Origin of the sequence: Massilia sp. YIM B02763, from assembly GCF_030412015.1 — a bacterium.
GTDB lineage: Bacteria > Pseudomonadota > Gammaproteobacteria > Burkholderiales > Burkholderiaceae_D > Telluria.
Window position 1 is genome coordinate 1 of sequence record NZ_JASNRD010000019.1, and the last position, 57,492, is coordinate 57,492.

Here is a 57,492-nt window from a genome sequence, read left to right on the forward strand (position 1 = left end):
CCGCCGCTTTCGGTGGTCTGTGCCATTGCAGGTGCTGCGGCGGCCACCAGGGCGCCGCTCGCGACGATGCACGAGATTGCACACGGCAACGACTTTAACTTGAACGTCATGAAAACTTCTCCTTCGTGGATTACTCTCAATGGTTTTACGATTTCTTTTAGCGTATTTACCGGACTTCCTTGGGAAGTAAATAGGCTCGATCAGCTTTGATCAGTATCAGACGATACTGATTCATTCATAAAACCATAACAAAAGGAAAAGTGTCAATAAAACAGAATTAGCGAAATGCGCAGAAACAACACATGTCATTATCATCAAAGAAGAATCTAATTCCGATTGAAAGAAGATATAAATGCCGAACAAATCATCGCCATTTCATTCGTCGTCAATTAAAAATAATCAGGGACGATTTCGTACAAATGAATTATATTCCGCCGACATTTGATTACATCTCCAAGTCGAGATAATACGGCACGCCGGTTCAGGCGAAAAACAGGCGCTGCATCGGCAGCGCTGCGGCCCCGACGGCCACCGGGTGTGTGCGCACCTGTGCCAGCGCCAGCTTGGGCTGCGGCGGGTAGCGCCCCCAGCGCGACGCCGGCGTCGGAATGCGCATCCGGTCGACGAGCGCTTCGGCAATTGACACGGGCAAGCGCCCGCCCAGCACGATGAATTCGGGATCGAACAGGCTGGCCAGCACGGCGGCGAGCATCGAGAACGGCTGGGCGGCGTGCTCGACCCAGTCTTCGACGCCGGGGGTGCCGATGTCGATGCTGGAGCACATGGCTCGCGCGTCGTCGAACGCCAGGCCGCGGGCGGCGAGTGACAGGCGCAAGGACTCCAGGCTCGGGTAGTCGCCGCCCAACAGTGTCGAGATCGCGCCGAACTCGCCGGCATTGCCATGATGGCCGCGGAACGGGCGCCCATCGGCGATGATGCCGCCGCCGAAACTGTTGCCGAGATAGAGGTAGGCAAAGTTGCGGTAGCGCCGCCCCATCCCGAACAGGCTCTCGCCCACCGCTGCCGCCGTGGCATCGTTCTCGACCTCGACGGGCATCTGCAGCGCGTCCCCGAGGAGCTGGCGGATGTCGACCAGCGCCCACTCGCCGAGCGCCTTCGGCGTATTCAGGAAGCCGCCGTCGACGAAGAAGCCGGGAATGCCGACGCCGGCACCGACGATGCGCTGCGCCTGCGGCACTTCCCGCAGGATGTCGTCGCGGAAACGCACCAACAGGTCCACGACCGCGGCCCGCGACGCCGGCATGGGCGCATAGCGGACGGCGCGCTGGCGGCCGCTGAAGTCCATCAGCAGCAGCGACAGCGTATCCCCGAGCATGGCAATGCCGAAGGAAAACGCATAATCGGGATTCAATGCGAGATTGACGCTGGGCTTTCCCGGGCCATCGTGGTGACGCCCCGTTTCCACCAGCATGCCCTCGACCTGGAATAACTGGATCAAGCGCGTCACCGTCGATTGGGAATAACCGGAGCGCCGCGTCATGGTGGCCTGGCTGATGCCGGGCTCGACGGACAACATGCGCAAAATCTGGCGCCCCGTCGATCCAAGGCCTACCGGCAAGATGTAATTGAACTGGCGAGGGGAAGACAACGACGTGGACATACTCGATTACCGGATAAAGATAGCGAAATTCTACCTATAAAAATCCGGTTTTCATTAAAGTATGCATTAAATTTCTGTAATGTTCGATCAATCGGCTCCGCCAAAAGACGTAATTACACGGCAATTCTCCGAATGGTTATTCGCCCCTATTCTTTTTATATATTGCCCAATATATTTTCTTATGGTTGGACGCGCGGCCCAGGCGCCCATCCGCCGCCCAGCGCGCGATACAGGTCGACGTGGGCCTGCAGCCAGGTCGCGCGCAACTGCAGTACATTGGTCTCGGCGCTGAAGGAGTTGCGCTGCGCATCCAGCTCTTCCAGGTAGGAGGAATAGCCGTTGCGGTAACGGTTGTGGGCGATGCGCAGCGCCTCGGCGGTAGCGACCCGGCGCCCTTCGGCCTCGTCCAGCTGCTGGCGCAGGCGCTCGATGGCGGTGAGCGCGTTTTCCGTTTCTGCGAAGGCATTGCGCACCACGGCTTCGTAGGCGAACACGGCGCGGTCGCGCAGCGAGGCCGATATCTCGGCCTGGGCGCGCAGGCGGCCGGCATCGAAGACCGGCGCCAGGATGCTCGCGCCGATGCTCCACAGCCCCGTGCCGGAGCCCAGCAGGTCCGGCACGTTGTGCGCATAGCCGCCGGCGGACGCGGTCAGGCGCAGCGACGGCAGCATCTGGTCGCGCGCGCTGGCCAGGCTGGCATCGGCGGCGGCGATCGCGTTTTCGGCCTGGGCGATGTCGGGACGCCGGCGCAGCAGTTCGGACGGCAGGCCCGGCTGGATCACCGGGGCATTCAGGGCGCCGAGATCGGCGCCGCGCGCGATCGGCCCCGGGCTTGCGCCCAGCAGCAGCGCCAGCGCGTTTTCCTGCTGGGTGATCGAGCGCTCCAGCTGCGGCACGACGCCGGCCGTGGTGCGGTACTCCGCTTCCGCCTGCGCCAGCTCCAGCCGCGAGCTGTAGCCGACCTCGAACTGGCGCCGCGCCAGGTCCAGCGAGCGCTGGCGCGATGCGAGGGTCTGGCGCGCCAGCGCGAGCTGGGCGTCGAGGCCGCGCAGGTTCAGGTAGCCGGACGCCGTATTGGCCGCCACCGACAGCGCCGTGGCATCCGCGGCCGCCTGCTGGGCCGCATAGTCGAATTCGGCGGCGCGGGTCGTGTTCCCCAGGCGCCCGAACGGATCGAGCTCGTAGGCTGCCTGCACATTGCCCTGCACCGAGGTCGATTCGATGGGCGTGCCGAACGGGCCGATCGCACGCGCGCGCTGCGGCGTGATGCCGACCGTCACGCTGGGCTGCTGGGCGGACGCAGCGACGCGGATGCGCGCCTGGTATTCCTGCAGGCGCGACTGGGCCGTGCGCAAGTCGGCATTGCTGGCCAGCGCGCGCGTCACCAGCGCATCGAGCGCCGGGTCGTTGAATGCGCGCCACCACTGCCCTTCGACGGGGCCGGCGGGACCCACCAGCGGCGCCTGCGCGCGCCAGGCCTGCGGCACGGCCAGCGTCGAGCGCGGCGCGTCCGGCACGGCGATGCGGCAGCCGGCCAGCAGCAGCGCCGTGGCGAGGACGGCGGCCGCGCCGACCGCGACACCGCGCCTCATCGGGCCGGCCCTTTCGCCGAGGTGTCGATGCTGGTCACCACGGACATGCCGGGCCGCAGCCGCCGCGCCAGCTCCTGGTTCGGGTCGATGCTGATGCGCACCGGGATGCGCTGGGCGATCTTGACGAAGTTGCCGGTCGCATTGTCCGGCGTGATGACGGAAAATTCGGAACCGGTGGCGGGCGCGATTTCCTCCACGCGGCCGCGCAGCCGGGCGTGGTTCAGCGCGTCGACGGTGAAGGTGACAGGCTGGCCCAGGCGTACGTCGGCCATCTGCGTTTCCTTCATGTTGGCGACGACCCACATCGTCCGCGGCACCAGCGCCGTCAGCTGGGTGCCGGCGTTCACGAAGGCGCCCAGGCGCACCGTCACCTGGCCCAGCTGGCCGTCGCGCGGCGCGGTGATGCGGGTGTTGGACAAGTCGATCTCGGCCAGCTTGACGGCCGCCTCGGCATTCGCCACGGCCGCTTCCAGCGAGGCGCGGTTGACCTCGACGCTGCGCAGGTTCTGGCGCGAGATCTCGAGCGCGGCCCGGGCCTGCTCGGTGGCGGCGCCGGTCTGGGCGCCGGTGGCGCGGGCGGCGTCGCGCTCGCGCGCGGACAGCGAACCGTCGGCCGCCAGTTCCTCCACGCGGCGCAGGTCGGCCGCGGCGCGCCGGGCCTGCGCCGTGGCGTTGGCGACGGCCGCCTCGTTCTGGGCGATGGTGGCGCGCGCCGTCTTCTGGCTCTGCGTGAAGTTGGCCAGCGCCGCGCGCTGGGTCGCGAGCTGGGCGCGCGCCTGCTCCAGGCGCTGCTGGTAGATGCGGTCGTCGATGCGCATCAAGAGCTGGCCCTGGCGCACGTTCTGGTAATCCTGCACGTCGACCTCGACGATGTAGCCGGACAGCTGCGGGCTGATGATCGTCACCTGCCCCCGTACCGTCGCGTTTTCCGTGCTCTGGACGGCGCTGTGGAAAGGCGGCAGGTTCCAGGCATACAGGACGATCAGGACGCCGATCAGGGCGATCAGCGCGAACAGGATGCCGCTGACGATGACGTTGCGGTTGGAGCGTTGCTGGGAAGTCGTGGTGTCGGCCATGGTGCTGGTCAGTTGGTCGTCAGGTAGTCGCAGGTTCGGGGTTGTCGCGTTCCCCGGCGCGGCGGTCGCCGGACGGGGTGGCGACCGGGGAATCGGTGGGGCGCGGCAGCGGTGCCGGCGGCGCGGCCGGCGGCTCGCCGGACTGCGCGGCGCGGCGCGCGGCCAATACGCCCAGCACTGCGCGCACGAAGATCAGCAGGGCCATCACCGTCGCGATCCCCGCGATCAGCAGGAACACGTCGTTGTAGGCGAGGATATTGGCTTCGCGCGTGGCGCTCTGGGCCAGGACGGACACGCCCTGGCGCGTGCGCGAAGCCGGGTCGGTCAGCGCGCGGCCGTAGGCGGCCCCGCCCTGGGCGATGCGGGCGGCGACCAGCGGGTCGAGCGCGCTGAGCTGGTCAGCCAGCACCGAGGAGTGGAATTTTTCGCGCACCACCTGGAACGTGCCCAGCAGCGAGGAGCCGATCAGCGCGCCCAGGTTCTGCGTCAGGCCGAACAGCACGGAAAAACTGATCAGGTTGGCGGGATTGGCGAGCACCTGGCCCAGCAGCGACACCAGCAAGGGTCCCAGGAACAGCGTGCCGCCGAACGCGATCATGCCCTGGCTGACATACATCTGCGCCGGCCGCGTCACATTGGTCGCATGCGAATCGATCCAGGCGCCGACCGCCATGATCAATAGCGCGACGACCTGCGGCCCCAGCAGGTGGGCCGGATTGATCGTGATGGCCGAGACGACGATGCCGGCGATGGTGGCAAGCAGCACCACGGTGAACAGCGCGGTCAGCTCGTCGTTGTTCAAGCCGACCAGGCGCATGAAGCCGACCGCGCCCACGCTCTGCTCGGACAGCACCACGCGCACCAGCATCATCGCCAGCAGCATCCGGGCGATGCTCCAGGTCGAGATCCAGCGCGTCTGCAGCAGCGGATTCTTGCGGTTGTGCTCGACGGCGATGGCGGCCAGGATCAGCACGATCGAGATGGCCAGCGCCACCCCGACCCAGGGCTGCTCGGTCCACCACAGCACCCTGCCGAACGTCAGCGCCGCGCTCAGCAGTGCGATGCCCGGCGCGAACAGCGCGAACGTGACGAAGTCGGTCGGGCGGAATGCCTTGAAGCGGTCGCCGGGCGGCAGCTTGAGCCACAGCACCCCGCCCAGCGTCACCAGGGTCAGGCCCAGCTCGAACACGTACAGGCCCCGCCATTCGGCCAGTTGCAGCAGGCTGGTCGAGAAGATATAGGCGATCGGCTGCGGCAGCTGCGAGACGCCGGTGGAGATCACGATGCCCTTCAGGCGCGTCTCCTTCTTGAACGCCTGCAGCGTGTAGTACAGGCCCAGCGTGGACAAGGCGGCGCCGACCATGCCGTGCGCCGCGCGCACGGCGATGGCGGAACCCAGGTCGTTGACGAACAGGTGGGCGAACGTGACCAGCGCATACAGCACCAGGAAGAATTCGGTGAACGCGCGCAGGCCGAACTGCTGGCGGAATTTCACCAGCAGCAGGTTCATCGAGGCGTTCGTCATCACGTAGGCGGCCGGCAGCCAGTTGGTCTCGGCGGAAAAGGCGCCCAGCGAGCCCTGCAGATTGACCAGGTTGACCGTCACCAGCGCATTGCCGAGGCCGCCGGTCAGCGTCACCAGCGTGCCGAGCAGGAAAAAGGCGAGGCGGCGCGGATTCGAATGCTTGGGAAAGGACGGGCCCCCGGGCATCGTCGGGCGTTCGTCAGGGTCCCATTGGCGCTGCTGGTACTTGTGCATGTCCGTACTCACCGCGTCGCTCATGCGCCCTCCAGTTCCTGGCGCAGCACTTCCAGCACGTCGGCGGCGGCGGCCAGGCGCTCGCGGTCGATGCGCTCCAGCGTGCGCTGCCGCAAGGTCCCCGCCTCCCGCTGCATCCGCGCCGTCATCGCCTGGCCGGCGGCGGTGGCGACGATCAGCTTGATCCTGCGGTCGCGGCTGGCCGCCGTGCGTTGCACCAGGCCGCGCGCGGCGAGACGGTCGATCGTGGCGACCAGCGTGGCGCCGTCGACGCCCAGCTGGCTGGCCAGCTCGCGCTGCGACGGCGGCTCCGTGCTCGCGGCCACGGCGGACAAGGCGCTCCACCCGGCCGCGGTCAAGCCGTTGGCCTTGAGCTGGCGCTCGAGCGCGGCGCGCCAGGCCCTGGCGGCGCCGTTCAGCTCCTGCATGAAACGTTCGTCGTGGTTCGCACTCATCGGCAATCGCTCGCTTGCGGGAAGATGCCCTTGGAAAACCATAGAGTAGCAAATCATTGGCTTGGCTGACGATCCGTACGCTATGGCAATTCTGGCCACACGCAAATATTAAATTCGAGAATTGGTTAAAGAGGTATTGCTCTGGAAAATCACAGTGCTTAGAATCAACTCATTCCGCTAAGCAATCAGTTCCCCGGTAGCCGCCTGCCGGGGATGTCGTTCCAGAGCCACTCATGTCCAAAGCACGTTTTTCTGTTCGCACACTGACCGCCGCCTTCATCGCCACGCTGGCCTTGCTGCCGGGCGTCGCCATCGAACAAGAGCTGCAGCTCGACTACCGCATCAACGAACACATCGTCCTCGTCCCGGCCGGCCAGGACCACCAGGCGCGCCTGGAAACGACCGTGTTCCAGCCGAACGGCCCCGGACCCTTCCCCCTGATCATCATCAATCACGGCAAGGACCCGGGCCGCCCCAACCTGCAGCCGCGCGACCGCTTCTACCACATGGCCCATGCCTTCGTGGAACGCGGCTATGCGGTGATGGTGCCGATGCGCCAGGGCTTCGCCAACTCGACCGGCCGCTACCGCGACCGCGGCTGCGACATGACGGCCAACGGCTACACCCAGGCCGAGGACATCCTGGACACCCTCGCCTACGCCCGCGAACAGAAGTGGGTCGACGCCGACCACATCGTCGTCGCCGGCCAGTCCTACGGCGGCCTGGCGACCATGGCGCTGGGCACCGAGGCGCTGCAGGGCGTGCGCGGCCTGATCAACTTCGCCGGCGGCCTGCGCGACGACAGCAACGGCTGCGGCTGGCGCTCGGCGCTCGTCTCGGCCTTTGCCGAGTACGGCTCGCAGAACAAGATCCCCAGCCTGTGGATGTACGGCGAGAACGATTCTCTGTTCGGCCCGGACCTGGTGGCGCGCATGCACGACGCCTTCGAACAGGCCGGCGGCCGCGCCAAGCTGGTCGAATATGCGCCGTTCAAGCGAGATTCGCACGGCATGCTGGCCAGCCGCGACGGCCAGAAGGTATGGCTGGACGACACCATGAAATTCCTGGACAGCGTCGGCATGCCGACCAGGGTGCTGCACAAGGTGCCGCTGCCGCCGCTGCCCCAGCCGACCAATTTCGCCGGCCTGGACGACGTCGACGCCGTGCCCTTCCTGAGCGAAAACGGCCGTCGCGCCTACCGCGAATACCTGACCAAGATGACCCCGCGCGCCTTCGCCGTCTCTCCCAGCGGCGCCTGGACCTGGGCCGAGGAAGGCGAAGACCCGGAAGCGCGCGCGCTGGCGACCTGCTCGGCCAAGAGCGACAAGCCGTGCCGCCTGTATTCCGTCGACGACCACGTCGTGTGGAATCCGGACCTGGCCGAGAAGGCCGCCGTGACGGCATCGAACACGCCGGCCCCGGCGCCGGCCGCGGATGGCAGCGGCAGCGCGGCGCTGGGCGGGACGCAGGTCGCGACCAATTGATTGCATCGTAGGGCGAACCCACGCAGGATGGGCATGACATGCCCACCGACCGGAGTTAGCGCAAACTCCAGTCCGCATACCAAACGGACAATATGGTTTCTTCGGACATCTGGAGATTCCACATGTTGTCAATTCAAAAGGCTTGCGCCTGCGCACTGATCGCGCTGGCTGCCCTGCTGGTCCCCGGTGTGGACGGCGGCGCGCAAGCCGCCAACAATTATCCGGTCGTGCTGGTGCACGGCTTCCTCGGCTTCGGGCCGGACAGCTATCCCGGCAGCGGCTTCCTGTACTGGGGCGGCTACAACAACATCGCGGCGCATATGCAGCTCTACCACGGGCCGCATGCCGTGTATGCGGCCGGGGTCGGCGCCATCAGTTCCAACTGGGACCGCGCCGCCGAGCTGTACGCGCAGATCAAGGGCGGATGCACCGACTACGGCGCCGCCCACGTGGCGCGCGACGGCTATCCCGGCCAGGTGCAGAAACCGGCCGGCAAGTGCTGGGCGGCCGATCCGGCCAACAATCCGGACGGATACCCGCTCGCCCTCTACCCGCAATGGGATGCCGAGCACCCGATCCACCTGATCGGCCACAGCCAGGGCGGCACGACGATCCGCGCGCTGATCCAGCTGCTCGAACACGGCTCGCCCAACGGCGACGAAGGTGGCGGGGAACTGTTCCAGGGTGGACGGGTCGGCTGGGTGCGCAGTGTCGTCACGATCTCGGCACCGCACAACGGCACCACGCTGCGCGACGCCGTGCTGGACATCCTGCCGCAGTTCCGTAGCTCCTTGCGCAGCCCCCTGCGCGACATCCTGGACAACCGCCTGGCGAACTGGGAACTGGCGCCGGACGGCGCGCGCGAATTCAACCGCTGGGCGCAGACCTCGCCCGCCGTCTATTATTTTTCGGTGGGCACGCTGGCGACCGAGGCCGGCGCCTGGTGCTGCAACCACACGGACCGCGCGATCGCGCCCATCCAGAGCGCCAACTTCCAGTATCCCCGCACGGACATGATCCCCTACTTCAAGCTGTTCGCCGGCGAGTGGATCGTGCCCTCGCTGGCCCAGCGCGGCATGGGCTCGTACACGCAGTCGGCGCCGGGACGCGTGCGCATCGACAGCGCCTGGTTCCCCAGCGACGGCGTGGTCAACACGATCAGCATGCGCGCGCCGGACGGCCATCCGGTGCGCGACTACGACGGCAAGGCGCAGCGCGGCACCTGGAACTTCCTCGGCACCTACCGCGGCTACGACCATTTCGACATCCTGAACTGGCCGACGCAGGCGCCGTCGGCGGACCCGATCTACGAGCGCATCTGCGACATCATTTTCGGCTTGTAGGGTGACGGCTTTGCCGTCCACGCGTTCCACACGCGCTGGCTGGACGCGTGGACAGCGAAGCTGTCCACCCTACCGATCGCCGGCCTTTCCTACATGGTCGTGCGCAGCGTGCGCGCCAGGTCGGACAGGCGATACGGCTTGTTGACGAACGCGAATTCGCTCAATTCTCTCCCGTGGCGCTGCTTGAGCGCCGGCAGCGGATAGCCCGAGGCCAGCATGATCTTCGTGCCGGGATAGTGCTCGCGCGTATAGCTGGCCAGTTCGATGCCGTTCATGCCGTTCGGCATGACGACGTCCGTGAACAGGATGTCGACGTCGCGCCGCTCCATCAGGTCGATCGCTTCCTGGCCGCTGGCGGCCGTGAGGACGTCGTAGCCCATGCTGGCGAACAGCGAGGCGGCCACGTCCATCAGGTCGGGCTCGTCCTCGACGATCAGCACGCGTTCCGTATGGTCCTCGGCCGCCTCGTGCGCCGCGTCGGCCACCGCATTGGCCACGGCGGGCAGGTAGATCGAGATCGTGGTGCCCTCTCCCACCCTGGTGTCGATGACGACGTCGCCGCCCGACTGGCGGATGAAGCCGTACACCTGGGACAGGCCCAGTCCCGTCCCCTTGCCGACCTCCTTGGTCGTGAAGAACGGCTCGAAGGCGCGCGCGGCGATGTCCGGTGCCATGCCGCTGCCGGTATCGGCCACGCAGACGCGCACGTAGTCCCCCGGCGCCAGCGCGCCGGCGTCACCGGGCCCGAGCGTGACGTTGCTCGTGGCGATGGTCAGCTTCCCGCCCTGCGGCATGGCGTCGCGCGCATTCACGACCAGGTTCAGCAAGGCGGACTCGAACAGCGCGCTGTCGATCACGGCGCTGGCCGCCTTGCGGTCGAGTTCGATGGTGAAATCGATGCTGGCATTGACGGCACGGCGCAGCACCGGTTCGAAGCTGCCGATGATGCGGTTCAGGTTGCGCGTCTCGGCCTGCAGCGGCTGGCGCCGCGCGAAGGCCAGCAATTGCTGGGTCAGGCGCGCGCCGCGGTCGACGGCGCGGCGCATGCTCTCGACGGTGCGCACGTCGCTGTCGCCGCGCAGGGCCAGCACTTCCAGGCCGCTCGACAGCACGGACAGCAGGTTGTTGAAGTCGTGCGCGATGCCGCCCGTCAGCTGGCCGATCGATTCCATCTTCTGGGCCTGGTACAGCGCCGCGTCGGCCGCCGCCAGCGCCTCGTCGGCCTTCTTCTTTTCCGTGAGGTCGCGCGTGATCTTGGCAAAGCCGAGCAGTTCGCCGTCGTCGCCGCGGATCGCATCGATCACCACGTGGGCCCAGAAGCGGGAGCCGTCCTTGCGCATGCGCCAGCCCTCGGCCTCGAACCGGCCCGTCTCGGCGGCGGTGCTCAGGGCGCGCTGCGGCAGGCCTCCCTCGCGGTCGACGTCCGTATAGAAGCGCGAAAAGTGCTGGCCGACGATCTCGTGCTGGGCATAGCCCTTGATGCGCTCGGCGCCCTGGTTCCAGTTGGTGACGGTGCCTTGCGGCGACAGCATGTAGATGGCGTAGTCGGTCACGCCCTGCACCAGCAGGCGGAAGCGCTGCTCGCTCTCGCGCAGCGCGTCCTCGGTGCGCTTGCGCTCGGTGACGTCGCGCGTCACCTTGGCAAAGCCCTGCAGCACGTGGTGTTCGTCGTAGATCGGGTCGATGACGACGTGCGCCCAGAAGCGCGAACCGTCCTTGCGCACGCGCCAGCCTTCGGCCTCGTACTTGCCCTCCTCGAGCGCGCGGCCCAGGGCCTTGGCCGGCAAGTCGACGGCGCGGTCCTCGGGCGTGTAGAAGCGCGAGAAATGCTGGCCCAGGATCTCGGGCGCCAGGTAGCCCTTGAAACGCTGGGCGCCCGCATTCCAGCTGCAGACAAGGCCGTCCGGGTCGAGCATGTAGATGGCGTAGTCGCTGATGCCGGAAATCAGGTACTGATAGCGGCGCTCGTTCGCCCAAGGTTGTTGCGAAAGGTCGTTCATGGCACTGCCGTTTGTGTCCGCGGGCTACGGTTACATTGATCCAAATTCATTGTTAATGATACACCGGCGGGGTGCCGGCTGCGTGCACGGCAGTACACGCTCGCGCCCGCTTTTTCCCGCACAACAATTTTCGTCAATGCCAGGGGCATTGCCCCCCGTTTATTGCACCGAAAAGCATCCGGATTTACCGGATCTGAGCACCCTGCCATTCGGACAGTGCAACGTCGCAACAACATATTGCCATCGTCTCCAGACGCACCATGCATTCGGTGGCATGCTTTTCAATGTAAAATGACGAACTTGCTCCCCCCGAAAAAGCACCGTTCATGCCAATGAGCCAGGACTCCATTCCCCTCGTCATCGACCTGTCCACCTGCGACAGGGAACCGATCCGCACGCCCGGCAGCATCCAGCCGCATGGATTCCTGCTGACCCTGTCCGAAGGGCTGGAGGTGTTGCAGGCCAGCGCCAACCTGGGCGACTGGACCGGCATCGGCGTGCACGACGTGCTCGGCGGCCCGCTCGGCGCCGTCGTCGGCGACGAAGCGGCGGCGCGGCTCGCGTCCGAGATCGCCTCGTCGCTGGGCCCGCGTCCCTTTTACCTGGGCGTGGTCACGACCGCCAACGGCCGCCATTTCGACGTGCTCGGCCATCGCTGGGACGGTCTCATCATCCTCGAGTTCGAAGCGGTCGAGCGATCGCAGGCGGCCGACTTCCGCCACCTGTACCCGCTGCTGGGCGACTTCCTGCTGAAGGTGAACGACGCGGCCGGCATCGAATCGCTGGCCGAGCAGGCCTGCCGGCGCGTGCGCTCGGTGACGGGCTTCGGACGCGTGCTGGTCTACCAGTTCGACACCGACGGCCACGGCAAGGTCATCGCCGAATCGAAGGAGGATGGCTACCACTCCTACATGGACCAGCATTTCCCGGCCTCCGACATCCCGGCGCAGGCGCGCGACCTGTACGCGCTGTCGCGCATCCGCCTCATCCAGGACGCCAACTACACGCCGGCGCCGCTGGTGCCGGCCGCGAACCCCGTCACGGGCCGCGCCAACGACCTGTCGTTCGCGGCGCTGCGCAGCGTTTCGCCGGTACACCTGCAGTACATGCGCAACATGAACACGCTGGCATCGATGTCGATGTCGCTGATCGTCAAGGGCAAGCTGTGGGGCCTGATCTCGTGCCACAACGAAGGCGCGCACGCGGTCGAATTCGAAAAGCGCACGGCGTGCGAACAGCTGGCGCAGGTGCTGGCGCTGTGCATCGAGTCGCGCGAGGACGCGGCCGAGCTGCAGTTCCGCCTCGAGGTGCGGCGCATCATGGTGTCGATGCTGGCCGGCCTCACGCAAGGCAGCAATTTCATCGACAACCTGTCGAGCGTGTTCCCGGAGCTGCTGCGCTTCGCGCGCGCCTCGGGCGTGGCCGTCGTCGTCGACGACCATATCCTGGCCTACGGCGACACGCCCGAGGACAAGGACATCCGCGACCTGGTCGAGTGGCTGACCGTGCACGACCACGGCGACGTGTTCCATACGGACCAGCTGTCGGCCGTCTATCCGCCCGGCGAGAAGCTGGTGCGCAATGCCAGCGGCCTGCTGGCGATGCCGATCTCGCGCATCCACAAGCACTACCTGCTGTGGTTCCGCCCCGAGTACGTGCACACGATCGAATGGGCGGGCAACCCGCACGCCAAGGCGGTCATCCTGAACATCAAGGCCGAGGACGTTCCCGGCGCGCCGACCCAGCTGTCGCCGCGCACCAGCTTCGTCGCCTGGCGCGAAACGATCCACGGCGCCAGCGTGCCGTGGCATGCGGGCGAACTGGAGCTGGCGCTGGAATTCCGCACCGCCCTCCTCGGCATCGCCCTGGAGCGCGCCGAGCAGATGGCGGCGCTGGCCGAGGAACTGGGCCGCGCCAACAAGGAACTCGAGGCATTCTCGTACTCCGTGTCGCACGACCTGCGCGCGCCGCTGCGCCACATCGTGGGCTTTGCCGACCTCCTGCTCGAATCGGCCGACAGCGAAGACGCCGTGCAGCGCCAGCGCTTCCTCAAGAACATCAAGGAGGCGGCGCGCCTGGCCGGCAAGCTGGTCGACGACCTGCTGGCGTTCTCGCAGATGGGCCGCGCCGCGCTGCGCCCGGCCATCGTGGACATGGGCGACCTGGTCGCCAGCTGCCGCGAGCAGGTCATGCGCGAGGCGCGCGGCCGCAACATCGAATGGGACATCGCCCCGCTGCCGACGATCCGGGCCGACCCGACCTTCGTGCACCTGGCCATGGTCAACCTGCTGGCGAATGCCGTGAAATTCACCGGCCAGCGCGACCCGGCCATCATCCGCGTGAGCGCGGAAGACCTGCCCGAGGAAACGATATTCCACGTCAGCGACAACGGTGCCGGCTTCAACATGGAATACGTGCACAAGCTGTTCGGCGTGTTCCAGCGCCTGCACCGCATGGAGGATTTCCAGGGCACCGGCATCGGCCTGGCCAACGTGCGCCGCATCGTCGAGCGCCATCACGGCCGCGTGTGGGCCGACTCCGTGCAAGGCGAAGGCGCGACGTTCTCCTTCACCATCCCGAAAAAGAATTCAGACAATTGACGTATTCGAAGGTATCCATGCTCAAACCCATCCTGCTGGTGGAAGACAACCCCAACGACCTGGAATTGACGCTGATCGCGCTCTCCAAGAGCCAGCTCGCCAACCAGGTCATCGTCGTGCGCGACGGCGCCGAGGCGCTGGACTACCTGCACCGGCGCGGCGAATATGCCGAGCGCCCGGCCGGCAACCCGGCCGTGGTGCTGCTCGACCTGAAGCTGCCCAAGGTGGACGGGCTCGAAGTGCTGAAGGAAATCCGCAGCACCGACAGCCTCAAGGCGCTGCCCGTGGTGATGCTGACCTCGTCCCGCGAAGAGCAGGACCTGGTGCGCAGCTACGAACTGGGCGTGAACGCCTACGTGGTCAAGCCGGTCGACTTCACGGAATTCGTGCGCGCCATCGCGGACCTTGGCATCTTCTGGGCCGTGCTGAACGAACCGCCGCCGGGGTCGCAGCGTTACGTCAGGCCGGTCAAATAAGGCATCGGTGCGTTTGCGGCAACGCCGCCGACGGCGATCGGCGTCGGTGCTTTTACGGCAACGCCGCTGACGGCGATCGGTGTCGGTGCTTTTGCGGCAACGCCGCTGACGGCGATCGGTGTCGGTGCTTTTGCGGCAACGCCGCTGACGGCGATCACCGCGTGGACGGCGTAGCCGTCCACCCTACGATGCCACGGTCTGGCGTCGCCGCAGTAAATGACGGATGCGCGCACTGAGCGCGTCCGGGTGATAGGGTTTCTGCAGCAGGTTCACGCTCGCTTCCAGCTTGCCCTCGTGCGCCAGCACGCCTTCCGCATAACCCGACGTGTACAGCACCTGCGCGTGCGGCAGCAATTCGCGCACCGTCTCGCCCAGCTGCAGGCTGCTCACGGGGCCCGGCATGATCACGTCGGTGAACACCAGGTCGATGTGCTGGCCGCTCTCGACGATCGCGACGGCCGCGGCGGCATCCGGCGCTTCCAGCACGTGGTAGCCCAGCGCCGACAGGATGCCGCAGGTCGTGCTGCGCACGTCTTCCTCGTCTTCCACCACCAGGATGGTTTCCAGGCCGCCCAGCAGCGGTCCCGCGGTCGCTTGTTCCAGCGGCGCCGGTTCGGCGTCGCTCCTGGGCAGGTAGATCCGCACGCTGGTACCCTTGCCCGGCGCGCTGTCCAGCACGATCTCGCCGCCGGACTGCTTGACGAAGCCGTAGGCCATCGACAGGCCCAGGCCCGTGCCCTGCCCGGTCGGCTTGGTGGTGAAGAACGGTTCGAACGCACGCTCGAGTACCTCGGGCGGCATGCCCTTGCCGGTATCGGCCACCTCGATCAGCACCCAGTTGCCGATCGGGACGCTGCCCGTCAGCGACGATTCCTCGTACACGTTGCTGGCACGGATCGTCAGCGTGCCGCCGCCCGGCATGGCGTCGCGCGCATTGATGGCGAGGTTCAGCAGCACGTTGTTGAGCTGGCTCGGGTCGACCATCGTGCTGCCCAGCGCCGGCGCGATCTCGGTGGCCACGCGGGCGCGCGGGCCGAGCACGCGGCGCATCATGTCGTCCATTTCGCGCAGCAGGTGGCCGGGATTGATCACGACGGCCTGCAGCGGCTGGCGCCGCGCGAACGCGAGCAGGTGCGAGGACAGCTTGGCGCCCCGCTCGACGCCGGCCAGCGCCATGTCGACGCGGGTCTTGCCGGCTTCGTTCAGGTTGCCGACCAGCTTGAGCAATTGCAGGTTGCCGCCGATGATCTGCAGTACGTTGTTGAAGTCGTGGGCGACGCCGCCGGTGAGCTGGCCGATCGCCTCCATCTTCTGCGCCTGGTGCAGCGCCGACTGGCTGGCGGCGAGCTGTTCCTGGCTGTGGCGCAGCGACACGAACGCGGCATCGCGCTGGCGCCGCGCGATGCAGGCATCGCTGTGATAGCGCACGCGTGCCACGAGTTCGCGCGGATCGGGCCACTTGACCAGGTAGTCGTTGGCGCCGATGGCGAAGGCCTTGGCCTTGATCTCGGGATCTTCTTCCGAAGACAGTAGGATGACGGGGATGTGCTCGGTGTCCTTGTCGGCGCGGAGCCGGCGGGTTACCTCGAAACCGTCGATCTCGGGCATGCGCAGGTCGACCAGCACGACGGTCGCATCGATTTCCTTCGCCAGGTCCACGGCGATCTCCGGTCGGCTGGCAAAGCGCAGGCTATAAGCGTCGCACCCTTTCATGCCGTGGGAAATGATGTCCTCGGCAAAGGATTCGTCGTCGATGAGAAGTACCGAGCAAGCGCCCGTTTCGTTTTGAGTCATTGCAACTACGGGTAGATCGCGGCCGCCTACACCACGAATTGCAAATTAGTAAGCATTTATTCTACACCAAGCTTAACAGGCGTGCGCCGGATCCAATCGTGCGACCATTGACATGCGATTCTGATAATGGACACAAATGCATTATAAAATATTGTAAATACGTTGGAACAGCGAATATTTCCTACCTATTTTGATCGAGGCAGCACGTGCATGAAAATTTCATGTGACAGATAGTTACCACACAGCGAACCAACCGATAATCAAAGAGACAAGAATGTTGCTCAGCGTATATCATACGTTTTTCCGCGGAGCAATCATGTTCGACCCGTTATCCCTGCTGCAGCACGTATTGGCGCCATTCTGGTGGGTGCTCCTGATCCCCCTGCTTGCCGTGCTGTTCCGGCTGCCGACCGTGAAGGGATGGGTCGGCGAAACCATCCTGCACACGGGCCTGCGCCTCCTGCTGCCGAGCGCGCGCTACCACCTGATGCGCAATGTGACGCTGCCCACCAACGATGGCAGCACCCAGATCGACCACGTGGTCGTATCGCGCCACGGCGTCTTCGTCATCGAAACCAAGAACTACGGCGGCTGGATCTTCGGCAAGGCGGACGACAAGATGTGGACCCAAAAATTCCCCGGCCGCAGCAGCGCTTTCCAGAACCCGCTGCGCCAGAACGTCAAGCACGTCAGGACGCTGGCCGAACTGACGGGGCTCGACGACAAGGCCCTGTTCTCCCAGATCGTCTTTGTCGGCAACTGCACGTTCAAGACACCGATGCCGGCCAATGTCGGCAAGCTGAAAGCCTGCCTGGCGGCGATCCGCGGGCGCGACGAGGTCCTGCTGAGCGACGACGAGGTGGCGCAGGTGCTGGAGCGCATCCGCACGGGCCGCCTCGCGCCGACGCGCGCGACGCACAAGGCGCATGTGCGGCATGTGCAGGCGCTGCTGGCCGGCAAGCACGCGGGCGGCGTCCGCGCCGAATTGGCGGCGCGTGTGCACGATCATGCGGCTTGCCCGCAATGCGGCGGCGCCATCGACGACTACACGTACAAGACCGGCGGCAAGGCCGGCCAATCGTTCCGCGGCTGCACGCGCTTCCCCGCCTGCACCTACCGCAGCGACGCGCCGGAACGCGCGGCCGAAGCCGTCGCCTGACTGCCGGCTTCAGCGCCCCTTCTTCTTGTTGGACGTGAAGGTGCGGGTATAGAAATCGGGCGGCTTCCTGGCCACCCAGTCGATGAAGGACGCGATATCGGCATCGCTCCGGAGCGCATCCCAGGTGTGATAGGCGCGCAGCAACTCGCGCTCCGAAAAGGTCGCGTGGATCTTCCGGTGGCAGATTTTATGGATCGGAAACTGTTCCTTGCCCTTGAAGGTCTTCGGCACCAGGTGGTGGCGGTCGACGTTGACCGTCCCCAGCGGACGCCCGCACAAGGGGCAGCGCTCTTCGCTCAATGCTGGCCTCATTGGTACGTGGCGCCGCGGGTGCGGCGCTCGTACTCCATGTGAGGCCGGAACAGGCCGTTTAAAAGACCGCCTAGAACACCGGCGCCGCCACCGCCATCCGCGAAAAACTGGCCACGCTGGCCGCCGCGGCGAACATGGCCGCCAGCCCCAGCGCATACCACGGCCCCTGCAGGTGCGACACGGTGAGGCAGAACGCCACCAGCGCGGCGCCGACGGCCTGGCCGGACAGGCGCGCCGTGGCGACGATGCCGCTGGCACTGCCGCTGCGCTGCGGCGGAGCGCTGCCCATGATCGCCTTCACGTTCGGCGCCTGGAAGAAGCCGAAGCCGACGCCGCACACGGCCATGCGCCAGCAGATGTCGAAGGCGGTGGCGCCGTGCGGCAGGCGCATCAGCGTGACCAGGCCGACCGACAGGATCGCGAGGCCGATGCCGCCCAGCAGGCCCGACGAATAACGGTCGCTCAGGCGGCCGGCCACCGGCGCCATGATGCCCACCAGGACGGCCCACGGCGTCATCAGGAAACCCGTCTCGATGGGCGAACGACCGAGGGTCGTCTCGAAGTAGAACGGCAGCGCGACGAAGGCCAGCGCCTGCGCCGCGAACGTGCATACGGCCGTCACGGTCGACAGCGCGAACAGCGGACGGCCCAGCAGGTCGACGGGCAGCAGCGGCGCCGGATGGCCGCGCTGGCGGCGCAGCAGCAGGAAGAAGAAGACGAGCGCGACCGCGATCTCGGGCAACAGGGTGCGCATGCCCACGCGGTGCGCGGCGTCGCCCAGCGCCAGGATCGCCATGCCGAAGGCGGCGACGTTGAACAGGCCGGCGACGCGGTCGAAGCGGTGGCTCGCCTTGTGCGTCTCGGGCAAGACCTTCTGGGCCAGCAGGAAGGTGAGGATGCCCGGCACCACGTTGATGCCGAACAGCCACTCCCATGACGAGGTCGCAAGGATGATCGACGCCAGGCTCGGGCCGACCGCGAACGCGACGGCCACCACCAGCGCATTGTTGCCGAAGCCTTGCCCGTGCAGGCGCTTGGGATAGATGGCGCGGATCAGCGCCGTGTTCACGCTCATCACGGCGCTGGCGCCGAGCCCCTGGAACAGGCGCGCGACGATCAGCACGGGCAGCGACCACGCCAGCGCGCAGGCCAGCGAGGCGATGGTGAACAGCACCATGCCCGAGACGTAGACGCGGCGGTAGCCGACGGTTTCGCTCAGCGCCGCCATCGGCAGCAGCGTGGCGACCATCGCGAGCTGGTAGGCGTTGACGATCCAGACCGAGTCGGCCGGCGTCGCGTGCAGCTGCGCCGACATCGCCGGCAGCGCCGTGTTGGCGATCGCCGTGTCCAGCGCCGCCATGGCGACGCCGAGGGCCAGCGCGAGGATGGCCAGGCCGCGGGCGCCGGGAGGCAGGCCGTCCCCGTCCTGCGATGGCGTATTGACGGCGTTTTCCATGTGCGATCCCCGGGCAAAAGGATCCATTATAAAAAGCTCGCGGCCGTCTCGCTCGCGAGGCCGCGAAAACGAAAAAGCCCGCTTCTTGCGAAGCGGGCCTTCTGGATTCTGGCTCCCCGACCTGGACTCGAACCAGGGACCTGCGGATTAACAGTCCGTCGCTCTACCGACTGAGCTATCAGGGAAAGGAGGCCGCATTATAGCGGGCCGTTTCCCGTTTGACCAGTCCTGTTCCGTAAAGCAAGCTCATGGCATCAGGAGCGCGTGCTGGGAGCCCGTCTGGAAGTCGCGCCACACACGGTTGATCTCGCTGTCCTCGCGCGCCGCGGTCAGGCCGCAGTACGGCCACAGCGTATCGACGGCGCGGCGGCTGGCGCTCACCCAGCCCATGGCCAGCGACTGCAGGCGGGCGGCATCGTGTTCGCCGACCGGGCTGCCGGCCGCGGCAAGTTCCCACGTCGTGTCGAGCAGCGCGTACAGCCGGCCGCGCGCTTCGTCGAGCCCTGCCCGTGCGCCGTCCAGCACGGCCCGCACGGCCGCCGTCTCGATCAAGGGCCCGCCGCCATTGAAACGGTCGCGCCGCTGCGCGATGGCGTCGATGGCCAGGTCGACGAAATGCTGGCCCATGCCCGCGACGTTCGCGGCCAGCGTGACGAAGGCGAAGGCCATGAAGGGGAAGCGGTACAGGGGCCCGTCCGCGCGCGCGGCGGCGGGATCGATCGTGAAACCGTGGCGCGCATGCACCCACTGGTCCCGGACCTCGTAGGCGTGCGAGGCCGTCGCGCGCAGTCCCATCGTGCGCCAGTTCGGCACGATGCGCACGAGGGAGGCCGGCACGACGAAGGCCTGGATGCGCGGCTGGCCGGCATCGTCGAGCAGGGGCTGGCCGCCGTCGCGCAGGATGGCGTTGAAGGTGAAGTGGGTGGCCATCGGGGCGCCGCTGGCGTAGTCCCAGCGGCCGTCGATGCGCCAGCCGTCGCCGTCGCGGTCGGCGTAGCCGGTCGGGGCGCCGCTGCCGGCCAGGCAGACGCGCTTCGTCGCCAGGATGTCACGGGCCAGTTGCGGGTCGAGGAAGCCGGCGAACCAGCCGGCGCCCGCGCACAGCGTGACGGTCCAGGCCGTGCTGCCGTCGGTGCGGGCCAATGCTTCCTCCAGGCGCACGACGTCCGGCAAGGGCAGCTCTTCCCCGCCGAGCGCGCGCGGCGCCAGCATGCGCAGCCAGCCGCGCCGGTGGACCAGCGCCTGCTGGACGGGATGCAGCCAGCGCGCTTCGTCCGCGCGGGCGGCGTGGCGGGCGATGCGGCCGGTATCGCGGCTGGACAGAGGGGACATCGTCATGGCTCCGGAAACGAAAAAGCCCGCTTCGTTCGGAGCGGGCTTTTCGGTCTTGCTGATGTTCTGGCTCCCCGACCTGGACTCGAACCAGGGACCTGCGGATTAACAGTCCGTCGCTCTACCGACTGAGCTATCAGGGAATTGAGGCAATATTATAGCAGGAAATCCCAGGATGCCAATAGCATCCCGCCGCCGTGCGCCGGCCGGCGCCGTTTGCTATAGTCGCCCCTGTTTTCCCACCATCCCACCATCCTGTTATCCATGACCACGCCACGCATCCTGGGCACGCCCCTCTCCCCTTCCGCCACCAAAGTCATGCTGCTCGGTTCCGGCGAGCTCGGCAAGGAAGTGATCATTTCGCTGCAGCGCCTCGGCGTCGAAGTGATCGCCGTCGACCGCTACCCGAACGCGCCGGGCCACCAGGTCGCGCACCGCTTCCACGTGGTCGACATGACCGACGGCGACGCGCTCGCCGCGCTCATCGAGAAGGAAAAACCGGATTTGATCGTGCCGGAGATCGAGGCGATCGCCACGCCCAGGCTGGCCGAGCTGGAAGCCGCCGGCAAGATCACCTGCATCCCGACCGCGCGCGCGGCCCTGCTGACCATGAACCGCGAAGGCATCCGCCGCCTGGCCGCCGAAGAGCTGGGCCTGGCGACGTCTCCCTACCGCTTCGCTTCCAGCCTGGAGGAATTGAAGGCCGCCTGCGCCGAGATCGGCTTCCCCAACATCGTCAAGCCGGTGATGTCCTCGTCGGGCAAGGGCCAGTCGAAGCTGGACAGCGCCGCCGACGTCGAACACGCCTGGAACTACGCGGCCGCCGGCGGCCGCGTGGATGCGGGCCGCGTGATCGTGGAAGGCTTCATCGACTTCGACTACGAGATCACGCTGCTGACCGTGCGCGCCATCGGCGCCGGCGGACAAGTGGAAACCCGGTTCTGCGAACCGATCGGCCACAAGCAGGTGCACGGCGACTACGTCGAATCGTGGCAGCCGCAGCGGATGACGCCGGGCGCGCTCGCGAACGCGCGCCATATCGCCGAGCAGGTGACGGCCAACCTGGGCGGCCAGGGCGTGTTCGGCGTCGAGCTGTTCGTCAAGGACGACATGGTGTGGTTCTCGGAAGTCTCGCCGCGCCCGCACGACACGGGCATGGTGACGATGGCCACGCAGAACCAGAGCGAATTCGAGCTGCACGCGAAAGCGATCCTGGGCCTGCCCGTCGACGTGGCGCTGCGCGCGCCGGGTGCGTCGGCCGTCATCTACGGCCAGCTGGACGAGCCGGGCATCGCCTTCGAAGGCGTGGCCGAGGCGCTGCGGGTACCGGGCTCGGACATCCGCCTGTTCGGCAAGCCGGAATCGTTCTCGCGCCGCCGCATGGGGGTGGCGCTGGCGACGGCCGCTGACGTCGAGACGGCGCGGGCGCGGGCGCTGGAGGCGGCGTCGAAGGTGAAGCCGGTGCCGGGCAGCAGATAATCCAGGTGTTGGAACGGGGCGACATGCCGGCGTACCAGGCGACATCGTCCGTACGACAGCGCCATAATGGCCTGGTCGAGCGATTGCCCTGGAGGCTGCCATGTCGTCTTCGTACCGGTTCGTTGGAATCGCATTCTGCCTTGCCGTCCTCGGGAATACGGCTTCCGGCGCAAGTGCCACGCAAGCGGCAACGCCGCGCTACGAATTGCTCGTCATCCCCGGCCTCGACAGTCCGGGGGCACTGTCAGGGGCAATACGGATCAATGACGCTGGCCAGGTTGCGGGGTATGTCGATGGTACGCGCGATGACAGCTATTTCCTGTACGACGGCCGAACGACACGGCGCATCCCGGCGGGCATGCCCAGCAGCCACGTCACGCTGGGACTGAACGACAACGGCACCGTGGCGGGCTCGGTATGGCGTCCCGGTGGCGGCACCTACGGCTTTTCCTACCACGACGGTGTGGTCAGCGAACTGGGCACGCTGGGCGTACACGGCATCTATCCTTCCGCGATCAATAATGCGGGCCGGATCGTCGGCCACGCCACCTTCCGGGAGACCCAACCGGCATTGCTCGCGGACGGAAGGCTGACCGTCCTCGGCAACTTTGGCGGCGATTGGGCAACAGCCGACGCCATCAACGAACGAGGCGACATCGCCGGGGCCGTCGCGCACGGCCAGGACACCCGAGCCTATGTCTACCGCGACGGGCAATTCACCGAGCTGGACACGCCGGCGGGCACCGATGCCAGCGTCTACGACATCGACGACGCCGGCAACGTGCTGGGCAGGTACACGGACTGGCATGCAGGCGACAGCAGGGTCTTCGTGGCCGGCGCCGGCGGCACGGTCGCGCTGCCGTGGCAGACCGACGCCATCGGTCCGCTGGCGATGAACGCGCATGGCGACATCATCAGCAGGGCACCGGACTACGAGCAGTTGCTGTGGCTGGACGATACACTGTACCGGCTGAGGGACTTGCTGCCCGGCCGCGCCGCGGAATGGACGTGGCTGGAAGCGTACGACATCAACGATGCGGGACAGCTCGTCGGCATGGCATGCTCGAGCAGCAGCTGCGAAGCCGTGATGTTCAATCCGGCCAGTCCCGTACCCGAACCGCCGCACTGGGCACTAGTCTTGCTGGGCCTGCCGCTGGTGGGCCTGCGGCTGTACCGCAAGACCAAACGACAAAGCCCGCTTCTTGCGAAGCGGGCTTCCGGTCTTGCTGATGTTCTGGCTCCCCGACCTGGACTCGAACCAGGGACCTGCGGATTAACAGTCCGTCGCTCTACCGACTGAGCTATCAGGGAATTGTGTTGCTATTATAACCGCCCCGCCGCTCCTTGCACAGGCCGGATTGCCAACCGTGCATGAGTACGCCAAGGCGTGACATTCTTGGCTCCCCGACCTGGACTCGAACCAGGGACCTGCGGATTAACAGTCCGTCGCTCTACCGACTGAGCTATCAGGGAATCGCCTTCCGGTGCAACGTGCGCTGAACCGGAAGAGCCAGGATTTTAGAGAACTTTTGCGATAGCGTCAACGACGCGATCGATGTTCTTCGAATTCAGTGCGGCAACGCAGATACGGCCGGTGTCCACGGCGTAGATCGACTCGGCGCGCAGCTGCTCGACCTGCTCCTTGCTCAGGCCCGAATACGAGAACATGCCGACCTGCTTGCGGACGAAGTCGAAGTCCTTGCCAGGGGCCTTCTCGGCCAGCTTCTTGACCAGTTCCTCGCGCATTTCCTTGATGCGCACGCGCATGCCGGCCAGTTCGTCTTCCCAGGTCTGGCGCAGTTCCGGCGTCGACAGCACGGTGGCGACGACCTTGCCGCCATGGGTCGGCGGGTTCGAGTAGTTGGTGCGCACGATGCGCTTCAGCTGCGACAGCAGGCGCGCGGCTTCCTCGCCCGACGAGGCCACCACCGACAGCGCGCCCACGCGCTCGCCGTACAGCGAGAACGACTTCGAGAACGAGTTCGAGACCAGCAGCGGGCCGCCGGCGTCCACGAAGCGGCGCACGACGGCGCCGTCTTCGGCGATGCCCGAGCCGAAGCCCTGGTAGGCCATGTCCAGGAACGGGATCAGGCCGCCGGCCTTCACGGCCTCGATGACCTGGCCCCACTGGTCGCTCGTCAGGTCGGCGCCGGTCGGGTTGTGGCAGCAGGCGTGCAGCACGACGATGGCGCCTTCCGGCATCGCCTTCAGTGCGGCCAGCATGCCGTCGAAGTTGACGCCGTGGGTGGCCGGATCGTAGTAGGCGTAGTTGTTGACGGTGAAGCCGGCGCTTTCGAACAGCGCGCGGTGGTTTTCCCAGCTCGGGTCGCTGATGTACACGTCGGACGACGGCGAGAAGCGCTTGAGGAAATCGGCGCCGATCTTCAGCGCGCCGGTGCCGCCCAGGGCCTGCACGGTGATCGCACGTTTCTCTTGAATTACCGGGCTGTCGGCCCCAAATACGAGTTCTTGCACAGCCTTGTCGTACGCACCCAGGCCTTCGATCGGCAGATAGGTGCGCGGGGCAGGCTGCGCCATCAGTTTCGCTTCTGCCTTGCGCACGCAATCCAGCAGAGGTACTTTCCCGTTGTCATCGTAGTAGACGCCGACGCCCAGGTTGATCTTGGCCGGATTGGTATCTGCATTGAAGGCTTCGGTAATGCCGAGGATGGGGTCGCGCGGGGCCATGGCGATGGCGCCGAAGATGCTGGCAGGAGCTGTGGAATTCATCGTGATAAACTGGGTTTGTCGCTGGGTTCGCAGCAGTTGTATAGACAGCGGTGTCCGATATCGCAAGGCGCGAGGCGGGCCGCAGGCGGATTCTCATTCTAGCAAAGGTCTGATCCCATGGCAGATTTATCGGTCGTACATTCCCCCGAACCTACCGTCATCACCTTCCCGGACTCGCCGTTCAAGCTGCACCAGCCCTTCCCGCCCGCCGGCGACCAGCCGACGGCGATCCAGGGCCTGGTGGAAGGCATCGAGGACGGCCTGATGTACCAGACCCTGCTCGGCGTGACGGGCTCCGGCAAGACGTACACGATGGCCAACGTGATCGCCCGCGCCGGCCGTCCGGCGATCGTGTTCGCCCCGAACAAGACGCTGGCGGCCCAGCTGTATGCGGAGTTCCGCGAGTTCTTCCCGCAGAACGCGGTCGAGTACTTCGTCTCCTACTACGACTACTACCAGCCGGAAGCCTACGTGCCGCAGCGCGACCTCTTCATCGAGAAGGACTCGTCGATCAACGAGCACATCGAGCAGATGCGCCTGTCGTGCACGAAGTCGCTGATGGAGCGGCGCGACGTCGTCATCGTCGCCACCGTGTCGGCGATCTACGGTATCGGTAATCCGAACGAATACCACAAGATGATCCTGACGCTGCGCCACAAGGACAAGGTGGCCCAGCGCGACATCATCGCGCGCCTCATCCAGATGCAGTACACGCGCAACGAGATGGACTTCGCGCGCGGCTCGTTCCGCGTGCGCGGCGACACCATCGACATCTTCCCGGCGGAGCACGCGGAACTCGCGATCCGCGTCGAGATGTTCGACGACGAGATCGAATCGCTGCAGTTGTTCGACCCGCTGACGGGCAAGGTGCGCCAGAAGATCCCGCGCTTCACCGTCTATCCCGGCTCTCACTACGTGACGCCGCGCTCGACCGTGCTGCGCGCCGTCGACTCCATCAAGGCCGAGCTGCGCGACCGCCTCGAACAGTTCCGCGAACAGGGCAAGCTGCTGGAAGAACAACGCCTCGAGCAGCGCACCCGCTTCGACCTGGAGATGCTGGCCGAAGTCGGCTTCACGAAAGGCATCGAGAACTATTCGCGCCACCTGTCCGGCGCCATGCCGGGCGAACCGCCGCCGACGCTGATCGACTACCTGCCCAAGGACGCGCTGATGTTCATGGACGAGTCGCACGTGATGATCGGCCAGCTGAACGCCATGTACAACGGCGACCGCTCGCGCAAGGTGAACCTGGTCGACTACGGTTTCCGCCTGCCGTCGGCGCTGGACAACCGGCCTCTGAAATTCCAGGAATTCGAGAGCAAGATGCGCCAGTGCATCTTCGTCTCGGCGACGCCGGCCGAGTACGAGCAGCAGCGCGCCGACAACGTGGTCGAGCAGGTGGTGCGTCCGACGGGCCTCGTCGACCCGAAGATCGTCGTCAAGCCGGCGCGCTCGCAGGTCGACGACCTGATGGGCGAGATCAACGACCGCATCGCCAAGGACGAACGCGTGCTGGTGACGACGCTGACCAAGCGCATGGCCGAGCAGCTGACGGAATACTTGGGCGACCACGGCATCAAGGTGCGCTACCTGCACAGCGACATCGACACGGTGGAACGCGTCGAGATCCTGCGCGACCTGCGCCTGGGCACGTTCGACGTCCTCGTCGGCATCAACCTGCTGCGCGAGGGCCTGGACTTGCCGGAAGTGTCGCTGGTCGCGGTGCTGGACGCGGACAAGGAAGGCTTCCTGCGTTCGGAACGCTCGCTGATCCAGACCGTCGGCCGCGCCGCGCGTAACCTGAACGGCGTCGCGATCCTGTACGCGGACCAGATCACGGACTCGATGAAGCGCGCGATCGACGAGACGGAACGCCGCCGCGCCAAGCAGATCGCCTTCAACGAGGCGCACGGCATCGTGCCGAAGGGCGTGAACAAGAAGATCAAGGACATGATCGACGGCGTCTACAGCGCCGCCGCCGCGAAGAACATGCTGGAAGGCGCGCAGGACGCCGTGCAGGCGGCGAAGGTCGAGGGCATGAGCGAGAAGCAGATCTCGAAGGAGATCAAGCGCCTCGAGAAGCTCATGGTCGATCACGCCAAGAACCTCGAGTTCGAAAAGGCGGCGCAGGTGCGCGACCAGCTGCACGTGCTCAAGCAGCAGGCCTTCGGCGCGCCGGGGGCGGACAACGTGGTGTCGATACTGGGCAAGTAAGGTGCTTGCCGAATGAACGAACGGCCGGGATTCCCCGGCCGTTTTTTATTGAAAGCGACACTTGCCTGTCGAAAAGCACGCTCCTCAAAACAGCGTCGTCCCTGCGAAGGCAGGGACCTAATCTACGCTTGCGTCATCGAAACACAAGCAAGCTCTGGCCCTGCCTTCGCAGGGTGACGGTGATTAATGCACCTCGACCAGCTTGATCTCGAAGATCAAATTGGCATTCGGCGGAATCGGCCCCGTCCCTTCCTTGCCGTAGCCCATGGACGAGGGCACGACGAGCACGCGCGTGCCGCCTTCGCGCATGCCGGCCACGCCGTCGTCCCAGCCCTTCAGCACGGCCGCGCCGCCGATGCGGAAAGTGAACGGCAGCCGCTTGAGCGAACTGTCGAATTCCTCGCCGCGCTGCTGCGGCGCCTTCGGGTCGTACATCCAGCCCGTGAAATGCACGGTGACGCGGTCGCCCACATTCGCCAGCTTGCCGGTGCCGACGACCGTGTCGGTCTTCTGGAACGCGATCGCCGACGTATCGGCCACGAAGGGCTTCGGTGGCGGCGCTTCCTTGCGGCGCTCGCAGCCGGCCAGCGTCCCGGCGAACGCGATGCCGATGGCGCAGGCGGCCAGCAGCGATGTGATGGCGGCGCGCATCGGCTTACTTCACGTCGAGCAGTTCGACGTCGAAGATCAAATTCGCCTTCGGCGGGATGGGGCCGATGCCGTCGTCGCCGTAGCCCAGCGCGGCCGGGATGATCAAGGTGCGCTTGCCGCCGACCTTCATGCCTTCCACGCCCTGGTCCCAGCCCTTGATGACCTGGCCGGCGCCCAGCGCGAAGCTGAACGGCTCGCGGCCGACGGAGCTGTCGAACATGGCGCCCTTCTGGCCCGGCTGGCTCGGAGCGAACAGCCATCCCGTGTAGTTGACGACGACGGTCTGGCCGGCCGCGGCGACCTTGCCCGTGCCTTCGACGGTATCGATCTTCTTGAATTCCTGGACCGAGGTGTCGGCGGCGACGGCCGGCGCCTGGGGCGGCTCGTTCTTCTTGCGCTCGCAGGCGGTCATGGTAAGCGCAATGCCGAGGATGCAGGCGGTAAGTGGCAGTTTCATGCGTGGGTCCAATCTGTTGGTTCGAATGGTGGTGACGGCGCCGGATGCACCGGGTCCCGCAGTATTCCCCAGCGCGCACCATTGCACAAGAGGCAGGTGCCGGCGTGGTCCGGTCAGGCGTAGCCGTGGTAGTGAAATGCAGTGAACCGCCGCCCCTCGGGGTCGTACGTGGCATCGAAGAAGCACTTGCCGCCGTCGTGCACGATGATGAATTCCTGGCTCAGGCGCGCTTCGTCCACTCCCGATATCGTACATGCACCTGATACGCGGATCGCGCGGACGCCCTGCGCGACCGTGCCCTGGTACTGGACAATATACCGGTGCAGTTTCGGCGCGACTTGCGCGCCGGCTTCCTTGCGCATTTCCGCAGCCATGTCACCGAGCATCGCGTCGGGCACCTGCCACGCCCCGCCCTGGACTTCGAACCAGCGCCTCAGCGGGTTCAGGGCCATCATGGGCTTCCATGCGGGACCGGCACCATCCTGCTCTTGCGCCCCTGCGGGCGCATGACAGGCGAGCAACAAGGCCGCGATGGCGATGATGGGGTGACGTGCGAACGCGAACATGCGGCGGCGGCTACAGCGTCTTCACGAACTCGCGCACGCCGCCCAGCAGCATCTCGATCGACATCGCCGTCAGGATCAGGCCCATCAGGCGTTCGAACGCCGTCATCACCTGCGGCCCAAGCACCTTCAGCAGTCGCTCGGCGCCGAGGAACACGGCCAGCCAGACGACGCCCACGGCGGCCAGCGCCGCCACGTGCACCATCACCTCTTCCACGCTGCCCGAGGTGAACAGCAGCACGGTGGCCAGCGCCGAGGGGCCGGCCAGCGCGGGGATCGCCAGCGGCACGATGAACGGTTCGCCATGCTCGCTCTTACCCAGCACGCCGTCCGGATGCGGGAAGATCATGCGGATCGCGATCAAGAGCAGGATCACGCTGCCGCCGATGCGCAGCGAAATGTCGGTGAGCTGCAGCGCGTTCAGGAAGTGGCGGCCGAAGAACATGAACAGCAGCAGCAGCAGGAAGGCGATCGCGCATTCGCGGATCACGACGCGCGGGCGGCGGGCCGGGGCGGTGTCCTTCAGGGCTGCGACGAACAGGGGAACGTTGCCGAAGGGGTCGGTGACGAGCAGCAGCAGGATGAAGGTCTGGAAGAAGCTTTGGGTCATGGCGTGTTGTTGTTGTTTTCGAGGGCAAATGAACGCGAGCCCGTACCCTCGGGATCGTCACCCCCGCGCAGGCGGGGGCCCAATTTCGCTGCGCTGCTGGCATGCGTGAAAATTGGGTCCCCGCCTGCACGGGGACGACGGTCTTGGGGACACCGGGATTCGGGACAGCAGCGATCTTAACCGATCTATACAAGCAAGGTTGAAACTTCGGAACGCCGGGCGAAAAAAAAGCGGCGCCATACGGCACCGCCCTTTCCTGCCCGTGCCGCACGAGGGCGGCACGAACGCAATCACTTCTGCTCGAACTTCTTCAGCCACGCCGACAGCTGGTGCGGACGCAGGCCGTCGTAGTCCTCGAACGGCTGGTGGATCCACGGGTTGTGCGGCAGGTCTTCCAGGTGGTAGTCCGGGACCAGCGACGAGGTGCCCTTGACCCAGATGACGGCCGAGCGCACTTCGGTGACGTCCGGGTAGTTCGCCTGCAGGTGCTCGCGCACTTTCTGCAGCGTGACGCCGGAGTCGGCCAGGTCGTCGACCAGCAGGATGCGGCCGGCCAGCGGGCCCTTGGTCATCGTCATGTACTTGGCGATATCCAGGTTGCCCTGCTTGGTGCCCGCTTCTTCGCGGTAGGAGCTGGTCGACAGGATCGCCAGCGGCACGTCGAAGATGCGCGAGATCACGTCGCCCGGGCGCACGCCGCCGCGCGCCAGGCACAGCACCATGTCGAACTTCCAGTTCGATTCGTAGACCTTCAGTGCCAGGCGCTCGACCAGGCGGTTGTAGTCGTCCCAGGAAACCCACAGGTCCTTGTCGGTCGATGCAGGAGTATTCATCGTTCAGTAATCCCTATTGTTTTCTTATGCCGCGAACGGATGGCGCAGCACGATGGTTTCTTCGCGGTCCGGGCCGGTCGACACCATGTCCACCGGAATGCCGACCAGCTCTTCGATACGCTTGATGTAGGCGCGGGCGTTGGCCGGCAGCTCGTCCATCGACTTGGCGCCGACGGTGCTTTCCTTCCAGCCCGGCATTTCTTCGTACACGGGCACGCAGGCGGCCGCCTCTTCGGCGCCGACCGGGAAGATGTCCACGTCGCGGCCGTCGATCTTGTAGCCGGTGCACAGCTTCAGCGACTCGATGCCGTCCAGCACGTCCAGCTTGGTCAGGCACATGCCCGACACGCCGTTGATCTGCACCGAGCGGCGCAGCAGCGCGGCGTCGAACCAGCCGCAGCGGCGGGCGCGGCCCGTCACGGTGCCGAACTCGTGGCCCACGCGCGACAGGTGCTCGCCGACGCCGGCGTCGGTCGGCAGTTCCGACGGGAACGGGCCCGAACCCACGCGGGTCGTGTAGGCCTTGGTGATGCCCATGATGTAGTGCAGCATGCCCGGACCGACGCCCGAACCGGCGGCGGCATTGCCGGCCACGCAGTTCGACGAGGTGACGAACGGATAGGTGCCGTGGTCGACGTCCAGCAGCGAGCCTTGCGCGCCTTCGAACAGCAGCTTGCCGCCCCCTTTGTGCACGGCGTACAGGGCCGACGAGACGTCGCCGACCATCGGACGCAGGCGCGGCACCAGGGCCATCGCGTCGTCGAAGGTCTTCTGGAATTCCACGGCCTGGCCGCCCAGGTAGCCGGTCAGCACGAAGTTGTGGTAGTCCAGGTTCTCGCGCAGCTTCTCCGCGAAACGGGTTTCGTTGAGCATGTCGGCGATGCGGATCGCGCGGCGCGCGACCTTGTCTTCGTAGGCCGGGCCGATGCCCTTGCCGGTCGTGCCGATCTTGTTCACGCCGCGCTTGGCTTCGCGGGCCACGTCGATGGCGACGTGGTAAGGCAGGATGACCGGGCAGGCCTCGGAGATCTTCAGGCGCGACGCGACTTCGACGCCGGCGGCTTCCAGCTTGTCGATCTCGCGCATCACGTCCGGCACCGAGACGACGACGCCGTTGCCGATGTAGCAGGCCACGCCTTCGCGCATGATGCCCGACGGGATCAGTTGCAGGGCGGTCTTCTGGCCCTTGATCACCAGCGTGTGGCCGGCGTTGTGGCCGCCCTGGAAACGCACCACGCCGGCGGCATGGTCGGTCAGCCAGTCGACGATCTTACCCTTGCCCTCATCGCCCCACTGGGTGCCGATGACAACGACGTTCTTAGCAGTATTTGACATCACTTAACCTAAGTTTTTGAGAATCCAATTTCCTTGTTCGAGGACGAGCACGCGGTCGCACTCGAACTCGTCCTGTACATTGTCGTGCCCCGGCATGGACTGGATCACGACGTCGCCGGCCTTGCGCAGCTCGGCGATTTTTTCGCGCAGTTCGGGCGTATTGCCCCACGGCGCACGAATGGCGTGTTTGCGATCGGCGACCGGCAGCAGCCGCGCCAGTTCGCGCAGGTCGAGCGAGAAGCCGGTCGCGGGACGCGCGCGTCCGAACGCCTCGCCCACGTGGTCGTAGCGCCCGCCCCTGGCGACCGCGTTCGGCAGGCCGGGCACGTACAGCGCGAACATCGCGCCGCTTTCGTACTGGTAGCCGCGCAGGTCGGCCAGGTCGATCGCGACTTGGGCGCGGCCCATCGCGGACGCGGCCAGCGCGGCGAGTTCCGCCAGCGCGCGCGTGATGCCGGGCATGGCCGGCAGGAGTTCCTTGGCCCAGGCCAGCACCTCGATGTCGCCGTACAGGTTCGGCAGCGCCAGCAGCGCGTCGCGCGTGGCCGGGGCGTACTTCGCGGTGGCTTCCTGCAGGCCCGGAATGTCCTTCGAGCGCAGCAGGCCGTAGAGCAGCTGTTCGTCGCGCTTGGCCAGCGGATCGTCGTCCAGCAGCGCGCGCAGCACGCCGACGTGGGACAGGTCCAGGCGCGGCGTGTCGAAGCCGGCCAGGCGCAGCGACTCGAGCGCCAGTTCCTGGATCTCGGCATCCGCTTCGAGGCCGGCGTGGCCGTAGATTTCGGCGCCGATCTGCAGCGGCTCGCGGGTGGCGTGCAGGCCGGACGGACGCGTATGCAGCACGCTGCCGGCATAGCACAGGCGGGTGACGGTGTCGCGGTTGAGCAGGTGGGCGTCGATGCGGGCGACCTGGGTGGTCATGTCGGCGCGCAGGCCGAGCAGGCGGCCCGTCATCGCGTCGACCAGCTTGAAGGTGCGCGAATCCGTGTCCTCGCCGGCACCGGCCAGCAGCGAATCGACGTATTCGAGCAGGGGCGGCATGACGAGCTCGTAGCCGTAGGTACGGAACGTGTCGAGCATCAGGCGGCGCAGCTCTTCGATCTTGCGCGCTTCGGACGGCAAGACGTCGGCGATATTCTCGGGCAAAAGCCAGGTAGGCATGGGCAAAGCGGATGGAAGTTGTTAAACGTCGGGCAACAAATGGGATAAATGAGCGCGGCTTTGCACGCGTCCTTTGCGCCGAATCGACGATTTTAACCGAAAACCACGCGGGTTTGGCGGTCAAGATGGTGGAACCGAATGATTTTGCGACAACAGATGCGTCGCGGGTAGGGTGGACAGCTTTGCTGTCCACGCGTTCAATCATGGCATGCAAGACGGCATATCATGTGCCGGTTGGACGCGTGGACGGCACAGCCGTCCACCCTACGCCACCGGGTGGCCGCTTTATTTGCCGGCGCCCGGGCCCTTGAAATACTTGAAGAACTCGGAATTCGAATCCAGCACCAGGATGTCGCTCTTGCCCTTGAAGGTCGCCTTGTAGGCTTCCATCGAGCGGTAGAAGCGGTAGAACTCCGGATTCTTGCCGAACGACGCCGCATAGATCTGGGCGGCCTTGGCATCGCCCTCCCCGCGCACGACCTCGGCATCGCGCTGGCCCTCGGCCAGGATCACGCTGCGCTGGCGCTCGGCGTCGCCGCGGATCTGGTCGGCTTCCGCCGTGCCGGTGGCGCGCAGCTCGGCGGCCATGCGGCTGCGGTCGGCCTTCATGCGCTCGATGACGCCGTTGTTCACCTGGTCGGTGAACTCCACGCGTTTCAGGCGCACGTCGACCACTTCCACGCCCAGCGCGCGGGCATCCTGGGCCATGCGCTGGCGCACGGCCGCGCCGATGTCGCCGCGCTGGGCCGAGACAACGTCGCGCACGTTGCGCTTGCCGATCTCCGCGTTCAAGGCGCCGCGCACCAGCTGCGTCATCTTGTCGGCGCCGGGCTCGGCGCCGCGCTCAGTGGCACTGGCGGCGCCCGCCGTCTCGATCAGGTACTGGCGCGGCTCGACGATCTTCCATTTGACGAAAGCATCGACGTGCAGGTCCTTCTTCTCGGCCGTGGCGAAGTGCTCGCCGTCCGGCGTGTCCAGCGTCTGCAGGCGCTTGTCCAGGTAGACGACGTTCTGCAGCGGCGCCGGCAGCTTGAAGTACAGGCCGGGCGTCTTGATCACGTCGCGCAATTCGCCCATCGCATACACGACGGCATAGCGGTGCTGGCCGACGACGAACATGCTCGACGTCAGCAGGTACAGGGCCACCACCACGGCGGCCAGCAGGGTTACCAGGCGGCTCATCAGCGGGTCTCCCGTTCGCGTGCGTTCTCGCGGCTGCGCAGGTCGCGGTGCTGCGGCGGCTGGGCCGGCGCGGCCTCCTGCTGCTGTTGCTGTTGCTGCAACTGAGGCTGCGGCTGCGCTTGCGCTGGTTGTTGGGCCGGCTGCCCTGGCGCACCGGGCTGCGGCGATTGTGACGATGGTTGCGGCTGGGCCGGCTGGCCCGGCGCCGGCGGCTGCTGGTTCGACGGCACCATCACGGGGCCGGAACGGCTGCCGATGGCGGCTTCGTTGGCGGTCGACTGGGCCAGCATGCGGTCCAGCGGCAGATACAGCTGGTTGGTGCCGGTCTTGGCATCGATCAGGATCTTGCTGGTGCTCGAGAACACCTGCTGCATCGTGTCCATGTACATGCGCTCGCGCGTGACGGCCGGCGCCTTGGCGTATTCGGCCACCACCGCGTCGAAGCGCGCGGCGTTGCCGGCGGCCGTGTTCTCCACCTTGGCGCGGTAGGCTTCGGCGTCTTCCATCTGGCGCGCGACCAGGGCCCTGGCCTGCGGCAGGATATCGTCGGCATAGGCCTGCGCCTCGGCCTTGGCCTTGGCGCGGTCTTCCTGGGCCCTGGCGGCATCGTCGAAGGCGCTCGCGACCTGGTCGGGCGGCTGCACGGACTGCATGTTGACGGACACGATCTCGGCGCCCAGGCCGTAGCCGTTGGCCAGCTGCTGGATGGCCGAGCGCGCTTCCACGGCCAGCTTGTCGCGGCCGGCGGACAGCACGTCGTCCATCCTGCTCTTGCCGACCAGCTCGCGCACCACGGTCTCGGCGGCGTCGCGCACCGTCTCGACCTGATCGCGGTTATTGAACACCCAGGCGACCGGATCCTTGATCTTGTACTGCACGGAGAACTGCACGTCGACGATGTTCTCGTCGCTGGTGAGCATCAGCGCCTCGCTGGGCTGCTTGTTGCGCACGTTGGCGCGATAGCCGATCTCGGCCGTCTGCACCTGGGCCACGTTGACGAGTTCGTGGGCCTGGAACGGCGCCGGCCAGCGCCAGTTGAAGCCGGCCGTGGCCGTGTGCGACACCTTGCCGAAGCTGGTGACGATGCCGACCTGCCCTTCCTGCACGATGAAGGCGCCGCTGGCGAGCCAGATCAGGGCCGCGATGGCGCCGACCACGGTGACGGTCAGGCCCACGCCGCGGGCGTCCGGACGGAAGCCGTCGCCGCCGCTGCCGCTGCCGCGCTTGCCGCCGAACAGCTTGTTCAGGCGCTGGTTGAAATCGCGCCACAGCTGGTCGAGGTCGGGCGGACCGTCGTTGTTGTTCTGGTTGTTGGGACGGCGGCCTTCCTGGGCCTTGCGCTCGCCCTCGGGCTTCTGGCCCCAGCGGGGATCGTTCAGCGACAGCTTGACGCCGGCCGCGATCCCGGACAGCCGGGTACGGGGATGCGCCCCCGCGCGGGCGCGGAGACGCTTGATCAGGGAAACGAACATAGGCTAGTGATGTGGTCCGACAGGGATGATCGCAGACATGTTCTCGACCGGGCCCACGACCGAACCGGCGTCGGCGTCGTGCGCCAGGCCGCGCTCGTCGATGTCCAGCGCATCGGCGGGTGCCGGGCCGGAACGGGCCGCTTCGACGATCGCGTCGCGCAGCAGGTCCAGGCCGGCGCCGCTATGGGCGCTGATGAAAACGCGGCTGATCTTACCATATTCATCACGCTCGACCCCGGGCTCCAGCCCGGCCGCATCGATCTTGTTCCAGACCAGGATCTGCGGCACGTGGTCGGCGCCGATTTCGCGCAGCACCTCGTTGACCTGCTCGATCTGCTCCATGCGCACGCCGGACGAGCCGTCGACCACGTGCAGCAGCAAGTCGGCATGGATGGTTTCCTCGAGCGTGGCGCGGAACGCCGCCACCAGCTGGTGCGGCAGTTCGCGCACGAAACCGACGGTGTCGGACACGACCACGTTGCCGACTTCCTCGCCGAGGTAGAGGCGGCGCGAGGTGGTGTCGAGGGTCGCGAACAGCTGGTTCGCGACGTACACCCCGGCCTTGGTCAGGGTATTGAAGAGCGTCGACTTGCCGGCATTGGTATAGCCGACCAGCGACACCGAGAATGTCTTGTTGCGTCCGCGCGAGCGGCGCTGGGTTTCGTGCTGCTTGCGGAGCTTGGCCAGGCGCGAGCGCAGCATCTTGACGCGTTCGCCGATCAGGCGGCGGTCGGTCTCGAGCTGGGTTTCGCCGGGACCGCGCAGGCCGATACCGCCCTTCTGGCGCTCCAGGTGGGTCCAGCCGCGGATCAGGCGCGTGGCCAGGTGCTGCAGCTGGGCCAGTTCGACCTGCAGCTTGCCCTCGTGGCTCTGGGCGCGCTGGGCGAAGATGTCGAGGATCAGGCTGGTACGGTCGACCACGCGCACATTGAGCTTGCGCTCCAGATTGCGCTGCTGGGCGGGCGACAGGGCGTGGTTGAAGATGACGATCTCGACCTTGTCGGCGAGAGCCGCCTGGGCGATCTCGTCGGCCTTGCCGCTGCCGACGAAATACGCGGGGTCGGGACTATTGCGCTTCGCGGTAATCGTGGTGACCGGATCCGCTCCGGCCGAGCGCGCCAGCAGCGCCAGTTCTTCCAGGCTGGCTTTGAAATCGCCAGCCCCGAAGTCGATACCGACCAATGCGGCGCGCATGACGGAGGCGTCAGCCATCGACCTCACTCGGCGTCTTGCTCAAGGTTGAGGTTGACGGCGCGTGCCGGAACGACGGTGGAGATTGCGTGCTTGTAGACCATCTGGGTGACCGTGTTACGCAGCAGGACTACGTACTGGTCGAAGGACTCGATATGGCCCTGGAGCTTGATCCCGTTGACGAGGTAGATCGAGACGGGGACGTGCTCCTTGCGCAAGGCGTTCAGGAATGGGTCTTGTAACAGTTGCCCTTTGTTGCTCATGACAGCTCCGTGATGTTGTTGTAGTTTCAAAATTGTGGCGAGATGCCAGTTTTCAAGTGGGTTGGCCGACATTCTCACGTTGTGAATGTTGGCCAGACCTACTGTAACCTGTTTTGGTCTTCTTTGTCGTACTGCTACCGTTAAACCTGGCTTAAATCCGGCCCGCCAAAGCCGGAAAAAGCGTCGTCCCTGCGCAGGCAGGGACCCATGCTGATTGAAGCGAAGCTGCAAGCCGACAGGTCGACTACGGTCGCTCCGTATGGGTCCCTGCCTGCGCAGGGACGACGGGGTAATGCGGGCCGCGCCAGGCGCAGGCTTACTCGTCGCCCTTGGCGAACGGATTCTTACCGCTGCGCAGTTCGATCCGCAGCGGCGTGCCGATCAGGTTGAACGTGTCGCGGAAATGCTTTTCCAGATAGCGCTTGTACGGCTCGGTGACGCCATCGAGCGCATTGCCGTGGATGACGATGATCGGCGGGTTCTGGCCGCCCTGGTGGGCGTAGCGCATCTTCGGACGGGTGCCGCCCTTGCGCTTCGGTTCCTGCTTTTCCACGGCTTCCTGCAGCGCGCGGGTCAGGCGCGGCGTCGACAGCTTGGCCGTGGCCGCGGCGTAGGCCGTGTCGATGGACTTCATCAGGTGGTTGATGCCGGTGCCCTTCAGCGCCGAGATGAACTTGGTCTCGGCAAAGCCCAGGAAGTCGAGCTTGCGGTCCATGTCGTTCTTGACCTGGTCGCGCTGGTCGCTCGTCAGGCCGTCCCACTTGTTGACGGCGATGACGAGCGCGCGGCCCGTCTCGAGGATGAAGCCGGCGATGTGGGCGTCCTGCTCGGAGATGTCCTGCTGGGCGTCGAGCATCAGCACGACGACGTTCGCTTCCGACACCGACTGCAGCGTCTTGACCACCGAGAATTTTTCGATGGCTTCGAATACCTTGCCGCGGCGGCGGATGCCGGCCGTGTCGATCAGCGTGTAGTGTTTTCCGCCCTTCTCGAACGGCACCTCGATCGAATCGCGGGTGGTGCCCGGCATGTCGAAGGCGATCACGCGCTGCTCGCCGACCAGGGTGTTGATCAGCGTGGACTTGCCCACGTTCGGGCGGCCCACCAGCGCGATCTTGACGCCATGGTCGGCCGGCGCCAGCTCTTCCTCTTCTTCCGGACGCTGCTGCAGCGCCTGGTCGATCGCCTCGTTGACGAGGTCCAGCGTGCCGTCGCCGTGGGCGGCCGAGATCACGTAGGGGTCGCCCATGCCCAGCTCGTAGAACTCGGCGGTGACCGAGGTGTACTTCATGCCCTCGCTCTTGTTCACGACCAGCATGACCTTGCGGCCCGACTTGCGCAGGAAGTCCGTGATGGTCTTGTCGTGCGGGGTCAGGCCCTGGCGGCCGTCCACGATGAACATGACCACGTCGGCTTCGGCGACGGCCTGGCGCGTCTGCAGCGCCATTTCGTGCATGATGCCTTCCTTGGCCACCGGCTCGAAACCGCCGGTATCGATGACCAGGAAGGGGCGTTCGCCCATCCGGCCCTCGCCATAGTGACGGTCACGTGTCAGGCCCGGCAGATCCGCCACGAGCGCGTCGCGCGAGCGGGTCATGCGATTGAAAAGGGTCGACTTCCCGACGTTCGGGCGACCTACGAGTGCGATTACCGGCTTCATTGCAATATTATTCGACCGCGATGGCGGTCACTGTTCCGTTTTGTGTTTGAAAAATCAGGTTCGAGCCGACGACCAGCGGCGGCGCGACGATGGCGCTGCCGTCGGTGGCGGCGCGGGCCAGGAAGGCCCCGTCCTCGCGCGACAGGAAGTGCACGTAGCCCTGGTAGTCGCCGACGGCGACGGCGCGGCCGTACGACACCGGCGTGGACAGGCGGCGGTAGGCCAGCTTGTCGTTCTTCCAGGCGCTGGTGCCCGAGTCGCGCTGGTAGGCGAACATCGAACCCTTGTCGTCCGGGACGAAGATGAAACGCTGGTCGGCGGCCACGCCCACTTCCGACGAGATGTCGCGGGTCCAGCGCGCGCTGCCGTTCGAGAGGTCGAAGCAGCCCACGCGGCCCTGGTAGGTCACCGCGCACACGTCGCCGTCGATGATGACGGGCGCGCCGCCGATGTCGGTCACGCGTTCCAGTTCGGTCGCGCCCTTGGCCACGCCCACTTCCAGTTCCCAGCGCGGCGCGCCGGTGGCCAGCAGCAGCGACAGCAGCTTGCCGCCCGGCTGGGCGATGATCACGTCCTTGTCGTGCACGATCATGCCCGGCGCCAAACGCAGCGTCAGCGGCGGCGAGGTGCGCTGCACGGTCCACTTCTTCTCGCCCGTCTTGGCGTCGAAGCCGACGATGCGGTTGTCGATGCTGCGCGCGACGACGACGCCTTCGCCGATGGCCGGCGCCGACAGGATCTCGCTCGACAGCTGCGCCTTCCAGATCTGCTTGCCGTCCATGTCGTAGGCCAGCAGCCGGCCCTTGGCGGCGCCGACCACGATCACGTTGCCGTCGGTGCCCACGCCCGCGGTGAGGTCGGCATCGGTCTTGATGCGCCAGAGCTGGCGTCCGCTGGCCGCCTCGGCGCGCACGATCTGGTTCCCGCCCGCGGCGATGACGGTGTTGTCGGCCACGGCCGGCGCCATCAGGTAGTTCTGCGACTTGCCGACGTCCAGCTTCCAGGCGGTGCGCACGGCCATCGACCCTTTCAGGTCGACCAGCGGCGCCGGCTGGTTGCCCTTCGGCTTGGACGAGAACGGGTTGAGCGAACTTAAGGTGGAGCAGCCCGTCATCAGGGCAAGGACACCGACACCAACGAGCTTGCGGGAAATACGCATGTTGTTTTTACCTTGTTCTTGAAAATACCTTGCTCCCGCAAGGGCGGGAGCGCATGCAACCTGCGTCGTTCCCGCGCAGGCGGGAACCCAATTTTGCTGGCGTTGCAACTGCTCACGCAACATTGGGTCCCTGGCTTCGCAGGGACGACGTTTTTTTTATTGCGCGTGTCCTGCCGGCCTGTCAGGCCGGCTTGACCGTCACCGCCGGCGCGCCGCCGATCGCATCCAGCTTGACCTGGACGATCTGGCGGCCCGGATGGTTCTTGTCCATCTTGTCGAGCGCGGCCTGGTAGGCCGTGCGGGCGTCCGCGATCTTGCTCTGGGCGACCAGCACGTCGCCCTTGCGGTCCTGCACCTCGGCGGCGAACTGCGGCAGGAAGTCGGCGTTCAGCAGCGCCAGCGCCTGGTCGTACGCCTTCTCGTCGAGCAGCACGCCGGACAGGCGCAGGCGCGCGATCGACTTGTACTCGTCGTTGCCGTGATCGATCGCCCACTGCAGCTGGGCCTTCGCGGTCTTCAGGTCGTTCGCGTCGAACGCCGCCTTGGCGGCGACCAGCGCGGACATCGGCGCGTAGGCGGTCGAGCCGAACTTGCTTTCGACGTCGCCGGCGATGCGCTGGGTCTTGGCATTGTCCTGGGCCTGGCTGGCGTTGACCAGTTCGTCGTACAGGGCGGACGCTTCCGCCGTCTGCTTGCGCTGGTGCGAGCCCCAGAAATTCCAGCCGGCGTAGGCGGCCAGCGCGATGATCACCACCCAGGTGATGAGGTTGCCGAAACGGCTCCAGAAGGCCTTGAAATTGGCTATCTGTTCCTGTTCTTCGAGATCGTATGCCATGGACGTCGTTCTTATTGGTGGATGATGGTGAATGGATTACGGGTGGTAGTGCACGTGCTCGTGATCATGACCGTGGTCGTGATCGTGGCCCGACACGATCTGGTCGACCAGGTAGTCGACGGCTTCGTCGAAGGCGACCGTGTTCTGCTGGGCGGCGGCGTCGGCCTCGCGCAGCGCCTTGATGGCGACAGTGCCGTTCGCGACTTCGTCCTCGCCCAGGATCACCGCGAATGCCGCGCCGGAACCGTCGGCCTTCTTCATCTGGCTCTTGAAGCTGCCGGCGCCGGCCGGGGTCGCGCAGTGCAGCACCACGTCCAGGCCGGCATCGCGGATGCGCTCGGCCAGGATGAAGGCCTTCATGCGCGCTTCATCGCCCTGGTGCACCATGTAGACGTCGCACTGCGACGGCTCGGCCGGTTCGCCCTGTGCCTTCATCAGCTCGATCAGGCGCTCGATGCCCATCGCGAAGCCGATGCCCGGCGTCGGCTTGCCGCCGAAGGTCTCGATCAGCGGGTCGTAGCGGCCGCCGGCGCAAACGGTGCCCTGCGCGCCCAGCGCGTCGGTGACCCATTCGAACACGGTGCGGTTGTAGTAGTCCAGGCCGCGCACCAGGCGCGGGTTGACGGTGTACTGGACGTTGTTCGCGTCCAGGATCTGCTTCAGGCCATTGAAATGCGCCAGCGATTCCTCGCCCAGGTAGTCCAGCAGCTTGGGCGCGGCGTTGACCAGGTCCTGCATCGCCGGGTTCTTGGTGTCCAGGATGCGCAGCGGGTTCGCGTGCAGGCGGCGCTTGGCTTCCGCGTCCAGCACGTCGATGTTCGCCTCGAAATAGGCGATCAGGTCGGCGCGGTGGCGCTGGCGCTCTTCCGCGTTGCCGATCGAGTTCAGCTCCAGGCGGATCTCGTCCAGGCCCAGGTCGTCCCACAGGCGGCGGCACAGCATGATCAGTTCCGCGTCGATGTCCGGGCCGGAGAAGCCGATCGCCTCGGCGCCGAACTGGAAGAACTGGCGGTAGCGGCCGCGCTGCGGACGCTCGTGGCGGAACATCGGGCCCTTGTACCACAGGCGCTTCGGACCGTCGTAGGCCATGTTGTGCTCGACCACGGCGCGCACGACGCCGGCCGTGCCTTCCGGGCGCAGCGTCAGCTGGTCGCCGTTCATCGAGTCGGTGAAGGAGTACATCTCCTTCTCGACGATGTCGGTGACGGCGCCGATGGCGCGCGCGAACAGGCCCGTTTCCTCGACGATCGGGGTAACGATCTTCTGGTAGCCGTAGCTCTTGAGGACCGATTCCGCGGTGTTCTCGAACAGTTCCCACAGCGGCGCGTCGGCCGGCAGGATGTCGTTCATGCCTTTGATGGCGACGATTTTCTCTTTTTTGTCGGACATTCTATTTCTTCCTTGCCGTCGTTTCCTGTTTGGGCAAAACGACGGTGCTCTGATCCCGCACACGTAAAACCGTCATCCCCGCGCAGGCGGGGATCCAAGCTGAGCGGACCACGAAGGCTCAGCATGGGTTCCCGCCTGCGCGGGAACGACGTTAGATAATTTCCGGCTGTTTGCCGTAGTTCTTCTTCACATAATCCAGCACGATCGTCTTGAACTCATCCACGATCCGCTCCCCGCGCAGTGTAGCGACCTTTTCGCCATCCACAAAGACCGGGGCCGCCGGCGATTCGCCCGTGCCCGGCAGCGAGATGCCGATGTTGGCGTGCTTCGATTCGCCCGGGCCGTTGACGATGCAGCCCATCACGGCCACGTTCATCGCTTCCACGCCCGGGAACTCCTTCTTCCAGGTCGGCATCTGCTCGCGCAGGAAGGTCTGGATATTGTCGGCGAGCTCCTGGAACACGGTCGACGTCGTGCGGCCGCAGCCCGGGCAGGCGATCACCATCGGGGTGAACTTGCGCAAGCCCATCGTCTGCAGGATCTCCTGGCCGACGACGACTTCCTTCGTGCGGTCGCCGCCCGGTTCCGGGGTCAGCGAGATGCGGATCGTGTCGCCGATGCCTTCCTGCAGCAGCACGGACAAGGCGGCCGTCGAGGCGACGATGCCCTTGCTGCCCATGCCCGCTTCCGTCAGGCCCAGGTGCAGCGCGTAGTCGCAGCGCTTGCCCAGTTCGCGGTACACGGCGATCAGGTCCTGCACGCCGGACACCTTGCACGACAGGACGATCTTCTCGCGCGCCAGGCCGATTTCCTCGGCGCGCTGGGCGTTCTCGATCGCGGACGTGATCAGGGCCTCGTACATCACGGCCTGGGCGCTCCACGGCTGGGCGCGCGCGGCGTTCTCGTCCATGATGCGGGCCAGCAGCGCCTGGTCCAGGCTGCCCCAGTTGACACCGATGCGCACCGGCTTGTCGTAGCGGATCGCGGTCTCGATCATCTGGGCGAACTGGCTGTCGCGCTTGGCGCCCTTGCCCACGTTGCCCGGGTTGATGCGGTACTTCGACAACGCCTGCGCGCACTCGGGAAAGTCGCGCAGCAGCAGGTGGCCGTTGTAGTGGAAGTCGCCGACCAGCGGCACGTCCACGCCCATGCGGTCGAGCTGTTCGCGGATGGCCGGCACGGCGGCCGCCGCTTCCGGCGTGTTGACGGTGATGCGCACGATTTCGGAACCGGCACGCGCCAGTTCCTTGACCTGGATGGCGGTGCCGATCGCGTCGGCCGTATCCGTATTCGTCATCGACTGCACGACGACCGGCGCGTCGCCGCCGACCTGCACCTTGCGCGCGCCGTGCTGCACGATCACGCCGCGGCTGGCGCGGCGTGCGAGCGGACCCGACGGGATCGGTTCGGCGCACATATTCGTAGCGTTCATCTTGCTCGTAATCCGGTTATTGCAACTTATTGGAGATTAATGCGGGACAGCGTCTTGCCCGGCACCGGCGGCAGCGCGACGGCGTTGCCGCGCAGCGTGGCGCTCACGCCGGCCGGGTTGCCGACCACCACGCGCACCGGCTGGTCCACGTTGACGGTCTCCGTGCTGCCTCCCTTGACCAGGCGCGAAATCAGCGCCGGGCCGCCCTTGGCCGGCCGTACTTCGATCCACGAATCCTCGCGCACGTTGAATACCAGCGGGTTGGCGCCGGCGGCCGCGGCCGGCGCGGCTGCAGGCTGGGCCGAGGCTTGCGTCGCGGCGGCAGGCACGTTGCCGAGGGTCGCAGCCGGGGTCGCCGGTGCGGCCGGGGCCGCTGCCGGCGGCGCGCCCGTGGCCGTGGTCGCGGGCACGTTCACGACGGGACCGGCGGCCGCGCCGGTAGCCGGAACTGCTGCCGTGCCCGTGGCCGGTGCGGCGGCCGGCGCGGCCTCGCCGGCCGGCGCCGGCACCGAGATCAGCGGCACCGACGGGCTCTGCAGCGTTTCGACGGCGTGACCATCCGGCGCCTCGGTCGCGACGCCGGCGGCGCCGTTCGTTCCGGTGCCCGGCGCGGCCAGGCCGCCCTCGGCATCGTGGTGGCCGAGAGGGATCAGGCCGAACTGCCAGGCCGCGGCGGCAGCGGCGACCACGACGACGGCGCCGGCGATCCAGCCCAGCGGCAGCGAGGAACGCTTGCCGTGGCTGGGGAACTTCGATTCCGAGAACGAGGCCGGCGTCGGACGGCGCGCCGCGGTGGCCGCGCTGTTGTCGACCGGGGCCGGCGTGTCCATTTCGATCTTGGCCACCAGCGGGGCCGGATCCATCTTCAGCAGCTTGGCATAGGCGCGCACGAAACCGCGCGTCACGGCAGGGCTGGGCAGCGAGGCGTAGTCGCCCGCTTCCAGCGCCACCACCTGGCGCACGGCCAGCTTCAACTGGTCGGCCACCTGCTCCACCGACCATCCCATCGCTTCACGCTGGGCGGCCAGGGTCTGACCCGGGACCCCATCCTGCTTGTCGGGCGTCGCCGGCTGATCTGCACGCTCGGAACTCATTGTCGTCGTCTCTCTCGCTTAAAATGCACCGCTCTCGAATGCCGCGTACTCCGGCGAGCCGGGGAAGCGCTTGCGCAGCTGCGCCGCAAGGGATGCTTCCATGGACCGGTCGCCGAGCATGCGCTTGACCCGGATGGCCAGCCACAGCACGTCGGCCGACAGCGCGTCGAGCTTCGCTGTCTCCGTCAGGCGGTTGATGAAAAACCCGGCGCGCGTATAGTCGCGCCGCTCGAAATACACCCGCGCCAGCCCGGCTTGCGTCGCCGGCAGGTCGGGATCGTAACGCAGCGCATCGAGCAGGTAGCGCTCGGCCGCGTCGATATCCTTGAGTTTCAGGCTGCAGTTGCCCGCATTGGACATGGCCTTGACGGGAGTAGCGTAGGCCGGGTTCTTCAGCGCGCTCTCGAAATACGTCATGGCTTCCCGCGGGCGGCCGCCGGCGTCGCACAGGAACAGGCCGTAGTTGTTGGCCAGGTCGGGATTGCGCGGCGCCAGGCGCAGCGCATGGCGGAAGTTCTCGTCCGCAAGGGCCGTCTCGCCCATCGCCGAATAGATCAGCGCGCGCACGCCGTAGGCGTCGGCATAGTCCGGGTCGGCCGCGATGGCCTGCTTGACCTCGTCGAGGGCGATCTCGTTCTTGCCGTTCTGGAAGTAACCGATCGCCAGTTGCAGGCGGATGGAGGCGCGCTTTTCCGCGGCCGTCTGGTCGGATGCCGTCTTCAGTTCCTGCGTGGGGGCGCCGCTGCCGGCGCAGGCCGACAGCAGGGACACCGCGATGACGCAGCTGGCGAGGCGTCCGGCCGAACCCGCCATCAGGAAGCGATCTCCACGATCTTGCCGAAGTTGGCGCCGAACTTCTTCTGGTACTCGGCCATCTTGCTCATGCGCTCGTTGACGCGGGTGCGGTCCTTGACCTCGCCGGCCAGCTGGCCGCAGGCGGCGTCGATGTCGTCGCCGCGGGTCTTGCGGATCGTCGTCACGATGCCGGCGTCCATCAGCACCTGGGCGAAGGCCTTGATGCGCGGGTTCTTCGAGCGCAGCAGGCCCGATTCCGGGAACGGGTTGAACGGAATCAGGTTGAACTTGCAGTTCACGCCCACTTCCGGATCGTTCACGAGGGCGATCAGCTCGCGCGCATGCTCGTCGCTGTCGTTGACGCCGTCCAGCATGCAGTATTCGAAGGTGATGAAGTCGCGCGGCGCGAATTCCAGGTAGCGCTTGCAGGCGGCCATCAGCTCGCGCAGCGGGTATTTCTTGTTCAGCGGGACCAGGCCGTCGCGCAGCGGGTCGTTCGACGCGTGCACGGAAACGGCCAGCGCCACCGGGCATTCCTGGGACAGCTTGTCCATCATCGGCACGACGCCCGAGGTCGACAGCGTGACGCGGCGGCGCGACAGGCCGTAGGCGTTATCGTCGAGCATCAGCTTGAGCGCGGTGACGGTCGGCTCGAAATTCAGCAGCGGCTCGCCCATGCCCATCATGACGACGTTGGTGATCTGGCGCTCGCCCTTCGGGCCCGGCTCGATGCCCTTGGTCTTGCGCAGCTCGAACTCGGCCATCCACAGCTGGCCGATGATCTCCGAGACCGTCAGGTTGCGGTTGAAGCCCTGCTTGCCGGTCGAGCAGAAACGGCAATTGACGGCGCAGCCGGCCTGGGTGGAAATGCACAGCGTGCCGCGCGTCTCTTCCGGGATGAACACGGTTTCGACGGCGTTGCCGTTGCCGACGTCGACCAGCCACTTGCGGGTGCCGTCGGCGGACGTGTGGTCGCTGATGATGGCCGGCGCGCGGACTTCGGCGCGGCTCTTGAGTTTTTCGCGCAGCGACTTGGCCAGGTCCGTCATGTCGTCGAAATTCGACGCGCCGAACTGGTGGATCCAGCGCTGCAGCTGTTTGGCGCGGAACGGCTTCTCCCCCAACTCGGCGCAATAGGCGACGAGCTGCGCGGGATCGAAGTCCAGCAGGTTGGTGAGAGTTGCCATAATGATTCCAGTAGATTCCAAAATAAATCCCGCCCGCCGGGCTCTACAGCACTGGGCGAGCGGGGATACGACGTATGTTAACGCAGGCACGCTGCATTAACACGAGAAAAAATGTTCTCGGCAGTTCAGCGCGCCAAATTAGCGCGCCAAATTAGCGCGAGTAGACGTTCAGGGCCGGGAAGAAGTAGGCGATCTCGACGGCTGCGGTTTCGGCAGCGTCCGAACCGTGCACGGCGTTGGCGTCGATCGAGTCGGCGAAGTCGGCGCGGATGGTGCCGGCGTCAGCCTTCTTCGGATCGGTTGCGCCCATCAGTTCGCGGTTCTTGGCAATCGCGCCTTCGCCTTCCAGCACCTGGATCATGACCGGGCCCGAGACCATGAAGTCGACCAGGGCGCCGAAGAACGGACGCTCCTTGTGGACGGCGTAGAAGCCTTCGGCTTCGGCGCGCGACAGCTGGGCCATGCGGGCAGCGACGACCTTCAGGCCAGCGCCTTCGAAGCGGCTGTAGATTTGGCCGATCACGTTTTTCGCGACGGCGTCAGGTTTGATGATCGACAGGGTGCGTTCGATTGCCATGTAAAACTCCAATAAAAAGAAAGGTTTAAATCGAGAAGTTGAAAACTCAATCAACCGGCGATTTTAGCATAGATCGACCGCATTACCGAGATTGGACTGCCCGCGCAGTCGATGTTACAGTCATGTTGTCAATATCCCGCCCGCCGATGCGGGGACGCGGCGTCGCCAGCATGCAGGCGCCCGCTTAGGGATTGCTTAAAACCCGTCTTCCCGCCATTGATGGGGGCCGACGATCCCCATATAGTGCTTGTATCGCCATTTACCAACCGGAGGGCACCATGATTCCCAGCCTGCAGAAAACCTACGACACATCGGCCGTCCAGGCCTCGCGCAACCGCGTGCTGCGCAACACCTACTGGCTGCTCGCGCTGTCGATGATCCCGACCGTGCTGGGCGCCTTCGTCGGCATCACCTTCCACGTGCCCGCCTTCACGGGCGGCCTGGGCGTGCTGCTGTTCTTCGCGATCGCCTTCGGCTTCATCTTCGCCATCGAGAAGACCAAGAACTCGGCGGCCGGCATTCCCGTGCTGCTCGGCTTCACCTTCTTCATGGGCCTGATGCTCACGCCGCTCCTGCGCATCACGCTGGGCTTCTCCAACGGCGGCGCGCTGCTGATGGGCGCGTTCGGCGGCACCGCGGCCGTGTTCGCCGTGATGGCGACCATCGCCACCGTCTCCAAGCGCGACTTCTCGGGCATGGGCAGCTGGCTGTTCGCCGGCACCATCGTGGTGCTGCTGGCCGGCATCGCCAACATCTTCCTGCAGATCCCGGCCCTGCACCTGGTGCTGCTGGTCATGATCGTCGGCATCTTCTCGGCCTGGCTGCTGTTCGACGTGCAGCGCATCGTGAACGGCGGCGAGACCAACTACATCACGGCCACGCTGTCGATCTACCTGGACATCTACAACGTGTTCACCGCCCTGCTGCAATTGCTGGGCATCGGCTTCGGCAACCGCGACTAAGGCGTGCCCTTGCGAGAAAACCGGTCTTCGGACCGGTTTTTTTTCGTCCAGCGCTCGGCCCGCCCGCAAGTGAACGAAAGTTTAATTGTCAGAATCCAACGTCTCTGCGTAGAATATACGTTCGCCCCTACGCTATCCATCCATGCCACGTAGCCTGACCCATGTGTTGCTGTCGCTGCTGCTGCTGATCACGCAGCAGCTGTCGCTCGCGCACGGCTATACGCACTGGAGCGAAGTCAGCGAACGCATCGGCCTCACGCAAGTGCAGGCGCAGGCGGGCGCGTCGAACGACGGCGGCAAGCCGTCCAAGCCCGGCCTGCACGATTTGTGCGGCCAGTGCCAGGCCAGCGCCCAGATCGCCTATGCGCTGCCGAACACCCTGCGCCAGTTCGTTCCCGCCGAGCTGGCCTATGCCGTCCCCTCGCTGCCGGAGACCCCGGGCATCTGCCTGCTGGCGGCCTGCCCGTTCCAGCCGCGCGGCCCACCCCAGGCCGGATAACGCCCTTCGTCTTTCGTTTTTCACCGCCCAGCCGGAGCATCGCTCGCGGCTGTGCGGACCGTTATCCATTCGCTTGAGGTTTTAACCAGTCATGAAGATTCAACGTACGCTGCTGGCCAGCGCGATCCTGCTCGCCTTCCAACCGGCCATCCACGCCCAGACCACCGATGCCACCGATGCCGACGGCAACGCCGTGCACAAGGTGATCGTCACCGCGTCGCCGTTCCGCACCAGCGAAAGCGACCAGATCCTGACGCCGGCCAAGGTCCTGGCCGGCGACGAGCTGCGCGACAAGGTCGGCAGCTCGATCGGCGAGACGCTGTCCCAGGAGCTGGGGGTGTCTGCCTCGGCCTTCGGCGCCGGCGCTTCGCGCCCGATCATCCGCGGCATGGAAGGCTCGCGCGTCAAGATGCTGGAAAACGGCATGGCGACGTCCGACGTCTCCGGCCTGTCGAACGACCACGCGGTCGCTTCCGAAGGCGCGGTGGCGCGCCAGATCGAGATCCTGCGCGGCCCCGCCGCCCTGCTGTACGGCTCGGGCGCGATCGGCGGCCTCGTCAACGTCGTCAACGAACGCATCCCGACCGAGCTCGAAGCCAAGTCCACCGGCCAGATCGAAACCCGCTACAGCACCGTCGACAACGGCCGCAACGTGTCCGGCACGGCCGACGGCAAGGTCGGCGACCACATCGCCCTGCACATCGACGGCAACTGGCGCGATACGAAGGACTACAAGATCCCCGAGACGCGCGTGCTGAACGACCCGTCCACCAGCATGGACCGCCTGCCGCACTCGGACACGCTGGAAAAGAACATCGGTATCGGCGGCTCGTACATCGACGACTGGGGCTATGCCGGCATCTCGGCCTCGCACCTGTCGAACCTGTACGGCATTCCCAGCGACGAGGGTTCGCGCATCGACCAGAAGCAGGACCGCTACGACTTCGACAGCATGATCAAGCGCCCGCTGGCCGGCTTCGAGACGCTGCGCCTGAAGGCCGGCTATACGGACTACGAGCACGCCGAGCTGGGCGAGGACGGCCCGGAAGTGCTGTTCCATAACCGCACGCTGGAAACCCGCGGCGAGCTGACCCACGCGCCCATCGCCGGCCTGCACGGCACCTTCGGCTTCCAGACCGAAAACACCCATTTCTCGGCGCTGAGCCCGGACGGCGGCGCCGACACGGTGCCGCTGACCCACTCGAAGACGGCGGCCGCCTTCCTCGTCGAGGAAGCGAATGCCGGCCCCGTGAAACTGTCGGGCGGCCTGCGCTACGAATCCGTCGACCGCGAACCGGTCAGCAACAAGAAGCGTACCTTCGACCTGACCTCGGGCTCGTTCGGCGCGGCCTGGCCCTTCATGCCGGGCTACAGCGTGGGTGCGACCCTGTCGTATGCCCAGCGCGCGCCGGCCATCGAGGAACTGTATTCGGGCGGTCCGCACGATGCCACGGCTACCTTTGACATCGGCAATCCGGACTTCACGAAGGAAACCTCGCGCAATATCGAGCTGTCGCTGGCCAAGACCAGCGGCCTGATCCGCTGGAAGGCCAACGTCTACCGCAACAACGTCGACAACTACATCTACGGCCGCATCACCGACGACATGGTCGACGACGAAGGCAATCCGGGCGACGAGCTGCGCACCCGCATCTTCGAGCAGGCCGACGCCCACATCCGCGGCGCCGAGGCCGAGCTGACCTACAACCAGACGGGCGCCGGCTGGTCCGGCCGCCTGTTCGGCGACACCTCGCGCGGCAAGCTCGATGCGGGCGGCAACCTGCCGCTGCAGCCGGCCGACCGCATCGGCGCCAGCATCGGCTACCGCGAAGGGGCATGGCGCGGCGGCCTGTCGCTGATCCACGCGCGCGGCCAGGACCGCCTGGCGGCAGCGGAGACGACGGACACGCCGGGCTACAACCAGCTCGACGCCAACATCTCCTACACCCAGCGCATCGGCGGCACCGACGTCACCTGGTTCGCGCTGGCGAAGAACCTGCTGAACGACGACATCCGCCTGTCGACCTCGGTGCTGAAGGACATCGCGCCGCTGCCGGGCCGTAACTTCGTGATCGGCGTGCGCACCAAGTTCTAAACGGCGGGATCGTGCCTTGGCGGCATGCCTTTTGCAGAAAAAGCATGTCGCCTGATAATTTTTATACCTTTTCTGTCAATATCGGGGCATAACCGACAAGTGTATTTTTTTCTCAAGGGGTGGTTCAAGCCATTCTTTTGCACATAAAATGAAGCTTTCGGACTAGAAAGCGACCACCATGGAAGCCACGGCGTGCGACTTTCACCCGCTCGGCAGCGCCGGCGCCATCCGCGCCGGCTATCACCTCCATGACTGGTCCGCGTCGCCGCTCGGTCCACCCGAGTCGTGGTGCTCGGCGCTGCGCAATGCGGCCAGCCTGATCCTCGAATCCGAGTTCCCCATGTACCTCGCGTGGGGCCCGCGCCTTACCCTGCTCTACAACGCCGCTTTCGCTCCCCTGCTGGACGTCGCCCATCCGGACGCCCTCGGCATGCCGCTGGCCGACGTGTGGCCGTCGCGCTGGCCCGGCATGAAGCCGCTCGTCGAGCGCGCGCTGGCCGGCCACGCGACCTATGGCGAAGACGTGCCGACGGCCGTCACCCGCGACGGCCATCCCTACGACGGCTGGTTCACGATCGCCTATTCGCCGCTGCGCGACGACCACGGCAAGGTACGCGGCATCCTGTGCGTGACCAGCGAGACGACCCAGCGCGTCCAGCTCGAGCGGCGCCACGCCGTGCAGCTGCAGGTGGTGGACAGCCTGCGCCGCCTGCACCACCCGTCCGACATCGTCGAATGCGCCTGCACGCTGCTGGGCCAGCAGCTGGACCTGTCCAGCACCTGCTACGTCGAGGCCGACGAGACCGACAACAGCTTCGAGGTCGTGCACGACTGGCTGCGCGACGAAGGCGTGGCGCTGGCCGGCCGGCGCGCGCGCCTGGACGACTTCGGCCCGCAGGCCCTGGCCCTGCTGCGCACCGGCGCGCCGCTGGCCGTGCGCGACGCCTTGCTCGACCCGCGTTTGCCGCAACGGGGCGACCGCTATGCCGCGGCCGGCGCGCGCGCCATCCTCGTGCTGCCCAAGGTACGCCGCGGCAAGCTGCTGGGCGCCCTGGTCGGCCACGCATCCCAGGCGCGCGACTGGGACGAGGAAACCCAGCGCCTGGCCACCGACATCGCCGAACGCAGCTGGGAAGCGCTGGACCGGGTGCGCGCCGAGCAGGCGCTGCGCGATGCCGTGGCGCGCCAGACCACGCTGCTGGACATGAACGAGTTCCGGCTCGAGGTGTCCGACGTGCTGCGCCGCCTCGACGATCCGAACGAGATCTTCCTGCGCACCGGCGCCATGCTGGGCCGCTTCCTGCAGGTCAGCCGCGTGCTGTACGGCGACTACGACGCCGACAAGCAGATCGTCACCTTCCACTCGAACTACACGGACGGCATGGTGGCCGAGCTGAACGGCACCTTCCCGGCCGCCCTGTTCGGCAACGCCAACTTCGCCTCGCTGTCGCAGGGCACCTGGGTGTCGAGCGACCTGCAGCGCGACCCGCGCACGGGCGGACCCGACACCTGGCCCCATTTCGTCTCGCTGCAGATCCGCGCGGGCGTGATGGTGCCCCTGAGCCGCAACGGCGCGCTGACGGCCTGCATGTTCATCAACGACAACCTGCCGCGGCTGTGGAACGCCGACATCGTGCGCCTGATCGAGGACGTGGCCGAACGGGCCTGGAGCGCCGTCGAGCGGGTGCGCGCGGAAGACGCGCTGCGCCTGGCCGACCGCCGCAAGGACGAATTCCTCGCGATGCTGGCGCACGAGCTGAGGAACCCGCTGGCGCCGATCGCGGCGGCGGCCCAGCTCCTGAACATGGGTCCGCCCGACGGCAGCCGCGTGGAGCGCACCAGCGCCATCATCGCGCGCCAGGTGGCGCACATGACGGGCCTGATCGACGACCTGCTGGACGTCTCGCGCGTCACGCGCGGCCTGGTCGTGCTGGCGCGCGACGAGGTCGACCTGCGCAGCGTGGTGGCCGACGCCGTCGAGCAGGTGCGCCCCCTGATCGAGGGACGCCGCCACCAGCTCGAGCTGCGCGTCGCGCCGGCGCCGGACGCCGCCTTCGTGCAGGGCGACTACAAGCGCCTGGTGCAGATCCTGGCCAACCTGCTCAACAACGCCGCCAAGTACACCCAGGAAGGCGGCCGGCTGGCCGTCTGGATGGGCGCCAGCAACGACCAGGTGCTGGTGAGCGTGTCCGACAACGGCATCGGCATCTCGGCCGAACTGCTGCCGACCGTGTTCGACCTGTTCTCCCAGGCCGAGCGCACGCCGGACCGCGCCCAGGGCGGCCTGGGACTGGGCCTGGCCCTGGTGAAGAGCCTGGTCGAACTGCACGGCGGCATGGTGACGGTGACCAGCGAGGGCCGCAACAAGGGCAGCGAATTCACGGTACGCCTGCCGCGCCTGCGCACCCGCGCCGCGCCGACGGCGTGCGGCACCGCGGCCTGCGCCGGGGCCGGCAGCGCCACGCGCAGCCTGAACCTGATGCTGGTGGACGACAACGTCGACGCCGCCATGACGCTGGGCCTGCTGCTGGAGTCGGCGGGCCACGCGGTGACGGTGCTGCACAACTCCGCCGACGCGCTGGCACGGGCCGAAGAGGCACGCTACGACGCCTTCCTGCTCGACATCGGCCTGCCCGGCATGAACGGCTACGAACTGGCGCGCCGCCTGCGCCGGCTGCCGGGAGGGGATACGGCGACGCTGGCCGCGATCACGGGCTACGGCCAGCAATCGGACCAGGCCAGCGCGGCGTTTGCGGGGTTCGACAGTTACTTCGTCAAGCCGGTGGATGCGGACAAGCTGTTTGCGCTGCTGGGGCAGGTGGCCGCGAAAATACAACAACTACAACAACGATAAAACAACGTCGTCCCTGCGGAGGCAGGGACCCAATCTTGCAGGCGCTGTCGTACAGCTTGCAGATTGGGTCCCCGCCTGCGCGGGGACGACGTTGTTTCAGGTGCGGCGGTTTTTGGCGTTACTGCGGATCCGCCTGCGGCGCCTGCTCCTGCGCCACGAACTCGCGCGGCTGGAAGTCGTCGAGCAGGTCGAACACGCCCACCGATTCCACGTGCGAGGTATGCGGGAACATGTTCGCCACGCCCGCCTTGCTCATCACATAGCCGGCGCGGTGCGTGAGGATGCCGGCGTCGCGCGCCAGCGTCGATGGGCTGCACGAGACGTAGACGATGCGCTTGGGCATCAGGTCCGGATTGGTCTGGCGCAGCTCGGCCAGCGCCAGCGCCAGGGCGACGGCGCCGTCGCGCGGCGGGTCGACCAGCATGCGATCGAATTTGCCCAGCGCCACCAGGTCGTCCTTCGTCACCTCGAACAGGTTGCGGGTATAGAACGTGGTCTTGGCATCCAGGCCGTTGGCGCGGGCATTTTCCAGCGCGCGCGTGGTCAGCGCGGTGCTGCCTTCGATGCCCACGACTTCGCGCGCCTGCGTCGCCAGCGGCAGCGTGAAGTTGCCCAGGCCGCAGAACAGGTCGGCCACGCGCTCGTCCTTCTGCACGTCCAGCAGGCGCAGCGCCTTTTGCACCAGCAGGCGGTTGATCTGGTGGTTCACCTGGGTGAAGTCGGTGGGCTTGAACGGCATCCTGATGCCGAATTCGGGCAGCGTGTAGTACAGCTCCTTGTAGTTGGGAGCGTGCTGCGGCGGATAATAAGGCGCGGCCGTGTCCGGGCCCTTCGGCTGCAGCCACCACTGGATGTTCCACTTGTCGGCGAAGGCCTTCACCAGCACCTCGTCGGCCGGCGACAGCGGCGCCATGATGCGCAGCACCAGCACGGTGGTTTCCTCGCCGATGGCGACCTCGATCTGCGGCATCTGCTGGTAGATCGACAAGGCGCCGATCAGCTCGCGCAACGGCACCAGCATGGCCGACAGGTGGTCCGGCAGGATCTCGCAGCTGGTCATGTCGGCCACGTAGGACGAATGGCGCTCGTGGAAGCCGACCAGCATGCCGCCCTTCTTGGCGACGTGGCGGACCGACAGGCGCGCGCGGTAGCGGTAGTCCCAGGTCGGGCCGTACATCGGGCGCATGATGTTCTCGGCCTTGGTCTTCCCGATGTGCCACAGATTGTCTTCCAGCACGCGCTGCTTCATCGCCACCTGGGCGCTGGGCTCCAGGTGCTGCATGGAGCAGCCGCCGCAGTGCCAGAAGTGCGGGCATTTCGGCTCGACGCGCATCGAGGTCGCCTTCTGCAGCGTGACCATGCGCCCCGATTCCCAGTTCTTCTTCTTGCGCAGGGTCTCGAAGCTGACGCGCTCGCCCGGCAGCGCGCCTTCGACGAAGATCACCTTGCCCGGCGTGCCGTCCTCGTTCTCCAGGTGGCCGACGCCGCGCGCGTCCATGTCGAGGGATTTGATGTTGATGAAGGTTTCTTGCATGGGAGTAGAAGAAAAGCGAATCAGGACGGCATGCCGGCACACCCGCGCCATCGATCGGCGTCATCCCCGCGCAGGCGGGGATCCATGCTGAGATTCACGGAGCCGGGGTGCCGGCAATGCGACTTCGGTGCTTCAGTATGGATTCCCGCCTGCGCGGGAATGACGAGGTTCTGGCGCCGCCGTCACACGGAAAAATAAAAACGGGCCTGTCCCGGCCCGGCGGGCATCATAACAAGGAATCGCGCACGACGCCACGGGCAGCCATGGCCCGCTTGAGCTTGACGAGGGCTTCCTGCTGGATCTGGCGCACCCGCTCGCGCGTCACGCCCATCTCCTCGGCCAGGGTTTCCAGCGTGGCCGGGTCGTCGTTGTCCAGGCCGAAGCGGCGCATCACGACGACGCGCTGCTTGTCCGGCAGCTTCTGCAGCCAGTCGCGCACGAGCAAGGTCATCTCGTGCTGTTCGGCGTGGGCGTCCGGGCTGACGTCGCCCTCGTCCGGCAGCATGTCCATCAGGCTGCTCTGGGGGTCGTTGTCGAGCGGGGCGTCGAGCGAGGTCGCGTGCTCGGACAGCGCCAGGATGTCCTGCACTTCCTCGACCGGGCGCCCGACCAGGCTGGCGATGTCCTCGGCGCCGGCTTCCTTGCCGTCGTGGTGCTGGGCCTCGAGATGGTACTTGGCGCGCAGCACCTGGTTCAGCTCGCGCACCATGTGCACGGGCAGGCGCACCGTGCGCGCCTGGTTCATGATGGCGCGCTCGATGCTCTGGCGGATCCACCAGGTCGCGTAGGTCGAGAAGCGGAAACCCCGCTCCGGCTCGAACTTGTCGATTGCGCGCATCAGGCCGATGTTGCCCTCCTCGATCAGGTCGAGCAGCACGACGCCGCGGTTGATGTAATGCTTGGCGATGGAGACGACGAGGCGCAGGTTGTGCTCGATCATCTTCTGGCGCGCGGCGAAGTCGCCGGACTTGGCCAGCGTCGCGTAATGCACTTCCTGCTCGGCCGACAGCAGCGGCTTGGCGCCGATGCGGTTCAGGTAGTGCTGGGTGGTGTCGGTCGCGAGCTCGGCCTGCAGCACGTGCTTGAGCTCGTCGGCGCCGTCGAGCGGCGCGTTGTCGGCCGCGCCCGCGAGCGTATCGCCGGGGCGCTCGCCGCCCTCCTCCGCCTCGTCCGGCAGGTCGTCCGGATCATCCGGCAAATCTGGTTCGAGCGGGTCGGGCGGCGATTTCATGGGCGTCTCTAGCGGCTGGGCAGGAACTTGGCCGGATCGACCGGCTTGCCCTGCTGGCGTATTTCGAAATGCAGTTTGACCGTGTCGGTATCCGAATTGCCCATTTCCGCGATCACCTGGCCCTTGGTCACATTCTGACCTTCCTTGACCACGATCGTTCGGTTGTGTGCATAAGCCGACAACAGGCTGTTGCTGTGCTTGACGATCACGAGATTACCATATCCGCGGATGCCGCTGCCCGCATACATCACCTTTCCCGACCCGGCCGCCATCACCTGCTGGCCCAGCCTGCCCGCGATGTCGATGCCCTTGTTCTTGCCTTCGTCGAAGGTGGCGACGATGCGGCCGTCGGACGGCCACATCCAGCTCAGTTTCTCGTCGTCGCTGGCGGTGACGGTGCTGCCGGCGGCGATGCCGGTCACCTTTTCCGCCTTCGGATTGTCTTCCTTCTGGGCCAGGGCGGCATCGCTGTAAGGCTTCTTGGCACCATTCGGCTCCGTCTTCCTGGGCGGCGCGGCCGGCTTGTCGGCGCCCGGCATGGCGATCGGGTTCGTCACGACGGCATTCCCGCCCCGTTCCGGCGGCGCCACCTTCAGCACCTGGCCGACCTTGATGTCGTCCGGATCGGAAAGATTGTTCCAGGCCACCAGGTCGCGGTAGTTCTGGCCATGGTCCAGCGCGATGCGCAGCAGCGTGTCGCCGCGGCGCACGGTATAGGTGCCGGCGGCATCCGGGCGGGTGTCCTCTGCCGGCGGCGCGGCGGGACGCGGGCGCGAAATGGCGACGGACGAGGTCGGACGATCGATCACGGGGGCGACACGGGTCTCGGTACTGCAGGCGGACAGCACGCCAAGACTAAGGGTCAACAGGGCTAAACGGGGCGTTGGTTTCATTCTCTCTTAATTCTGTTACAACATTCTGGCATTCAGGCGATGCCTGGCCGCAGCGGAACGAAATGGCAGCTTTCCAGCGTCTCGCTGGTCCATTCCGACTTGCCGGTGCGGGTAATACGCTGCAGGTGCTGGACCTGCGCGCCGACGGGGGCCACGAGGCGGGCACCGATGGCCATCTGCTCGAGCAGTGCGCGCGGCACGTCGAGTCCGGCCGCCGCGAGGATGATGCCGTCGAACGGGGCCACCTGCGGGAGCCCAAGCATACCATCTCCGTACTGTAAACGCAGGTTAGCGATACGCAAGGGCCGTAAATTCGCCTTGGCGAGCTCGTGCAGCGGCTTGATCCGCTCGATCGAATACACCTCTTTCGCCACGCAGGCCAGCACGGCGGCCTGGTAGCCGCAGCCGGTGCCGATCTCGAGCACGCGCTCCAGCGGACGGCCGCTCCCCTTCAGCAACTCGATCATGCGGGCCACGATGTAGGGCTGCGAAATCGTCTGGTTGTGGCCGATCGGCAGCGATACGTCGGCATAGGCCTGGGCCGACAGCGCCTCCTCGATGAACAGGTGGCGCGGCACGGTTTCCAGCGCCACCAGCACCTGCGGATCCTTGACGCCCTGGCGCGCCACGCGCGCGGCCATGGCGCGGCGCGGCGCCTCGGTGGCCATCAGGTCGGACCTGGCCAGCGTCTGCTGCGGC

The 57,492-nt window shown here is 66.4% G+C and carries 49 protein-coding genes and 4 tRNA genes (1 of these 53 only partly in view); 12 read left to right on the forward strand and 41 right to left on the reverse strand.

All coding sequences use genetic code 11. The annotated features are described in order from the left end of the window. A partial coding sequence (locus QPK32_RS20540) for a hypothetical protein (protein ID WP_290414661.1) occupies positions 1–210 on the forward strand: 210 nt, incomplete at its 5' end. A 271-nt stretch (positions 211–481) separates the two neighbouring features. Here the strand turns inward: QPK32_RS20540 and QPK32_RS20545 are convergent. From QPK32_RS20545 to QPK32_RS20565, 5 genes are all read right to left on the reverse strand, one after another. Next, on the reverse strand, positions 482–1,621 hold the full coding sequence (locus tag QPK32_RS20545) for an ROK family transcriptional regulator (protein ID WP_290414662.1): 1,140 nt from the start codon (positions 1,619–1,621) through the stop codon (positions 482–484). Positions 1,622–1,800: 179 nt separating this feature from the next. Further along, positions 1,801–3,213, reverse strand: coding sequence for an efflux transporter outer membrane subunit (locus tag QPK32_RS20550; protein WP_290414663.1), 1,413 nt, complete (start codon positions 3,211–3,213; stop codon positions 1,801–1,803). After that, on the reverse strand, positions 3,210–4,289 hold the full coding sequence (locus QPK32_RS20555) for an HlyD family secretion protein (protein WP_290414664.1): 1,080 nt from the start codon (positions 4,287–4,289) through the stop codon (positions 3,210–3,212). The genes QPK32_RS20550 and QPK32_RS20555 overlap by 4 nt, the downstream gene beginning before the upstream one ends. A 19-nt stretch (positions 4,290–4,308) precedes the next feature. After that, the gene (locus QPK32_RS20560) at positions 4,309–6,072 is read right to left on the reverse strand and encodes an MFS transporter (protein ID WP_290414665.1); all 1,764 of its coding nucleotides are present in this window, start codon (positions 6,070–6,072) and stop codon (positions 4,309–4,311) included. Then, entirely contained in the window at positions 6,069–6,503 is a 435-nt protein-coding gene (locus QPK32_RS20565; RefSeq protein WP_290414666.1) for a MarR family winged helix-turn-helix transcriptional regulator, read from the reverse strand. Before QPK32_RS20565 ends, QPK32_RS20560 begins: the two co-directional genes overlap by 4 nt. 233 nt (positions 6,504–6,736) lie before the next feature. Between QPK32_RS20565 and QPK32_RS20570 the strand changes: the two genes are divergently transcribed. Both QPK32_RS20570 and QPK32_RS20575 read left to right on the forward strand, forming a co-directional pair. Beyond that, entirely contained in the window at positions 6,737–7,987 is a 1,251-nt protein-coding gene (locus QPK32_RS20570; RefSeq protein WP_290414667.1) for a dienelactone hydrolase family protein, read from the forward strand. 122 nt (positions 7,988–8,109) lie between these two features. Then, positions 8,110–9,330: a triacylglycerol lipase gene (locus QPK32_RS20575; RefSeq protein WP_290414668.1), complete on the forward strand. Its 1,221-nt coding sequence runs from the start codon at positions 8,110–8,112 to the stop codon at positions 9,328–9,330. Between the two features lie 89 nt (positions 9,331–9,419). Here QPK32_RS20575 and QPK32_RS20580 read toward each other — a convergent pair whose 3' ends face one another. Next, positions 9,420–11,330, reverse strand: coding sequence for a PAS domain-containing sensor histidine kinase (locus QPK32_RS20580; protein WP_290414669.1), 1,911 nt, complete (start codon positions 11,328–11,330; stop codon positions 9,420–9,422). A 326-nt stretch (positions 11,331–11,656) separates the two neighbouring features. Between QPK32_RS20580 and QPK32_RS20585 the strand changes: the two genes are divergently transcribed. Both QPK32_RS20585 and QPK32_RS20590 read left to right on the forward strand, forming a co-directional pair. Then, positions 11,657–13,930, forward strand: coding sequence for an ATP-binding protein (locus QPK32_RS20585; RefSeq protein WP_290414670.1), 2,274 nt, complete (start codon positions 11,657–11,659; stop codon positions 13,928–13,930). A 17-nt stretch (positions 13,931–13,947) separates the two neighbouring features. Continuing rightward, on the forward strand, positions 13,948–14,406 hold the full coding sequence (locus QPK32_RS20590; protein WP_290414671.1) for a response regulator: 459 nt from the start codon (positions 13,948–13,950) through the stop codon (positions 14,404–14,406). Here QPK32_RS20590 and QPK32_RS20595 read toward each other — a convergent pair. Together QPK32_RS20595 and QPK32_RS20600 are read right to left on the reverse strand one after the other, a co-directional pair. Next, entirely contained in the window at positions 14,385–14,588 is a 204-nt protein-coding gene (locus QPK32_RS20595) for a hypothetical protein (protein ID WP_290414672.1), read from the reverse strand. The two genes, QPK32_RS20590 and QPK32_RS20595, sit on opposite strands and share 22 nt — an antisense overlap. A 1-nt stretch (position 14,589) precedes the next feature. Continuing rightward, on the reverse strand, positions 14,590–16,200 hold the full coding sequence (locus QPK32_RS20600) for a response regulator (RefSeq protein ID WP_290414673.1): 1,611 nt from the start codon (positions 16,198–16,200) through the stop codon (positions 14,590–14,592). 316 nt (positions 16,201–16,516) lie between these two features. Between QPK32_RS20600 and QPK32_RS20605 the strand changes: the two genes are divergently transcribed. Next, positions 16,517–17,359, forward strand: a complete 843-nt coding sequence (locus QPK32_RS20605) for a nuclease-related domain-containing protein (RefSeq protein WP_290414674.1) — start codon at positions 16,517–16,519, stop codon at positions 17,357–17,359. 9 nt (positions 17,360–17,368) lie between these two features. Here the strand turns inward: QPK32_RS20605 and QPK32_RS20610 are convergent, their stop codons facing one another. The 5 genes from QPK32_RS20610 to QPK32_RS20630 all read right to left on the reverse strand — a co-directional run bounded on the left by QPK32_RS20610 (position 17,369) and on the right by QPK32_RS20630 (position 20,602). After that, positions 17,369–17,659, reverse strand: a complete 291-nt coding sequence (locus QPK32_RS20610) for a hypothetical protein (RefSeq protein WP_290414675.1) — start codon at positions 17,657–17,659, stop codon at positions 17,369–17,371. A gap of 82 nt (positions 17,660–17,741) precedes the next feature. Continuing rightward, on the reverse strand, positions 17,742–19,127 hold the full coding sequence (locus QPK32_RS20615) for an MFS transporter (RefSeq protein WP_290414676.1): 1,386 nt from the start codon (positions 19,125–19,127) through the stop codon (positions 17,742–17,744). Between the two features lie 109 nt (positions 19,128–19,236). Beyond that, positions 19,237–19,312, reverse strand: a tRNA-Asn gene (locus QPK32_RS20620). 61 nt (positions 19,313–19,373) lie between these two features. Then, a complete protein-coding gene (locus QPK32_RS20625) occupies positions 19,374–20,465 on the reverse strand; it encodes an acyl-CoA dehydrogenase (RefSeq protein ID WP_290414677.1) in 1,092 nt (363 codons plus the stop codon). A 61-nt stretch (positions 20,466–20,526) separates the two neighbouring features. Then, a tRNA-Asn gene (locus QPK32_RS20630) sits at positions 20,527–20,602 on the reverse strand. Positions 20,603–20,723: 121 nt separating this feature from the next. Here QPK32_RS20630 and purT point away from each other — a divergent pair. After that, on the forward strand, positions 20,724–21,938 hold the full coding sequence (purT, locus tag QPK32_RS20635; RefSeq protein WP_290414678.1) for a formate-dependent phosphoribosylglycinamide formyltransferase: 1,215 nt from the start codon (positions 20,724–20,726) through the stop codon (positions 21,936–21,938). A 756-nt stretch (positions 21,939–22,694) separates the two neighbouring features. Here purT and QPK32_RS20640 read toward each other — a convergent pair. From QPK32_RS20640 to QPK32_RS20655, 4 genes are all read right to left on the reverse strand, one after another. Next, the gene (locus QPK32_RS20640) at positions 22,695–22,853 is read right to left on the reverse strand and encodes a hypothetical protein (RefSeq protein WP_290414679.1); all 159 of its coding nucleotides are present in this window, start codon (positions 22,851–22,853) and stop codon (positions 22,695–22,697) included. 320 nt (positions 22,854–23,173) lie between these two features. Next, positions 23,174–23,249: transfer RNA gene (locus QPK32_RS20645), tRNA-Asn, on the reverse strand. Between the two features lie 86 nt (positions 23,250–23,335). Then, positions 23,336–23,411 (reverse strand) — tRNA-Asn (locus QPK32_RS20650). Between the two features lie 45 nt (positions 23,412–23,456). Next, positions 23,457–24,668 carry an amino acid aminotransferase gene (locus QPK32_RS20655; protein WP_290414680.1) on the reverse strand — a complete coding sequence of 404 codons (1,212 nt, stop codon included), beginning with the start codon at positions 24,666–24,668 and terminating at the stop codon, positions 23,457–23,459. Positions 24,669–24,785: 117 nt separating this feature from the next. Here QPK32_RS20655 and uvrB point away from each other — a divergent pair, with 117 nt between their 5' ends. After that, a complete protein-coding gene (gene uvrB, locus QPK32_RS20660) occupies positions 24,786–26,882 on the forward strand; it encodes an excinuclease ABC subunit UvrB (RefSeq protein WP_290414681.1) in 2,097 nt (698 codons plus the stop codon). Between the two features lie 183 nt (positions 26,883–27,065). On the opposite strand, the gene QPK32_RS20665 is transcribed toward uvrB, so the two are convergent. The 20 genes from QPK32_RS20665 to ndk form a co-directional block, all read right to left on the reverse strand. Next, on the reverse strand, positions 27,066–27,533 hold the full coding sequence (locus QPK32_RS20665; protein ID WP_290414682.1) for an FKBP-type peptidyl-prolyl cis-trans isomerase: 468 nt from the start codon (positions 27,531–27,533) through the stop codon (positions 27,066–27,068). A gap of 4 nt (positions 27,534–27,537) precedes the next feature. Then, positions 27,538–27,990, reverse strand: coding sequence for an FKBP-type peptidyl-prolyl cis-trans isomerase (locus tag QPK32_RS20670; protein ID WP_290414683.1), 453 nt, complete (start codon positions 27,988–27,990; stop codon positions 27,538–27,540). A 113-nt stretch (positions 27,991–28,103) separates the two neighbouring features. Then, complete coding sequence (locus QPK32_RS20675) at positions 28,104–28,556, reverse strand: hypothetical protein (protein WP_290414684.1); 453 nt, start codon at positions 28,554–28,556, stop codon at positions 28,104–28,106. 10 nt (positions 28,557–28,566) lie between these two features. Next, the gene (locus tag QPK32_RS20680) at positions 28,567–29,163 is read right to left on the reverse strand and encodes a MarC family protein (RefSeq protein ID WP_290414685.1); all 597 of its coding nucleotides are present in this window, start codon (positions 29,161–29,163) and stop codon (positions 28,567–28,569) included. Positions 29,164–29,453: 290 nt separating this feature from the next. Beyond that, entirely contained in the window at positions 29,454–29,996 is a 543-nt protein-coding gene (locus QPK32_RS20685; RefSeq protein ID WP_290414686.1) for a phosphoribosyltransferase, read from the reverse strand. Positions 29,997–30,020: 24 nt separating this feature from the next. Next, positions 30,021–31,331, reverse strand: a complete 1,311-nt coding sequence (locus QPK32_RS20690; protein WP_290414687.1) for an adenylosuccinate synthase — start codon at positions 31,329–31,331, stop codon at positions 30,021–30,023. Between the two features lie 3 nt (positions 31,332–31,334). Then, on the reverse strand, positions 31,335–32,489 hold the full coding sequence (locus tag QPK32_RS20695) for an ATP phosphoribosyltransferase regulatory subunit (RefSeq protein ID WP_290414688.1): 1,155 nt from the start codon (positions 32,487–32,489) through the stop codon (positions 31,335–31,337). A 285-nt stretch (positions 32,490–32,774) separates the two neighbouring features. After that, on the reverse strand, positions 32,775–33,671 hold the full coding sequence (hflC, locus tag QPK32_RS20700; RefSeq protein ID WP_290414689.1) for a protease modulator HflC: 897 nt from the start codon (positions 33,669–33,671) through the stop codon (positions 32,775–32,777). Next, on the reverse strand, positions 33,671–35,143 hold the full coding sequence (gene hflK, locus QPK32_RS20705; RefSeq protein WP_290414690.1) for an FtsH protease activity modulator HflK: 1,473 nt from the start codon (positions 35,141–35,143) through the stop codon (positions 33,671–33,673). The genes hflC and hflK overlap by 1 nt, the downstream gene beginning before the upstream one ends. Before the next feature lie 3 nt (positions 35,144–35,146). Then, the gene (hflX, locus tag QPK32_RS20710; protein WP_290414767.1) at positions 35,147–36,337 is read right to left on the reverse strand and encodes a GTPase HflX; all 1,191 of its coding nucleotides are present in this window, start codon (positions 36,335–36,337) and stop codon (positions 35,147–35,149) included. Positions 36,338–36,360: 23 nt separating this feature from the next. Further along, a complete protein-coding gene (gene hfq / locus QPK32_RS20715; RefSeq protein WP_036168820.1) occupies positions 36,361–36,597 on the reverse strand; it encodes an RNA chaperone Hfq in 237 nt (78 codons plus the stop codon). A gap of 316 nt (positions 36,598–36,913) precedes the next feature. Then, positions 36,914–38,257 (reverse strand): ribosome biogenesis GTPase Der, encoded by a 1,344-nt coding sequence (gene der, locus QPK32_RS20720; protein ID WP_290414691.1) that lies wholly within the window; start codon positions 38,255–38,257, stop codon positions 36,914–36,916. Positions 38,258–38,264: 7 nt separating this feature from the next. Next, positions 38,265–39,416 carry an outer membrane protein assembly factor BamB gene (bamB, locus tag QPK32_RS20725; RefSeq protein WP_290414692.1) on the reverse strand — a complete coding sequence of 384 codons (1,152 nt, stop codon included), beginning with the start codon at positions 39,414–39,416 and terminating at the stop codon, positions 38,265–38,267. A 181-nt stretch (positions 39,417–39,597) separates the two neighbouring features. Beyond that, positions 39,598–40,251, reverse strand: coding sequence for a tetratricopeptide repeat protein (locus tag QPK32_RS20730; protein ID WP_290414693.1), 654 nt, complete (start codon positions 40,249–40,251; stop codon positions 39,598–39,600). Between the two features lie 36 nt (positions 40,252–40,287). After that, positions 40,288–41,640 (reverse strand): histidine--tRNA ligase, encoded by a 1,353-nt coding sequence (gene hisS, locus QPK32_RS20735; RefSeq protein WP_290414694.1) that lies wholly within the window; start codon positions 41,638–41,640, stop codon positions 40,288–40,290. A 151-nt stretch (positions 41,641–41,791) separates the two neighbouring features. Then, positions 41,792–43,057, reverse strand: a complete 1,266-nt coding sequence (gene ispG, locus QPK32_RS20740) for a flavodoxin-dependent (E)-4-hydroxy-3-methylbut-2-enyl-diphosphate synthase (RefSeq protein WP_290414768.1) — start codon at positions 43,055–43,057, stop codon at positions 41,792–41,794. A 41-nt stretch (positions 43,058–43,098) separates the two neighbouring features. Beyond that, positions 43,099–44,166: a helix-turn-helix domain-containing protein gene (locus QPK32_RS20745; protein ID WP_290414695.1), complete on the reverse strand. Its 1,068-nt coding sequence runs from the start codon at positions 44,164–44,166 to the stop codon at positions 43,099–43,101. An 18-nt stretch (positions 44,167–44,184) separates the two neighbouring features. Then, entirely contained in the window at positions 44,185–44,979 is a 795-nt protein-coding gene (pilW, locus tag QPK32_RS20750; protein WP_290414696.1) for a type IV pilus biogenesis/stability protein PilW, read from the reverse strand. Continuing rightward, the gene (gene rlmN / locus QPK32_RS20755) at positions 44,979–46,148 is read right to left on the reverse strand and encodes a 23S rRNA (adenine(2503)-C(2))-methyltransferase RlmN (RefSeq protein ID WP_290414697.1); all 1,170 of its coding nucleotides are present in this window, start codon (positions 46,146–46,148) and stop codon (positions 44,979–44,981) included. The genes pilW and rlmN overlap by 1 nt, the downstream gene beginning before the upstream one ends. 151 nt (positions 46,149–46,299) lie before the next feature. After that, positions 46,300–46,725 carry a nucleoside-diphosphate kinase gene (gene ndk, locus QPK32_RS20760; RefSeq protein ID WP_290414698.1) on the reverse strand — a complete coding sequence of 142 codons (426 nt, stop codon included), beginning with the start codon at positions 46,723–46,725 and terminating at the stop codon, positions 46,300–46,302. Positions 46,726–47,003: 278 nt separating this feature from the next. Between ndk and QPK32_RS20765 the strand changes: the two genes are divergently transcribed. The 4 genes from QPK32_RS20765 (at position 47,004) to QPK32_RS20780 (ending at position 53,135) form a co-directional block, all read left to right on the forward strand. Next, a complete protein-coding gene (locus QPK32_RS20765) occupies positions 47,004–47,687 on the forward strand; it encodes a Bax inhibitor-1/YccA family protein (RefSeq protein WP_290414699.1) in 684 nt (227 codons plus the stop codon). A gap of 142 nt (positions 47,688–47,829) precedes the next feature. Next, positions 47,830–48,186, forward strand: coding sequence for a DUF2946 family protein (locus QPK32_RS20770; protein ID WP_290414700.1), 357 nt, complete (start codon positions 47,830–47,832; stop codon positions 48,184–48,186). Between the two features lie 91 nt (positions 48,187–48,277). Then, positions 48,278–50,281 (forward strand): TonB-dependent receptor, encoded by a 2,004-nt coding sequence (locus QPK32_RS20775; protein ID WP_290414701.1) that lies wholly within the window; start codon positions 48,278–48,280, stop codon positions 50,279–50,281. A gap of 178 nt (positions 50,282–50,459) precedes the next feature. Next, entirely contained in the window at positions 50,460–53,135 is a 2,676-nt protein-coding gene (locus tag QPK32_RS20780; protein ID WP_290414702.1) for an ATP-binding protein, read from the forward strand. 118 nt (positions 53,136–53,253) lie between these two features. On the opposite strand, the gene rlmD is transcribed toward QPK32_RS20780, so the two are convergent. The 4 genes from rlmD to QPK32_RS20800 form a co-directional block, all read right to left on the reverse strand. Beyond that, complete coding sequence (rlmD, locus tag QPK32_RS20785; protein ID WP_290414703.1) at positions 53,254–54,669, reverse strand: 23S rRNA (uracil(1939)-C(5))-methyltransferase RlmD; 1,416 nt, start codon at positions 54,667–54,669, stop codon at positions 53,254–53,256. 226 nt (positions 54,670–54,895) lie between these two features. After that, positions 54,896–55,900, reverse strand: a complete 1,005-nt coding sequence (gene rpoS / locus QPK32_RS20790) for an RNA polymerase sigma factor RpoS (RefSeq protein ID WP_290414704.1) — start codon at positions 55,898–55,900, stop codon at positions 54,896–54,898. A gap of 8 nt (positions 55,901–55,908) precedes the next feature. Further along, positions 55,909–56,793, reverse strand: coding sequence for a peptidoglycan DD-metalloendopeptidase family protein (locus QPK32_RS20795; protein ID WP_290414705.1), 885 nt, complete (start codon positions 56,791–56,793; stop codon positions 55,909–55,911). A 32-nt stretch (positions 56,794–56,825) separates the two neighbouring features. Next, positions 56,826–57,492, reverse strand: partial view of a protein-L-isoaspartate(D-aspartate) O-methyltransferase gene (locus QPK32_RS20800; protein ID WP_290414706.1) — the 3' portion only. 182 nt of this gene lie beyond the right edge of the window; the window shows 667 of its 849 coding nt (coding positions 183–849); the start codon falls outside the window, past its right edge — the gene reads right to left on this strand; its stop codon occupies positions 56,826–56,828.

Coding starts and splice junctions, on each gene's coding strand:
- bamB (WP_290414692.1), bottom strand. CDS start 39,416: ATGCGTATTTCCCGCAAGCTCGTTGGTGTCGGTGTCCTTGCCCTGATG.
- ispG (WP_290414768.1), bottom strand. CDS start 43,057: ATGTGCGCCGAACCGATCCCGTCGGGTCCGCTCGCACGCCGCGCCAGC.
- QPK32_RS20770 (WP_290414700.1), top strand. CDS start 47,830: ATGCCACGTAGCCTGACCCATGTGTTGCTGTCGCTGCTGCTGCTGATC.
- QPK32_RS20585 (WP_290414670.1), top strand. CDS start 11,657: ATGCCAATGAGCCAGGACTCCATTCCCCTCGTCATCGACCTGTCCACC.
- rpoS (WP_290414704.1), bottom strand. CDS start 55,900: ATGAAATCGCCGCCCGACCCGCTCGAACCAGATTTGCCGGATGATCCG.
- hflX (WP_290414767.1), bottom strand. CDS start 36,337: ATGCGCGCCGCATTGGTCGGTATCGACTTCGGGGCTGGCGATTTCAAA.
- purT (WP_290414678.1), top strand. CDS start 20,724: ATGACCACGCCACGCATCCTGGGCACGCCCCTCTCCCCTTCCGCCACC.
- QPK32_RS20675 (WP_290414684.1), bottom strand. CDS start 28,556: ATGTTCGCGTTCGCACGTCACCCCATCATCGCCATCGCGGCCTTGTTG.
- QPK32_RS20640 (WP_290414679.1), bottom strand. CDS start 22,853: ATGATGTCGCCATGCGCGTTCATCGCCAGCGGACCGATGGCGTCGGTC.
- QPK32_RS20625 (WP_290414677.1), bottom strand. CDS start 20,465: ATGACGATGTCCCCTCTGTCCAGCCGCGATACCGGCCGCATCGCCCGC.
- QPK32_RS20680 (WP_290414685.1), bottom strand. CDS start 29,163: ATGACCCAAAGCTTCTTCCAGACCTTCATCCTGCTGCTGCTCGTCACC.
- QPK32_RS20745 (WP_290414695.1), bottom strand. CDS start 44,166: ATGAGTTCCGAGCGTGCAGATCAGCCGGCGACGCCCGACAAGCAGGAT.
- QPK32_RS20545 (WP_290414662.1), bottom strand. CDS start 1,621: ATGTCCACGTCGTTGTCTTCCCCTCGCCAGTTCAATTACATCTTGCCG.
- pilW (WP_290414696.1), bottom strand. CDS start 44,979: ATGGCGGGTTCGGCCGGACGCCTCGCCAGCTGCGTCATCGCGGTGTCC.
- rlmN (WP_290414697.1), bottom strand. CDS start 46,148: ATGGCAACTCTCACCAACCTGCTGGACTTCGATCCCGCGCAGCTCGTC.
- QPK32_RS20665 (WP_290414682.1), bottom strand. CDS start 27,533: ATGCGCGCCGCCATCACATCGCTGCTGGCCGCCTGCGCCATCGGCATC.
- QPK32_RS20690 (WP_290414687.1), bottom strand. CDS start 31,331: ATGTCAAATACTGCTAAGAACGTCGTTGTCATCGGCACCCAGTGGGGC.
- QPK32_RS20575 (WP_290414668.1), top strand. CDS start 8,110: ATGTTGTCAATTCAAAAGGCTTGCGCCTGCGCACTGATCGCGCTGGCT.
- QPK32_RS20780 (WP_290414702.1), top strand. CDS start 50,460: ATGGAAGCCACGGCGTGCGACTTTCACCCGCTCGGCAGCGCCGGCGCC.
- QPK32_RS20600 (WP_290414673.1), bottom strand. CDS start 16,200: ATGACTCAAAACGAAACGGGCGCTTGCTCGGTACTTCTCATCGACGAC.
- ndk (WP_290414698.1), bottom strand. CDS start 46,725: ATGGCAATCGAACGCACCCTGTCGATCATCAAACCTGACGCCGTCGCG.
- QPK32_RS20565 (WP_290414666.1), bottom strand. CDS start 6,503: ATGAGTGCGAACCACGACGAACGTTTCATGCAGGAGCTGAACGGCGCC.
- QPK32_RS20560 (WP_290414665.1), bottom strand. CDS start 6,072: ATGAGCGACGCGGTGAGTACGGACATGCACAAGTACCAGCAGCGCCAA.
- QPK32_RS20580 (WP_290414669.1), bottom strand. CDS start 11,330: ATGAACGACCTTTCGCAACAACCTTGGGCGAACGAGCGCCGCTATCAG.
- QPK32_RS20775 (WP_290414701.1), top strand. CDS start 48,278: ATGAAGATTCAACGTACGCTGCTGGCCAGCGCGATCCTGCTCGCCTTC.
- hflK (WP_290414690.1), bottom strand. CDS start 35,143: ATGTTCGTTTCCCTGATCAAGCGTCTCCGCGCCCGCGCGGGGGCGCAT.
- QPK32_RS20695 (WP_290414688.1), bottom strand. CDS start 32,489: ATGCCTACCTGGCTTTTGCCCGAGAATATCGCCGACGTCTTGCCGTCC.
- QPK32_RS20685 (WP_290414686.1), bottom strand. CDS start 29,996: ATGAATACTCCTGCATCGACCGACAAGGACCTGTGGGTTTCCTGGGAC.
- QPK32_RS20670 (WP_290414683.1), bottom strand. CDS start 27,990: ATGAAACTGCCACTTACCGCCTGCATCCTCGGCATTGCGCTTACCATG.
- QPK32_RS20795 (WP_290414705.1), bottom strand. CDS start 56,793: ATGAAACCAACGCCCCGTTTAGCCCTGTTGACCCTTAGTCTTGGCGTG.
- uvrB (WP_290414681.1), top strand. CDS start 24,786: ATGGCAGATTTATCGGTCGTACATTCCCCCGAACCTACCGTCATCACC.
- hisS (WP_290414694.1), bottom strand. CDS start 41,640: ATGTCCGACAAAAAAGAGAAAATCGTCGCCATCAAAGGCATGAACGAC.
- QPK32_RS20765 (WP_290414699.1), top strand. CDS start 47,004: ATGATTCCCAGCCTGCAGAAAACCTACGACACATCGGCCGTCCAGGCC.
- hfq (WP_036168820.1), bottom strand. CDS start 36,597: ATGAGCAACAAAGGGCAACTGTTACAAGACCCATTCCTGAACGCCTTG.
- rlmD (WP_290414703.1), bottom strand. CDS start 54,669: ATGCAAGAAACCTTCATCAACATCAAATCCCTCGACATGGACGCGCGC.
- QPK32_RS20730 (WP_290414693.1), bottom strand. CDS start 40,251: ATGGCATACGATCTCGAAGAACAGGAACAGATAGCCAATTTCAAGGCC.
- QPK32_RS20655 (WP_290414680.1), bottom strand. CDS start 24,668: ATGAATTCCACAGCTCCTGCCAGCATCTTCGGCGCCATCGCCATGGCC.
- der (WP_290414691.1), bottom strand. CDS start 38,257: ATGAAGCCGGTAATCGCACTCGTAGGTCGCCCGAACGTCGGGAAGTCG.
- hflC (WP_290414689.1), bottom strand. CDS start 33,671: ATGAGCCGCCTGGTAACCCTGCTGGCCGCCGTGGTGGTGGCCCTGTAC.
- QPK32_RS20615 (WP_290414676.1), bottom strand. CDS start 19,127: ATGGAAAACGCCGTCAATACGCCATCGCAGGACGGGGACGGCCTGCCT.
- QPK32_RS20550 (WP_290414663.1), bottom strand. CDS start 3,213: ATGAGGCGCGGTGTCGCGGTCGGCGCGGCCGCCGTCCTCGCCACGGCG.
- QPK32_RS20605 (WP_290414674.1), top strand. CDS start 16,517: ATGTTCGACCCGTTATCCCTGCTGCAGCACGTATTGGCGCCATTCTGG.
- QPK32_RS20590 (WP_290414671.1), top strand. CDS start 13,948: ATGCTCAAACCCATCCTGCTGGTGGAAGACAACCCCAACGACCTGGAA.
- QPK32_RS20570 (WP_290414667.1), top strand. CDS start 6,737: ATGTCCAAAGCACGTTTTTCTGTTCGCACACTGACCGCCGCCTTCATC.
- QPK32_RS20555 (WP_290414664.1), bottom strand. CDS start 4,289: ATGGCCGACACCACGACTTCCCAGCAACGCTCCAACCGCAACGTCATC.